Genomic DNA, 57,671 nt, shown 5'->3' on the forward strand with positions numbered 1-57,671 from the left:
TAGTATCGCTTGGTAAAAACATGTGTGAATCCAAATTCTCACTACTGAAAGACTTTTTCCGACTTAAGCGAGGTCTGAAGAAGTTGAAAAATCTTGATTTATATATTCATGGTTTTTGTGTAGTGAAGAATCTTTGGAAAACCAACAATAGCGATATTAACGCCATCATTTCTCAATTAGTTGCTTTCATCACTACGAGTTAACGCTGTTTTTTTCTAAAATTCCGGGTAGCGTGCATTTGAACGTTTTATAATCATCCATACATTGCTGTTGAAGTCTTTGACCCCACTTTCATTTTTATAGTTACCCTTTGCAAATATTGATCCCGTTAAAGACTACCCCACGTTGAATTACAGGAACTAAAAGCTGAACAGAAATACCTAAATGTAACAATTATTTATTAATGATTGAGCAAATTTCTGTAAATTTCAACATACCTCTTGGCAGTTTTCTTTATACTATATTCCATCACTGTTTGCATACACTTTTGCTGAATATTCCTGTATAGCTCCTCGTTTTCTAACAACATTTTTATTTTGTTAGCAAGGTCTTTGTCATCTCCCTTTTCGAAAATCGATCCAGTTCCTTGTATTAGCTCTCTTATACCTGGAACATTACTCCCAACAACAGGTTTACCAGCTGCCATACCTTCTAACAGGGATAAAGGAAGTCCTTCCCAATTTGAGGAAAGGACCACTACATCCACTGTTTTAATTATTCTTGGAATATCATCTCTAAATCCTAGAAAGTGCACCCTTTCTTCAAGTTGAAGATTAGCAGCAAGCTGCTGATTGATTCGTTTTAGAGGACCATCACCTATGAGTAACAAATGTACGTTGTTAGGAAGTCTTTTCATGGCTTTTATCAAGGTTGCCTGGTCCTTAGCTTCTGTGAACCTTCCTACCATGCATATAAGCTTGCTTTCTTCTGTTAGTCTGCCAACTAAATCTTGTTTACAGTACGGTTCCGCTGTCATGAATTTTTCTACATCGATTCCGTTCTGAATCACTATGAATTTATCGATCTCTTCCTGCTTTGGACGGATCCATTCAATCAGTCTTTCCTGAATTGGTAGACTTGCTGAGATTATCTTATCATAAGATAAGTATATAAACCTTTCTAAAGTCCTTAGGTATTTTTTTTTCCTTCTTCTGTTTGAGGTACTGTGCTCAGTCAGAACAAGTTTCGGTTTCTTTCCCTTAACCATTCTGGCAGCAATAGAAACCCAATAAAATGCAGGAAAAAGGTGTGCATGAACTATGTCGTACTCGTGTTCAAGTATTGCCTTTTTTAAGTAATGAATATTCTTCGGATTGTATATGTCCTTTGCTGGTAAAGTTTTGATGTTTACTCCTTTCTCTACAAGTGCTCTCTCAAATGCATTATTTTGGTTGCTTAAAATCAGGACATCAGCTCTGATATCTTCAAATCTGTTGATCTCTGGAACGAGCTGTTCTATTAATTTTTCTGCTCCACCAGCCTGAAGGCTATTGATAACGTGCAGAACTTTCAATCAATACCACCTCACAGCCATATTATAGCTAAAGTTCATTCTGTTTATGAGAACAACTGCCAACCAAGCCAGCCGATTTGTTTTTCACTATTTTCAGCGTCTTAAGATAACCGCTATTAAGTTTGAGTGTGGTCAATGCAGCAAGAGCTGAGATAAAGACGGCAAAAATCGAAACACTACAAAATTCGCTTGTTGATATTAAGCGTGAAATTATTGGAATAGATATTAAACGAACAAAAACCGAAACCAAGTACCTACTGAAAAAGAAATGTAAGTTTTCAAATATTTGTCAACATTCATTGAAAATCCTCTCTCTGAAAGATTGTTACATCGCTACATTAAAAGCTGGAGATATTCTTTGACAACGAATTCTATCCGAAACCTGTCGATTGCTTCCTTAGGAACGTAAAATCTATGTCCATCAATGATCCTTATTATCTTTTCCGCCATGGTCTTGTAATCTCTTTGACGAACAAGAAATCCGTACTTTCCATCCTCTAAAATCTCGCTTTGACCGCTTGGACAATCCGTCGCAACAATAGGAACGCCACATGCTAAGGCTTCAGCTACCACGTTCGCAAGTTCTTCGAAAATAGAGGACAAAACAAATACCGACGCATTTCGTATGTACTTGTACGGATTTTCGACAAACCCTGGCATGTCAACGTCATCTTCAAGATTCAGGCTTCTAATGAGTTTTTCGAGTCCCCCTCTTTCATTTCCTTCAGCAAGTATTGCCATCTTTGCTTTCCTATCCTTACGAACTATTGCAAGAGCTCGTATAATATAATAGAGTCTTTTCCTTTATAAGCGTTCCGACACTTAATATCACAGATTTCTTCCGTTCGTTTAACCAAGGGCGTCCAACCGATTCTTCAATAATATGCGGTGGCCGAGCTAAAAAGCACTTGCAACCAGCCCATTAAGCGTGATTGACACTCTATCTATCTAAAACTTCAAGGCGAGAGCTATATCTTCACAAGCACAACTTTTGGTTTTCAATCCCGACAAAATCAAGTTTCGTACGTACCAACGCTTCCTGAAAAGAGCTAGGACGATGAAGTGTATGTTCTAGACAATTATTCCAACCCCGAAGAGGCAATCTTCTATGTAATTCTCAAACAAACGTTTTTGCCAAAGTATTATACCGTCTCGCACAAGGTTTGCGCATTTAACTGTTTTAAAATGTAATACATTTACCGGAGATATTTGGAACGAGTCTCTATATAACCACTTTTAGTCCTACACAGAGCGTTGTAAATTAAAGCAATGACAACAAGGCTCGTTGTTCCTACAAACAGTGGTGTAAATGCCAGGGTTTCTCCAAGCTCGTGCACAAAGTACAAAAGGTGTGAAAAAATGAGAAAATTTAACTCTTTATTGCGGAATAGCTCTGTCAAGGCTTTTATGTAGAATAGAACTAGAAGAGTAAACATTGGGAAAAGCAATGCTTCAAGAAGACTTCTTTGAGCCAGCACACAAATGACTCCAAGAAAAGGAACACCAAATGCAGCACGTTCTATCACACCGTTTTCTGCTGGCAAGAAGCGAATTCCAACACTATACTTCCACATCAAGACTCCTAGGGTACCAAAAGCAAATATATTCTCAGGAAACACTTTTCTTGCCATAAATGAAGGTACCAGGGTCCGCAAAAATTTTAGGATGATGAAATTCTTTGGATAATCCTCATTTGCACTTTCTACAATGTATGGCAAATCCTCAATTAGAACAACCATATTTCCAAACATAGAGAGTCTCCCAACAAAAGCACTTGCTGCAACATCTAAGGAAACCGGTTTTACACTCCTAAGGTCTTCGGCTTTCCTAATGGCATGTTTAAGTGGTAGTAAATAGGAGTACAACATAATACCAACAAGAAAGAGTGCTATCAGTAAAAACCAAGCTATAGCGGTTAATCTTTTCTTTCTTAAGTATAATTCAAGTAAAAAAAGCGAAAGTAGTACACCTGTAAATCCCTCAAGGAACTTAACCAAAATGTAAAGCAGCAAATTCAATGTTCTCTGCCAATATATCTTTTCGCTGTCCTTACTAAGTATGTAGTAAGCAATGAACAAAATTTCAATGGGCATTAATGAAAGCAAGAAGCTAAAAGAAGAAGGAATATATTGACCCCCTTTTCCTTTTAATCCGGATAATAAAAGAATCATGTTTGCCAAAATTAGAGTAAGAACCAAGTAACCTAGGAACGAAAGAAACCCTTGAGTAACCCTGACATATGAGTGTACAAAGGTCACACGCTCCAAGCCACGGTAAAATCTGTAGAAAACGAGATACGTTATGCTGAAGATCAAAAAGAGGCAGAGGAGCTGGCCATCGCTTAATTGCGTCCTTCTTGGGAAAAAATCGCCTAGCAGTAATCTCGTAGTCATTGCGATAGTCAGCTGAATGGCATTAGCTGTTAAATAAAAGACAACGATAAAAAGCTCGACACGTATTCCTTTCTCCTTGTTCAATGTAACACCTCCGGCGAATAAAAATCCGCAAAGTCCGACTCTCTTTTGTTTTTTGTAGAACATGTTCTACCAAAGGTAAGTTCCTTTCAATCTACCTGAACCTCTAACTATTTTTGCTGACTATTTTAAATACTTTCGCTTCCCTGTCTTCTCCGCATTACTGTCGTGATTTGAGTCAAGTTTTTGCTTCAGAAGTTCTCTGGTAATTCAAAAGACAAAGTATTGAACTCATTACCAACGGTCTTGGTGCATATGAAAATATACAACTATTGTTCAAGAACATCAATCACTAACATTGCTTGGTAAAAACATATGGGAATCTAAACTCTCATTAATTAAACACTTCTTTCAGCTTAAGCAAGGTCTCAAGAAGTTGGCGAAAGTAACAGCTTCAGCATAGTTACAGAGCTTTGGAAAAATAACAGTGGAAATATCAATAAAGTCATTTCGCGATTTGCTACTTCCATCAACACAAGTTAACATTACCTAAAATTATCCTATAAATATTTCATTTAAAAAATAGACGAAGCTGGACAACTTGTTTTCCATTGGCTTGTAAGCTATTTTTAACTATGTTGTCTGTCTTCAACAACGATGGTTTGGTTGAGTTCTCAACCATTGTCAATCTGGAGTTTTTGTTCTGGCGTTCTTCACATGTAACTAAGGGGAGGTTCCTTATACTCAAAAGCAGTTCCCCCATCACCTCAGTATGACGAGCAGCAAAGACAGATTTACCTTTTGAACAATTTTCTGCCTTTTACGAAGACTCCGCTCTTATCATTGAGGAATCTACTGTTTGTTATCACATAACCTTCTTTCGTTGCTGTCTCAACGAGTTCATTCTTATTCTGCCCAGTCCTGTTCTTGTTAACAAATCTCCTCTTGTTTTGCTTAGAAAAACTAAAACCCAGGAAACCGAAGCGCACCGCATTGCTTTTAGACCTTTTCACACTCAGCTTTCTCTGCGTTTTTGATCTTTTCTTGAACCACAGAAACAGCTTATTATCTATGAGCTTAACCCATGAGCCTGGGGATAATCACCGGAACGTTTAGTGTCGCTGATTTCCTTCAATGTATAAAATTTCATAGGCATATAGTGTCTTCTCAAGTCCTAAAACTCGTCCATCTACTCGCCGTTCTATGAATAACAGATCGCATTATCTAATCTTAGCCAGCAGGCGAATCAATCCGGATTTTAATTTAGCTAACTGGATGGCGACCATCCCTACAACAGTTTTTCCTATAATAACATTATAGTAAGTGATTGGTTCTCCACCAAATCCCATTTTAAAATTATCAATGCCGTTAGGTTTATCTATACTACTAATTCCTCCCCAGTCTAACATTTCCAATCCCAATGCAATGAAATGTTCTATGTCAAAGTAGTGCAGTAGCTTATTTGCCCTGCCTACTAAGTCTGCATCAGCAACCCCCGACCTGAAATTACTAACCGAATAGAGTAGTCTTGCTCTTTTCTCGTCACAAACGTAAATATGCTGTGCAAGGTTTAAGGAATCTTTAAATACCTTTGTCAGTATAATGTTCCCGTTCCTGATATAACTCCAAAGAGCCGACCTGTTAAATGAAAGTCGTACTTGCTTACGTCTAATAAATTCGTTAAACTCTGTTTCAAATTGCGATACCAGGTAAGGTTTATCTTTCAAATCTTTCGAATTGTATACAACACATTCTAAATTTTCTTTTTTTGCCCTGTTTATCTCATATCTATAGTTTTTTCTGAAATGGCTGAAGATTTCTTCCATCGGGGTCTTCAAGTCGGTTTTCAGTGAATATTGCTCGACTACCATCAATGAGCCTTGAAGTTTGTTCAATGTCTGTAACTTATCAGCATGCAAATCAACACCGTGTAAGAACAGTATGTCTGCCCTGCTTTCACGTATCACGTTATCTATGTCGTCGCAGAACCATACTGAATTTATTCTTACTCCATTTTTTCTGTACACAACATTGACCATCTGTAGTTCACCTCTTGCTCATGGCTAAAGTTTTATCAAAGCCAGTTTCTAAACCTAAAGAATCTTTCAAGTCCTTCTAAAAACTTTCTAATGCACTATTCATCATTTGAATATTGGTATCATCTCTTCCTAAAGGTTGACCGCACCCCCAGTGAAAAGAGGACAAGCCTTCTAAAAATGAAGAAAATTGAAATCAGCTGACTTACGTACTATCTTACTTCTGGTAACAAATGAATTTTCTTAGATGCTTTGCCTTAGAATTTGCTCATATGTCGACTTCATCAAGTTTTGCGTGCCCTTAAGCTTTTCCTTGCTTTCACAAGTCCAAGATATGCCTTTTCAATTATCTTACCAAGCAGGTTTCTCCTTTTTATCCTCATTTTAGTAACGGTTTCGAAGTCTATTATCTTAGAATGGTGTTTTTCCAGGAAGAGCGAAAATTTTCTTAATTCTTCCTCTGTCATTACGTTTGGATGCAGACATATTGTCCAAACCCCGAAAGGCATCCAGCGGTATCTCCAAAGCTGCTGCGGAATCCAAATAAAGCCATGTTCGAAAAATGGATAAAAAGCGAAACCATCCGAGATGTAATTGATTCCAAGCTCTTGAAGCGCTCGTAGTGTGTTGTAATCAAAGCCATGTGCCGGAGCAATCCACAAATCTGTGTAGATACCGTTTTCTTCAAAAATACGTTTAGCTTCCTTAAGTTTACTATACTGAACGTCATACGGCAACCCTGAAAATTCTGAGTAGTCGTTAATAGGAATAACAGAATTAGATGATTTGTGCATTACGTGTTCATGACCATGCAAACCTATTTTCCAACCCTTGGCCACATATCTTTTTATTCTATTCCAAAAATCATTTTCAAACTCTTCAAACATTACAGTTTTATCTTTATTGTTTGGTATTACAGCAACAATAGGCTTGACTTGGTACTTATCAAGCAAATTCTCAATTTCGTCCCAATTTTCTCTTTTCATGTACGGATTGGCATCATCTAAGCGAATGATGTACCTTGCTTTCACTCTTTCACCACCTGATAAAGTCTTTGTAATACGGTTTTGTCCGGTTTGAAAGTTTAGCACTTGAAATCTTTGTTTAGCTCTATTGTTAAACTAAATGGAGCAAAAATATTAGAACTATTTTCTTACTTTTAGTGATGACCTCTAAAAGTATGTCTAAAATTTCGATTACCAATTTCCATGTTCTACGGGCGTCTAATGCGCTACCATCTATCAATTTTTCTATTATTTCAATCGCTATAGGGTCTCAAGGTCGGATAATTGTATAACTTTCTTTTTTACCTGGTATATGTGAAAATAATCAGTACGGACTTCTTTGCCAAAACACTAGCACTCGATGGTTAAGGAGTATAACTTGATATAGAACCTTCCCTGGCCTTCTAATCTTTCCCAAATAAATCCCGAGTATAAACCTTATTCCGAACTTCTTCGACTTCAGTAGTTAATCTATTTGCGATAATTAAATCACACGCTTGTTTAAACTCCTCCAGTTTCTTAACAACCTTTAGACCCATAAACTGGTCATCTTTTACTAAAGGTTCGTATATCAGTATTTCTACATCGTTGTTTTTAAGTGCATTAATTATATCAATTATTGCAGCCTGTCTAAAATTGTCAGTCCCAGCTTTTGCGGTTAATCTGTAAATTCCCACAACCCTCGGATTGTTCTTCATAACCATCTTTGCTATGTGTTTCTTCCTAAGTTCATTAGATTCTACTATAGCCTTGATGATAGCATTCGGTATTGTTTTGAAGTGCGAGAGTAGTTGTTTTGTGTCCTTGGGAAGACAATACCCACCGTATCCAAAAGAAGGATTGTTGTAAAAGTTACCAATTCTTGGATCAAGGCAAACACCTTCTATTATTTCCCTTGTATTAAGTCCGTTAACCTCAGCAAAGGTATCGAGTTCGTTGAAAAATGCTATTCTCATTGCAAGATATGCATTAGCAAAGAGTTTTATTGCCTCCGCTTCTGTAGAGCTCGTATAGACCACTGGGATATTCTTCTTTATAGCTCCTTGAATGAGTAAATTAGCAAACTCTTCCGCCCTTTTAGACCTTTCTCCTATTATTATCCTAGCTGGGTATAGATTATCGTACAGAGCTTTCCCTTCACGTAAGAACTCTGGTGAGAATATGATATTATTTGTTTGATACCTTTTCCTCAAATTTTCCGTAAATCCGATAGGCACCGTTGACTTTATTATTATCAACGCATCAGGATTTATCTTTAGCGCAATTTCCACAACTTCTTCCACAGAGCTTGTGTCAAAGTAATCTTTTTCCGGATCGTAATCCGTAGGAGTGGCAACTACAATATAGCTGGCTCCACTAAAGGCCTCATATGCGTCCCTGGTTGCTCTAAGATTTAGTTGTTTTGTCTTAAGATACTCCTCAATTTCTTTATCATTAATAGGTGAAATTCTTTGGTTGATTAGCTCAATCTTTCCATTCGAAACATCATAACCAACAACCTCGTTGTGTTGCGCCAACAAAACAGCTACAGATAGTCCCACATATCCTAAACCAGCTACTCCTATTTTCATTTTAACCTGACCTCCTGGATGTTTTAATCATTTTTGACATTGTAGTATTCTTTATACCACTTCACAAATTTTTCTAAGCCTTCTTCTAATGGAGTATTTGGACGAAAATCTATATCCCTTTCTAGGTCAGAGACATCAGCGTATGTCCTTAAGACATCCCCGGCCTGCATCTCAACGTATTCTTTTATAGCCTTCTTCCCTATTTTTTCTTCAAGAATTTCAACAAATCGCTCGAGACTCACAGGATTGCTGTTACCTATATTGTAAATCTTATACGGTGCAAAACTCGAACTTATGTCGCAGGTATACTCGTTCCATTCCGGGTTCGGCTTTGGAATTAGGTCAAGGAGCTTGTAAACAGCTTCGACAACATCGTCTATATAGGTAAAGTCTCTTTCCATCTTACCATAATTAAATAGCTTTATTGGTTTGCCCTCAATTATGTTCTTAGTAAAAGCGAAGTAAGCCATATCGGGTCGTCCCCATGGACCATACACTGTGAAGAATCGCAAGCCAGTTATTGGTATTCCATATATGTGACTATAGACATGCGCCAGAAGTTCATTTGATTTTTTGGTCGCAGCATAAAGGCTAACAGGATGGTCAACGTTGTCTTTCGCGGAGAAAGGCACCTTCTTGTTACCACCATAAACAGAACTCGAAGAGGCATAGATTAAATGCTTAACCGAGCTGTTCTTGCAAGCTTCAAGTATGTTTACAAAACCAACCAAATTCGAATCAACATAGGCATAGGGATTTTGAAGAGAATACCTTACACCTGCTTGAGCCGCAAGATTGATAACATACTCAGGTTTATAAATACCGAAAATTCGGTCTATTTCTGACTTATCCTTTAAATCTACCTTGTGAAACACGAAGTTAGAATACTTTTCCAAAATACTTAATCGCGAAAGCTTTAGGTTAGGATCATAGTAATCATTTATATTGTCGATTCCAACAACTTGGTAAGATTCATCAAGTAACTTTTTAGCAAGATGAAAGCCAATAAACCCTGCAACGCCTGTTATTAGTACCATTCTTTGAGTACTCCTCCTTCTATAATTAGGCTCATTCAACTTAATTCTTATAAAACTTGCGTGTGTGAAGTAACAGTTACAACCCCATTTCTTCTAAGAGCTTTTTATTTATCTTGTGCACGTCAAAACGTTCCTCAGCAATCTTTCTACTTTCAGTTCCCATTTTGACTATAAGTTCAGGTTGAAGTATGAATTTCTCCATTGCCGAAACTAATGCCTCCACGTTCCTTGGAGGAACTAGAAAACCGTTGATGCCATCAATAGCAGTTTCTCTACATCCTGGAGCATCCGTAGTTATTACTGGCCTTGCCATTGCCATTGCTTCCTGTGTACTTCGTGGTATTCCTTCGCGATAATAAGATGGTAAGACAAAAACGCTAGCTTGGGATATATATGGTCTAACATCATTTACTTGACCAACCCACTCGATTATCCCGCCTTTAACCCATCCCTCAACTTCTTCCTTGGAAATTGAATCCGGATTTGGATCTAGACCACCAACAAGGAGAAACCGAACGTCACGGTATTTACTTTTGAGGAGCCTCGCTGCTTCTACAAATTCGGGCACGCCCTTTTCCTTCAATAACCTTGCCACAAGGATAAATGTCACAGGTTGCAAGGGCGGTAAAGATACACTAAAATGTTCTAGGTCAACACCCGTTGCACCAACAAGTACAGCCTTATCGCTTTTGACAATCCCAGCGTTGACGAATTCTGAAAGGTCGTCCTTATTCTGAAAGAAAACCTTTGTTGCTCTTCTAAGCGCTAAACGATACAAAAATGTTGCAAAAACTCGTGCTATCTTTCTTTTAAGTTGGTCGTTCCCTTGTGATTCATTGAAAGCGTAACCAAGCCCAGTTATCAAAGCATAACGTTTAGGAATCCTAAGTATTGATGCTGCCAATGTCCCATAGATAACTGGTTTAATTGTATAGGAGAAAACAATATCTGGTTTGATTTTCCTTAGTAACTGCGTTAGCCTTAAAAAAACGGCTATATCATGAATTGGATTTAAACTCGCTCTCGATAGGTTGTAATCAACTGGGTAAGCACCGAGTTCTGTGATTCTCTTGCTCGTTGAAGCATCAAAATTCGATGCAAGTGCGAAAACCTCGAATCCGCAATTAACGAATTCTTTTATTAAAATTCCTCGGAAATTAACAAGCATTTTAGCGTCACTTCCTATGACTGCTATCTTTTTTCTCATATTCTGCAAAACTACTTTCCTCCCTCGTCTTATTCCACTGTAAGAATTTATTTACTCCTTTCTCCATTTAGTTTACTTCCGTACTGTTCTAATAACATCTTGGACAGCTTGTTTGTAGCATAGCGAATTTTCGAAAGTTTGAATTATGGACTCTTTGGTCAGTAAATTTGCTTAGTTTACGAAATAAAGGAAATAATGAATGGAACAAGAATAAAACCAGCAAGGGATTTCTATGCAAAGAAAGCTCCGCTTTCAAAACAACACCGTTTGGGTGCTATTTTACCAAATATCCTTGCACGTTGGTAATTCTGTCGCCAACGAGAATTATCTCACTACTATATAGAACGTTGCTTGCCTATTTTGCACCTTTTCGGAATATCAAGGTTTCAAATGTAAGCAATAGTATCTTAATGTCCATAAATATCGTCCTATTCTTCACATAATACAAATCATACTCCGTCTTTATCTTATATTCCTCCAACGTTGAAGAATGCTTGTAATTAATCTGTGCCCAACCGGTGAGGCCTGGTTTTACCAAGAGACGATAGGTATAATACGGTATGTGTGGTTTCATCATTTCGTGGTATTCAATCATCTCTGGTCTTGGACCAACAAGGCTCATTTTCCCTTTGAGAATAAGCCAAAATTGTATGGATTCATCTATCCTTGTCTTTCTTATGAACCTGCCTATCTTAAGAACTCTTTGTTCAATATCTTTGTTTGGGTTTGTTGGATCTATCTGCGCATCTCTTAGCGAACGTAGTTTGAGCATTTCGAATATCTTTTCGTTCTTACCTACTCTCGGTTGTCTGAACAAAACTGGCGGACCATCTTCTATCAAAATCCAAACCGCCGAAATCAATATTACTGGCGAATACACAACCAGCCCAATTATTGAAAAGAATATATCCATTATTCTTTTTGCTGGGGATTCTTGGATGTTGTCAAAGTAGACTTTGTAGTATTCTTCGAATTTTTGCATTACTTCTAACGCTATTCTTTTGAGTACTTTTTCTGCTAAGTTTGGCAAATACTCAACTTTGTGGGTTTGTTTTATCTGTTCAAGTTCTTCTTGTATATTTCCCTCCAGCGTTGGGTCTGCGATGAGGATGTTGTCAAATTGCTTTACTTTTTCTTTGAATACCACAGGTGATGGGTTGATGTAGTCAACGAATCGGTATCTTCCTTTGGATTTTTCCTCGATTTCTTTGAGTATGTTGCCAATTTCATCTTTTCGTCCTACAACAAGGTAGCGTACTGGTTTTATCGTTTTAGCTTTAATTTTTTCTGTTAGTAAATTTAAAAGCGATAGCACGGGGGTAAATAGTATCAATAGCCATGCAAGTTGGATAGTGAAAAAAGGTATATCAAAGATTTTGCAAATTGCAAATAAGAATAATGCTCCAATGATTGTGCCTATCGTCCCACGTGTCAGTGATTCGTTTATATCGTCTGAGTATTCGTAAAATCTAAATGCATAGAGCGCACTGAGGATAACGATTGGATAAATCAAAGAAAAGTACACGTTTTGTGAAAGTAATACACCACCGAGTAGTAAAAGAAGATAGTTTGTTATCAGCTTTGAGCCCAAAGAAGGTCACCCCCCCAGTTTCATAGTAAATTAATCGATTCCATAAATTTAGACCTTTGCAATGTCAAATTCGTTTAATATTTTACCATACAAGAATTTTCTTTATTTTTCTTTAGTGTTTCTTCTCAGTTACTATTTTTTCACAAAGACGCACTGTGTGTTTTTTGCAATAAGCCACTCAATACTTCCGCTTTTGTTGAAATTCCTTTTTTGGTTATTAGCAGGTTTTTATCCGACATGCTTGATACATACCGTGCTTCAGCGGAAGTTACGTGCTTTGTTATTATAATTACTGTATCAATTTTTTCTTTAAGTGCGTTTAATTTTTCTTTTATCTTTTCGTTTAATGTGATGTATGGACTGTCTTCTTCGTTTTTGCTAATAATTGAGAGGTTCTCTTTGTAAGTTTTTAATTCTTTATCAGCAATAAAGCTTGAGATGTTTGGTATGTTTTCGTTTCCGATAAGCTTGGTTATATGACCTTCGAGGTCTATAACCAATGTGCGTTTTCCTAAAGCAGATGAGAGCTTTCCTATTTCCAGAGCTATTTTGTGTTTTTCATCCACATTTCCTGCGGATGTGATGTGGACTATTTTGTTGGTGTTTTCATTGCTTTCTCCATATATGTGCACAAGGGTATTTTTAAATGCATCTGTGTTTTTCTCACTTTCGATTGGTAGGTCAAAGATTACAGGCATTTGGCCTGTTAGTGTGATAAGCTGATTTTCGTCGAGTATTCTCGAATCACTTGCTTCTCGCAGGAAGGCAGCAAGTATGCCAAGAAAGATACCGAGAACACCACCAATCGCAAGTGTGAGTTTTTTGTTTGGCTTTGCTGGTTTTTCTGGAATGTATGGTTCATCGATGACAACAGGGACGTTGAAGTTCATTCCAGCAGTTGAAAGGCGTAGCTCTTCTTCTTTTGCTTTAAGAGCAGTGTAAATCTGCTGCTTGATACCATATTCTCTTTGTAGAGTAACATACTCACGCTGGATATCAGGAAGCTTTTTTAGTTTATCGTCAAGTTCTTCCTTGACCTTTTGTAAACCTTTTAAAGACGCATTTAACGCCTCTTTTTGCGTCATGAGGCGACTAAGCGATGAATGGAGTTCAGATAATATGGGATCCTGAGTTTCTATTTTTGTTGAGAGAATTTTTGAAATCTCTTCTTCTATCATTCCCTTTATAGTAGCGATTTGTGTATTAATCTCCTTTATTGGTTCGGACTCCTCAGTATACTTTAACAACAACGAATTTTTTTGCACTTCGAGCTCTATAAGCTTGTTTCGAAGCATAGATAATTTCGCGCTATTGACTTGATAGTCTTCTTTTTTTGCCATACCTTTTACTTCTGATATCCTTGCATTAAGCAATTGTATCTGAACATCAATTGTTTGAATGTCAAGTGTTGACTGAGTTATTCTGCCATTTATTTCGTTGTAACTTTTAACTAGATAGTCAATCTCAGCTGATGGTGAAATTGATTTTGTTTTTTGAAAATCACGAATTTTTGTTTCAATTTCCATCAATTCTTTCTCCGCAATTGGTAATTGCTGCTTAACAAAATCATACAGATACGAATTTTCATCTTTGTTGAGCTCTTTGGCAACTTCGATGTAGTTTTTTATAACGGATTGTGCGATTTTGTAAGCAAGTTCTTTGTCGTCAAGGGCGACTGTAAGGCTGATAAGTGATGTGTTCTTTTTAGATGTTGCGGTTACTATGTCTTTGTAGAGCATATTGATAACTTGGTTTTCGGTTAATTCAACTTTTTCGGGATTTTTTGCCTTGCTTTTGAAGTAATCAAGTAAGTTTAGTTCTTCCACAACGTTACCAAGAACTTTTCTACTTTTCATTATCTCTATCTGTTCATCAACAGCTGGAGAGGTTGTAGAACCTCCCAGTACGAGTGCTGCCGCACCAGAAAGGCTCATTCCTGATGAAGTTTTTGGAATTTTTATCGTTGCCGTTATTTCGTATGTAGGTGTTGCGATGAAAAACAAGTAGATAAGAGTTAGTGCAACAGTGATAGCAAATGTTGTGATTAAAAGCCATTTTCGTCTTTTGAGTATTTGGATTATGTCACTGAGAGTTATTTCATCACTAATGACATCTTGTTGCAGTTCTCTCGCTTCCATATTAGCTTTCCTCCTTTGTCCGTTTACAAATCGCATGTTTCTTTCATTACTTGCTACCGCCGAACAAATTAGTTGTATATGTGTAGAATCCTAACAAGCTCGTAATAACAGGCAACCAATCAAGAGCGCTTCTCCAAGGATCAGATGGTACAAATATGATATCCCCAGTCTCGACAACAGGGTTATACTTGATTACTCCTCCAGAAACCGCAGCTGATAGGTCCACACGTATTGGGTTGCCTTCAACTCCGCCTTTGTAAAGCCACACGCTCGATGGTGCCGCTTTTTGAGTAAATGAACCTGCTTGGAGTACCGCTTGCAACACAGTCGTTCCTTCAGTAAGACTAATGATACCAGGCTGGTTAACTTCACCAAACACAAGAGCGTAGTTTTGAAGAACATCCATTACTCTGATTATGTCACCCGGATATACATTGTATCCTCTTGCTTGCGCAAGGTCTTTGAGTTCAAGTGTTTGTTTTTCCGTTCCACGGGTGAGTTCGATTTTTCTGTAATTTTTGTCGATTCCTACCTTTGTGAGTATTTCGTAAAGGGTTGTTGGTTTGTCTGTGTATATCATATCTGGTCTTCCGTCTTGGCGGATGATGTAGACGTAGTTTTCTTTATCTACATCGAAGAGAATGATACTGTTGCTCGTAAGTTTGAAGTTTGTATATTCATCCCATTTGATGCTTTCGACTTTATCGCCACTAACGATTGTTAGGTTTCTGCTAACGCCTTCTTTAATTCCGCCCAGTTTGCCGATAAGCGTTCTAAGGTCGAATTCTTCACCTTGTGTGAATTTGAACAGTCCGTTTGGAACGCCTTTGCCAAAGACATAGACTTGGTTCGGGTCTTTCTGGGTTACGTAAACGAAATCACCATCTTTAAGTTCTGCGTTTTCTATGCCTTTGAAGATATTCTCCGCATCGAACTGCCCTACTAATTTCCCTTCACGTATTATGAGCACTTTGTCAGATGCATAGTAATTCTCTGGACCAACTATGAGTCCGCCGAGTTTGGCAAAGAGGGTTTTCAAATCAGGTGTTTCGTAGTAATCAAATTCTACTCTACCAGTGTTTTTGATATATCCCATCGCCGTTACAAAGACTGGCTTTTTGAGTTGAACTTTGAGTATTGAGCCTTTTGGTATTGAGATATCGGTTGTGAAGTTCACATTTGTTCCATCAAGGGTTATGCTTTCGATTCGTCTAAAGTCACTCAAACCGACTTTGGCAAGGATTCTTTGGATTGTTATTGGTTCGTTAAGTTCGAACGAGACATATGAAGAGACATCGCCGATAAGATAGACTGCGTTGACGTCTGCTTGTTTGAAGACGATTGTATCATTTTTTTCGATTACTGAGTCTTTTAATCCGTAGAGTAAGTCGTTCGGTGAATAGACTGTTTCTTTGCCATCGCGAACAAGTGCAACCTGTTCGATGTTTTCAGGTGTGCTAACAAGCTTCTTGAAGACATAGCTAAGAGTTTTTGGCTCGTAGTAAGCCAACTGGACAACACCGGGCATGCCAGAGCCTGTTACGTAAACCATGAATGGTTCGTAAGCGATGAGCACGGTATCACCAAGTGAAAGTGGAGCATCTACATTAGAGTAGACGATGTCTTTAAGAGAAAGAATTGTTGTGTTGTTTATAATTACCCTTCCTTCGTTTTCTACATCTGGTGATGTGAGTCCGATTTTGTTTATTAGTGTTTTGAGAGTCTTTGGTTCTTGTGGCTCAAATATAATCTTGCCTTTTGTGTTTGCATATCCTTGAACGTAAACATAAAATTCCGCATACCTTCTTATTTCTACCTTATCTCCATTGTTTAATGTATAGCCTGCAGCTTTTGATATGTCTGCTGGTTGTCCGTTTATCGTTATCGATTCTATCCATTTTTGTTCGCTTACTGGTATTCCGCCAAGTTTTGTCAACAATCCTTCGAGCGTTCTTGGTTCATCTGGTTCGAATGATACTACGCCTGGTTTGTAATCGCCTGTTACGTAGACTTTGAATTCTGGGTATTTCTTGATTTCGACACTGTCGTTGTTACTAAGTGTATAGCTATCTATCAGTGCTAAGTCTACCGCCTTGTCATTTACCTTTATACTCTCAATCCACTTGAGTTGGTCTGTCTTTAAGCCTCCTATTTTTGTGAGCAAGGTTTTGAGTGTCTTTGGTTCACTTGGTTCAAAGACAATTACACCGGTTGAGAAATCTCCAGTTAGGTATACCTTGAACTCTGGATGCTTAACAACGTTCACAATAGCCCCCGTGGGCAACAAGAGACTTTCAGATGATTTAAGTATATCTGGTTTGTATTCTTGAGTTTTCCCATCAGGTGTTGTTATTGTGATTTTTTCTATCCACTTTTCGTTATCTGGAGAGATGCCACCAGATTTTGCAAGTGCATATGCAAGGGTTAGAGGTTCTGTGGAAAGGAAAGTTTTTGGACCAGGAGAAGGCACAAAGCCAACAACGTAGATAAATCGTTCTTCGCGCTTTGGGATGTATAGTGATGAACCAGATAAGATTGGGTAATCGATTTTTCCACTAATAATATCTTCAAGGTTTACAACTATTGTTTTTCCCAAAATTGTGAGGTATGAACTTTCAAGAACTGCTTTTTCTTTATCAAGCGTTCCAAGGCGTAAAAGCAATGTTTTTAATGTCATACCAGGTTCGTATCTGCCAAGGTAAGTGTAAGCACCGCTGACTTGGATTGTTTGGCTATATTTCAACGCAGGGAAGTAAATTACATCACCTTCTTGGAGCTTTGGGTCGTTTGTGATAGTCCCATCGTAAAAATACGAAAGCATATCCAGTGTTTGCGTTTTGCCTGAACGTCTAAGTTGGATGTTTTCAAAGTCTATCTCATTCGACAAAGATAGCCCTAAGAGTGAGAATAGCTGGGTTAGTGTGACTTCCTTGTAGCTGGAGATATCGAATGTGCGGTTGATAGCTCCTTGGAGGTATACATACATAGGTCCGTAGTCGATAACGTAAACGGTAACAACGGGGTCTTTTATAAACCTGCGCACTGTTTGTTCGATTATCGATTTGATTTGGTCTGTAGTGAGACCGGCAACTTTCACGTTTCCGGCGTATGGATAAGGAATCGTTCCGTCAAAAGCTACCTTAGCCGTTCTACTAAACTGCGGTTGACCAAAAACTTCGATAGCGATAGTATCTCCTACACGAACGGTGTAGGCAAAAATGGTGGTTAGCATAAGCAATAAGATAGCACCGATGATGAGTCTTTTCATGCCTTGTATACACCCCTTTTTATGTTTAATTTTCTAAATTATTGTACCATATTATTGTACCATGTCCAAACAAACTTCCAAAAAATCTTAGTCAAACACCCTCAACGCTTCCGATGGTGGAATCTTCTGCGATACGCTCGCAGGGAGGGACACAAAAATTATTGTAATACCAAAAACTCCAGCTAATGTTACAAATACTTTCCAGAAAGGTATCACCACCTTGAATGAACTGAGCAAAGGTTGGACAAAGGCAACGAGGTCTTTGATAACGAATACACTTGCGACTATTGCAACAATAGTTGCAATGAATACTATAGCCAGTGCTTCGTAAATGAACATTCGATAGACTACTTTGCTATCCGCCCCTATTGCTCTGAGCATACCGATTTCTTTCTTACGCGCATAAACGTTTCTGAATGTGATTATCGCCAATCCGGCAAAACCTGCAATAAACCCGAGTTGGAAAAGTTGTAAAGATAAATCAACAAGGCTGTTTATTGAAGCGTATATTTTTTCGATTTCACCGGTTATATAAAACGCGCCATCGAGTTTTCTTGCGACAAATTCTTGAGCTTCAAGTGCTTTTTGTGGGTCTCTGATAACACCTGCATAACCACTGATGGCACCGAAGAATTTTTTGTTTCTCCAAATGAGAACGCCATCCATGGGCAACAAAGTCTCTTGAGGGTCGTAGACATCTTTTACATAAAATGTTTCAACGATTTTTGGTGAAATGCCAGGCAAAACACCTTTCAAAACCATCGTGACTTCTATACCTGGGGTTTTTAGAACCTTGTTTGATAGATACAATGTTTTGTCTGGCACTTTTGTCCAGTCTTGTTTTTTGATTTCTTTCATGAGTTTTTCGTTTGGGAGTTTCAAGTGTTTGAATATGCGTTCATCTGAGACGATGATTGTGTATTTTTTCTTGTCTTCAAGGAACGATGCTTGGACAAGCTGAATTGGAACAAGTGTCTCGAATTTGGAGACGAACTCTTCATCGTTGAGGTATTTGTAAGAACCGAAGAATGTTTTAATGGGGTTTTCAACGATGATGAAATTGTATCCAAATGCGCCCTCTTCTTTCCTTTCGTTTATATATTCAGAAATGCTCGTTGGAACAATTGCACTTACAAGGATTAAAATAAGGGTGACGGCGTATATTACAAACATTGCGAAATTGCGCATTTTGTGTTTGTCTATGTAAGATAACGCCAAAACAACGGACACGTTTTTGAAGCGTTCGAAAAATGCTTTGGCATATGGGATGAAAGCAAAGATAGAGTATATGCTACCGATAAGCACAAAGCCTGAGCGGATAAGTAAATCTTTCGCTCCACCGGAACCTACAACGGGGTAGACCGAAGCAAGGATGGAAAGTCCGTATACGAATGTTACTAAGGAATTGCGGTAAAAAAGAGGAACGATGGAGAGTAATCCCAAAAGTGCGTAAACATACGATGTGCGCAAAAGGACGAGGAAAAGGAGAATTCCTACAACTGATATGAAAACTTTCTTCACTTTCCCTTTCTTTTTCCTTTTTTCAACGGGTCTATCACCGTATAGTTCGGATGGGGAGATTTGGGAAAATTCCATGCTACGGTAGATGAGGATTATAACCGGGACAATCATGGCGATGAGGATACCTAGGACGATGGTTGAGAATGATATGCTGAAAGGTATTCTATCCTGGACAAATGCAAAGAGCTGGTCTTCTCTTCTGAATGAATTGATTTTGTCAAGTAGGTATTTGCCAAAGAATACCCCAGCAACTGCACCAACGATTTCTGAAGATATCAGGTAAAGCAACCCTTCAACAAATAGAACTGAGAACATGCGAAGGCTTGTGTAACCCAACGCCCTTAGCACACCAAGTGAGCGTTTGCGCTCTTCTACGATGATGCCAAAGAACGAGGAGACGAAAAGAAAGCTTGAGATAACTGTGAACCCAGAAAATCCGATGAACAAATATCCGATGATTTTATTCAACGGGGAATTTGATAGCCTGTATTTGCCAGCGGTAACGCGGATTGAGCCTTCTTTCTCTTCCAATTCTTTAGCAAATGTTTCGTGTTGTTCGACAGGCAAATTCGTAGAGACAAAATAGACATTCGGGTCCTTCAATGGGTAAACGCTGTACTCTTCAAAATAACTTTCTGGCAAAAAGATAGTCCCATTTGCCGAGGCAGTTTCGCCCCTGAAGTTGAGTATACCTTTGCCGAAGGCCCCAATTTTGATGTTAAAGGATGTTTTTGCTGTGATTATCTCTATCTCATCTCCGATGTTAATTCCAAATGCTTTTGCAGTATCTTCGCTAATGGTGAACGGTTGAACCTTCTGCCCAAGAAATTTTTCAAAGTCCTTGTTAATTGCTATCGCAAATAAGTCGACGTACTTTCCTTTTATTTTGGCAGTTACTTGGGCGAGTTTGACAGGGACGTATTTTTTTACTTGGGGGTATTGCTTAAGCAACGACTCGACAGATTCTGCGTTAACAGCCTTTGGAAGGAATATCGTGTCTGCCTTATCTTTGATTATTAAATCAACTTCGCCGAAGTTTTTCGTAACTTTTTCTTGCAGATAAGCGGAAACGGAATCGTTAAGGGAAAGGCCACCAACAAGGAGCATGGTGGCCACCATTGTGCCAAGGATTGCAAGTAAACCGACTTTCCAGTGTTTGATGAAGTTTCTGAGGGAGATTTTTACTATTGTGTCGTAGATTTGTCGTAGCATAGTCTCAATCCTTAATCTTTTTAATCTTCTTCGGCGAGTTTCTGGAGTAATCTTAAGTATCTGCTACGTGATGGATGTCTGAGTTTTCTCAGTGCTTTGACTTCTATTTGTCTTATCCTCTCACGGGTGACACCGAAGTACTGACCGACTTCTTCGAGTGTCTTGGGTTTTCCATCGAGTATACCGTATCTCATCTTTAAGACCATCTTCTCTCTGTCGTTGAGTGTTTCCAATAATTTATCGATTTCTTCTTTCATGAGTGTTCTTATCGCTTCTTTTTTAGGCGAGCCAACGGATTCGTCGGCGACGAAATCGGCCATTGAAGAGTCCTCTTCTTCACCTACAGGTGTTTCCAAAGAGAGTGTCTCGGGTGTTGCCTGCAAGATTTCTTCTATTTTTTCAACCGGTTTCCCGACTTGTTCGGCGATGTATTCCAATGGTGGTTCTTCGCCGTGCTCTTGCATGTATTCTCTTTTGATTTTTTGTATCTTGTTTATTGTTTCAACCATGTGAACAGGCACCCTGATAGTTCTTGCTTGGTCTGCTATCGCCCTTGTTATCGCCTGTCTAATCCACCAGGTTGCGTATGTGGAGAACTTGTAACCCTTTGACCAGTCGAATTTTTCAACGGCTTTTATCAATCCCAAGCTACCTTCTTGGATAAGGTCGAGGAAAGAAAGCCCCTTACCCAGATATCTTTTAGCCATGCTGACAACGAGCCTAAGGTTCGAGATAATTAGTTCTTCTTTTGCTTTCTTGTCACCCATCTGGGCTCTCTGAGCGAGCCTGCGTTCTTCCGATGGCGTAAGCAATCTGATTTTTCCAATATCGCGCAGGTACATTTTGATTAAATCTTTGGGTTCTGTGCTGTCGAATATTTCAGGACCTTCGCTTAAGTAACTTTTCAACTCTTCTTCCATGTTGGCAAAATCGGTTGTATCTCTAATCTCTATTTTGTTCTTTTCAAGTGTTTCGTAGACAAGATCCAAATTTCCATCGACTTCCTCACTTTCCCCTGGTGGGAATGTGCGGTCGATATCGTCGTATGTGATGTATCCTTTCCTTTTGCCGAGTTCGATGAGTTTCTCGAGCTTTTTCTGTAGTTCTGTGTTTTCTTTTACCGCTGTCTTTGACATACAAAAAGCACCTCCTCACTATTTTGAGGAACTTTATTTTTATTTCTGATTTTTTATCTTCATCTTCTGCCGGACTAATTCTGTCCTGGCTTTCAAGAGTATGCGCTTTTCTTCATCGGATGTAACTTTTAAAACGAGAGCATCGATTTCCGCAATGCGCTTATCAATGCGTCTAAGTTCGAGGTCTTTCTTTATGTATTCTACTATCTTATCATCAACTTCAAAATCAATTTTGTCAAATACCTCTTTAACATACTCCCCCATATGTTTAGACAACGAATCGAGCGAAACGTTCAAATCTTTTGCAATTAAAAAGAACTCTCTTGCCTTTCCCTCGAGTAAATCGGGGGTGAATTCGATTTGTTTGAATAATTCTGGGTAGTTGAAATACATGTAAACGAGGTAATCTTCCGTTGTTGGGACTTTTTTGACAGGTGTTTTGGGAAGTTGGATGTTTTGTTGTTGCTGATAGCTTCTGGATTGTTGATTGTACTGACCGTACTGATTACCTTGGTTTTGCGATTGTTGAGAAGCGAGTAAGCTTTTCAGTTCTTCTTTCATCACGCCCGCTGTTGCACTCGCATGTTCGTAGAACTTTTCCAAGCTCTTTGGGTTTGAGGAAAACAAGCGTTCCCAGTTTCTGAGGTTTTTGATGAATGTATTGAATCCACTTGGGTTGGATAAGTCGTACTGTTTTGCCAAGCTTTCAACAACGAATTGCTCCGCACCGATGCTGTTGTCAAGAACTCTGACGAGACCTTCCACTCCAAATTTTGAGTACGTTTCATCGGCATCTTTTGCTTGTTCAAATTTTGCAATGGCAACGTTGAATCCTTCAGGTATGAGCATCTCTAAGCTTCTCAATGCCGCTTTAATTCCGGCACTGTCTGAATCAAAAGCAAGAACGATGTTTGGTGTGAGTTTTTTGAGTTTGTATATGTGCGATTTTGTCAGTGCAGTTCCGAGTGTGGCAACCGCGTTCTTTATGCCCGCTCTGTGAAATGCAAGAGCATCAAAGTATCCTTCGCAGAGAATCACATAATCCACTTGCTTAATGTATTCTTTCGCAAAGCTGAGCAAATAAAGTGTGGAAGATTTTTTGAAAATTAACGTGTCTTGCGAATTAAGATATTTTGGAACACCTTCGCCTATGAGTCTGCCACCGAATGCGATGACTCGACCAAAGTCGTCTGTGATAGGTATGATAAGTCTGCCGGCGAATGGGTCTGCGCTTGAAAAGCCGAATTTTTCTAGCTCTTCTTTGCTCAATCCTAATTTTTGCGCAACTTGCTGTGGAAGTTTTGAATCGGCTGGGGAAAAGCCAAATTCATACAAAGAAATTTCCCGTGCATCGTAGCCACGTTTTTTTAGATATTCAATTACACTTTGATTTTGACTTAGTTTGGATTTGTAAAGCTGGTGGAGTTCTTTGTAGAATGTATAGTATTTTGTTCTTACCTCGTCTTCTTCCGTATACGAAACAGTTATACCTACGCGTTCACCAAGCTTTCGAACCGCTTCCACATACGAGATATTTTCAATTTCTTGCACGAACTTGATAACATCACCTGAAGCGCCACAACCGAAACAGTGGAATATCTTCTTTTGTGGGCTTACGTAAAATGAAGGGGTGGTCTCGAGATGAAATGGACAAAGCCCTCGGTAATTTGAACCCACTTTTTGAAGGTTCACGTATTCCGAGATGACTTCAACAATGTCGTTCTTCTCCCTAATTCTTTCGATTATTTCTCTTTGTATCATACCCTTCACCGCCCCTTTCTTGAAGCGGGGGAAAAAATGGAAAATTTATGAAAATAAAGGCAGCAGATGGAACGTGCCATCCGCCACCTGATTTGTAATCTCGTAGGTCGTTAATTGCAAAATGTAAGTAAGATTTGAGATTGCCAAATTAACGTTTGGAGAACTGTGGAGCTCTTCTTGCTTTCTTGAGACCGTATTTCTTTCTTTCGACCATTCTTGGGTCTCTTGTGAGGAATCCTTTGTCTCTGAGTGTCTTTCTGAGGTCTGGATTGAATGCAACAAGCGCTCTTGCCAAACCAAGTCTGACAGCGCCGGCTTGTCCGTTCTTACCGCCACCTTCGACCCTGATTTGGATGTCGAATGTGCCTTCAAGACCGGTTACTTTGAGTGGTTCGATTGCGTGCATCGTCCAAACTTTATTCTCAAAGTATTCATTGAAATCGTTGTAGACTTTGTCGTTTATCTCTATCTTTCCAGTCCCTGGTCTGAGGTAAACTCTGGCAGTTGAAGTCTTCCTCCTACCTGTGCCCATGTAGATTTCAGCCATTTATTTCCCTCCCTATCAGAGAAGTTCTACCTTCTCAGGTTTTTGCGCTTCGTGTGGGTGAGTTTCACCAGCGTAGACTTTCAATCTCTTGAATTGATGTCTGCCGAGTGTTGTCTTTGGAAGCATTCTTTTGACCGCCAGTTCAATAATTCTCTCCGGGTGTTTCTGGAGAATTTGTTCTGCGGTCTGGGATTTAAGTCCACCAGGGTATCCTGAGTGGTGGTAATAGACTTTCTGTTTGAGTTTCTTACCTGTGAGTTTTACCTTTTCTGCGTTTATTACAACAACAAAATTACCGTTGTCGTAGTGTGGGGACCATGTTGGTTCGTTCTTGCCTTGGAGCAAGAGCGCTATTCTTGTCGCAAGCCTTCCAAGTGGCTTTCCAGCTGCATCGACAAGATACCATTTTCTTTCTACCTTTTTCGGGAATGTGGTTTTCTGTATTGGTAATGGCCTTGCCATTTTGCTTTCCTCCCTTCATTCTTCACTTTCTTCGTTTCGATTGTCTTTATTCAAATATTCTCTCAATTCTCTCTCTGATTAGGGCAGTCACAACCGCATCTATCGAGAACTTTATCGCGTTAAACCCAGCTATGAATGGTAGATATTTCAACGTCTCTTGGAGAGGGATTTTCCAATAAAACGGTACAACCACCATATTGAGAACGGTCATTACACCTGAAACTACGAGCACACCAACTACGTAACCAATTATTTCAAATACCCTATTTTTTCTGATTCGGTAGATGTAAATAACCGGTAACAAGAACGAAGCACCTGCTGCAAAGTTCATTGCGATGCCTACGATATCTCCAGATTTCAGTAGGTAAAAGAGTATATCTTTGATTAACAATACCAAAATTCCGTCGATGGGTCCGAAGATAAATCCTGCAAGTAATGGTAGTATATCGCTTGGGTCGAATTTTAAGAAATTCACCGATGGGAATATGGGAAATTCTAAGAACATGAGCCCTGTTGCGAGTGCAGACATTATTCCGATTGTTGCTATCCTTACTGCTGAATTCTTCTTCATACTGCGCCTCCCGTTGACCAGAAGTGGGAGTTTATTTTATTCTTCAACAACCGTTACGTATCTTCTGTTGTTCTTTTCGATAATCTTTACAACACCGTCTTTGAGTGCGAAAAGTGTGAAGTCTCTACCCATTCCAACGTTCTGACCGGGCCAAAATTTTGTGCCTCTCTGTCTGAGGATGATGTTTCCCGCGATGACTCTTTCACCATCGTATCTCTTAAAGCCCAAGTATTTCGGGTTGCTGTCTCTTCCGTTTCTGCCTGCGCCACTGGCTTTTGCAAAGAGTTGTATATTAATGCGCATCATCGTTCACCTCCACTCTAACGTATCTTGGATACTGACTTGCGATATCTTCCAGTGTTTTTCTAAGTTCTTCAACAAATCTTTGCGAGATATTGTCTTTCGGAATCTTTTCAACTTTCAGATATCCTTCTTCAATTTCTACTTGCGCTCCATCTTCACTCAGTGCCCTTGCCGTATGCTGAGAAACCGTACTTACCGCTGCGCAAACTATATCTTTTCCTTTTCTTGCATACAACGCATGTCCTGAGATTTCAAATTCTTCGTAGACGCCTTCAGATAACTTAAACTTGCACACAATCATCTTGTTAGATTATTTCACTTCTATCTTTTCAATCTTGATAGTGGTGTACCACTGTCTGTGACCTTTTATTGTCTTGTGGCCCTTTCTTGGGATGAATTGACCAACGAGCACTTTCCTTGCCCTTGCGTGTTCAACAACCGTTCCAGTGACCTTGACGTTTGTGAGGTATGGTTGTCCGACAAGGACTTTACCGTCGTCTGTTTTGACCATGACAACTTTGTCAAGCTCGATGGTTTCGCCTGGAGCCACGTTGAGCTTTTCCGTGTGCAGTAGCTGACCTGCCTCGACTTTGTACTGCTTTCCACCACTTTCCACTATCGCGTACACAAAGTTCACCTCCCCGAGTGTTTTACAGGTACTAAAACAACGTAGGTTGGAGACGTGCGGGGAATCCCCAACCGTTTGAGACGCGTTTTAAGTACCCGTTTTTGCATATATAACTTGCATACGTGTATTATTTTACCATCGAGGAGAGTTTTTCAAGAAAAATTTTCGTTAATATATGCTTACAGCGATGTTGCTAACTAATCGGACAAGACAATTAAAGTTTGTCAATTGACGGACGATAATATGTATGGTAAAATTCATTCAGTGAATGAATATCTTAAACTCCCTGAGAACGTGCGGGATAATAAAGCTGGCTGGAGGGATGTAGATGAGTTTGTATGAAAAGATTCTAAGCAAGGAAGCGGTTGTTGGTGTAATCGGGATGGGCTACGTGGGACTACCTTTGGCGGTTGAGAAAGCCAGAGCGGGTTACAAGGTCGTTGGGTTTGATATACAACAAAAGCGTGTTGATATGATTAACAGAGGGGAAAATTATATCGGTGATGTTGATGACAACGAGTTAAGAGAATTTGTGCAAGCAAAGAAGCTAAGGGCGACTACTGATTTTGATGAATTGAAGAACTGCGATGTGATAAGTATATGTGTGCCTACACCACTTGATAAGTTTAAGCAGCCGGATTTGAGTTATATAATCAATAGTGCGAATGAAATCAAGAAAAGACTGAGAAAAGGACAGCTCGTTGTCCTTGAGAGCACGACGTATCCGGGCACAACGGAAGAGGTTGTCCTACCAATTTTGCAAGAAACAGGACTAAAGGTTGGAAAGGATTTTTATCTTGCCTTCAGTCCAGAACGCGTTGACCCAGGTAACCCAAGGTACAAGACGAGGAATACACCGAAAGTCGTCGGTGGAGTTACTTCAGAATGCACAAAGCATGCCGTTGCATTGTATGAAAACGTGCTTGAAGCAGGTGTTTTCCCTGTTTCTTCACCAAGGGCGGCAGAGATGACAAAGATATTGGAAAACACATTCAGGCTTGTGAATATCGCACTTGTTCAAGAGATGACAAAGGTTGCCGAAAAGATGAAGATAAACATTTGGGAGGTTATCGATGCGGCGGCAACCAAACCGTTCGGTTACATGCCGTTCTATCCTGGACCTGGGATTGGTGGGCATTGTATTCCTATCGACCCGTTTTATCTTGTTTACAAGGCAAAAGAGCACGATTTACATATGATGCTCGTCGAGGTCGCAGGCGAGATTTCAGATAATATGCCATATTACGTAGTAGAGAGGTTATCTGATATTCTAAATGATAGAGCTCAGTGTTTGAATGGCAGAAATATTCTTCTTCTTGGTGTTACGTACAAAGGGAATATAGACGATTTGAGAGAAAGTCCTGCTCTTAAAGTGATAGAGATACTTGAGAAGAAGAAAGTGAACGTATTTTACTACGACCCGTTCGTCCCAGAATTTACACACAATGGAAAATATTACAAGAGAATAGAGATGACCGAGGATGTTTTGAAAAAGATGGACGGTGCAATAGTTACTTCAGGTCACACAATTGGTATCGATTATGAATTTGTTGCAAAGCATGTACCGTTTTTGTTCGATACAAAGAATGTAACGAAAGGAAAGTACGAAAATGTGATATTACTCTAAGTAATAAAATATAATAGTGTTAATGCCCTGGTTCTTTGTTAGAAACCAGGGTGTTTTTTTCTGTATGTGTTATAATATTATATGATAAGAGGTAAAATACTACATACAGTGAGGGGGATTTAGTATGGTTATCAGGAACTCTAAATATCGATTTTATTTGATTGCCATCTTTGTCATCGTAAGTGTTTTGTCTTTTTTAAGCGGTTGTATTCAACCATCCAATTCAAGAGCTGAGCTGGTGGCACCAGTAAATAACGCTTCAAATATTCCTTTCAATAGTGCCAAGTTAATATTTAACACACCTAATAATCGTGAGTACGATGTGATAGTTAGAGATGCAACTACAAATCAAGAGGTTTTTAGAACAACTGTGACTGGTGGGCAAGGTATTGAGATCGTCATTCCAAAAGGTCTTCTTAAACCTTTTACCAAATATAAATGGTATGTGCGACTTAAGAACGATGATTCCACCTCAAGTGAGCTGAGGTATTTTACAACAAAGGAAAATTCGCCACCTACAGTTTACGGATTGAAACCCGATGGAACTACTGATCATCCATTCGGTGCACTCGCGCTGACTTGGGAAGCAAGTGATCCAGATAATGATAGCATGATATTCACCGTTAAGGTCTTCGAGATAGGAAATGCAACTCCAGTTGTAGAAACTTCATCGGCGACTAATTCCGCTGTTGTGAAAGATTTGAAACAGTTAACTGATTATACTTGGAGTGTTGAAGCAGTTGATACGTGGGGCGCAAAGAGTACTCCAAAGCAAGCAGAATTTAAAACAAAAGTTAATGAAGCGCCGGATAGAATTGAGTTAATTAACCCTGCTAACAACGCTGTCGATGTTAAATTCAACAACTTGACGTTAAAATGGCTTGGTTATGATAGAGATTACGAAGATTTAAAATACAACGTGTCTTTGAATAATAGCCAGAATCTGCTCAGTAATTCTACGTTCACAGAATTTACTATCACTGGGTTGGAACCAAACACGCTGTACACACTCACAATAACGGCAATCGATAAATATGGTGAGACAAAGACCGAGAGTTTTTCATTTAGAACGAGAAATAACACTCCACCAAGTAAACCCACACTGCAAAATCCTGAGAATAATGCAAAGGTTAATTTTGCGAAGGTAACAGACCTTACCTTCAGATGGTCGAGTGTATCAGATGTCGATGAAGACGACATTGACTATGAATTTATATTGATGTCAGATGGTCAAGAAGTGCACAGAAGAAGTCCGATATTGTCGAATAGTTATTTTATAAGTAATATATCTGCTCTACTGGATGTTGGAAAGACTTACACCTGGTATGTTATAGCCAAAGACCCACACGGCGGTAGGACTGAGAGCGATTGGTTCACATTTGAAACATATAGTAATAATCCACCGACCGTGCCAACGTCACCTTATCCGTCTGATAAGGCTGAGAATTTACCAAATAGAATTCCAAGATTTTCATGGGATTCAACGGATCCAGACGGAGATCCGCTCAGATTCGATTTGTACATAGGTGAGAGCGCTGATAATTTGAAACTCGAGGTAAGTGGCATAACAGCTACGACATATGAAACGCCAAGACTCTTTGAATTCGGAAAGACGTATTATTGGAAGGTAGTCGTCACCGATGGTTACAATCCACCAGTAGAAAGCCCTGTGTGGAGCTTTACAATAACTAATCTTGACAATCCACCAACAGTTCCAGAGCTCGTATCACCTGTTACTGGAACTTCAGGAGTTGCATTGAATAATGTAACTTTAAGATGGAAGGCAAGCTACGATAAGGAAACTCAAGCACAGGATTTGGTGTATTACCTCTACGTTGGGCGAGCTGATAGGATGACGTTGCAAGCAACTGTGACTGGTCAGACAAGTTCAGAGATTTCACAGATTATCAGTAATTTGTCTCCAATTACGACTTATTACTGGCGTGTGGAGGTTAGAGATTCATTCGGTAACTATGCGTATAGTACAACATGGAACTTCAAGACAAAACAGAACGAAGCACCAAATATTCCAACTGGACCTAACCCGTCAGATGGTAGTCAGGTTTCCGTTGGAAGTGTTCCTTCAACAATTACGCTAAGTTGGAATTGTTCGGATCCTGATGGAGATATCTTGTCGTACGAAGTCTATGTGAATACAATCAATGATTTCACGGGTGTCGTTCCTTACACAACAAATACTAAGTCAATTCAGTTGACCTTGAACACGCTCGGTAAGTACTATTGGTACGTCGTGGCAAAAGACCCGCACGGTGGTGTTACAAAAGGTAAGACGTGGACGTTTGAAGCGAAATAATCTATCAGACATCGAAATTATCTTAAAACCCAAATTGCCGTGGCTCCATAGCCACGGTTTTTTAATCAAAAATCGAATTTTTGTGGTAAAATTTTTCTTAGAATAATACTACGGAGGTGATTTAGTGTTTCCAAGATTTTTTACGCAAAGAAAATCTTTTATTCTTTTGTCAGTTTTGTTTATTTTGTTAGCTATATCAAGCTGTATCGAACCAGCAAATAATAATGGTGATAATGCTGGGATAGAGTTACTTGGACCTCGGAATAATAGTAATAGTGTAGAGTTTAACAAGGCAATATTAACTTTTAAGAGTGCAAGTGCTGGTGAATACGAGGTTGTCGTTGAGGAAAACGATACCGGAATGCAAACGATAAGCGAAGTGGTTGAAGTTCAGGAAGGAATTCCTAAGACTGTTTTGCTTCCAAAGGGTAAGCTCAAGCCGAGTACGAAGTACAGATGGTTCGTTAAGAGTAAAAATTCGTCAGCTATGAGTCAGGTTTGGTATTTTACTACTGTTCCTAATTCAGAGCCAACAGTCTCATCACTCCAGCCAAATGGCGTTCAAAACGTACGATTCGATTCTCTCACATTGAGTTGGGATGCTGCAGATCCAGACGAAGATGATTTAATGTTTTTAGTGAAAGTTATTAGAGGAAGCTTAATTGTTTTACAAGCAACTGCAACAACAAACTATATAACCGTGGAAAATTTAGAACAGCTCACCGACTACACTTGGCAGGTGCAGGCCATGGATCCGTGGGGTGGGGTGAGTACATTGAGTAGCGCAAGCTTTAGAACGATTGCAAATAAGGCTCCGAGCAAAGTGGAACTAATCAATCCACAACCAAACGCTACAGATGTCGACTTTAACACTTTGGAATTGAGATGGCAAGGATACGATGAGGACACTCCAGTGCTCTATTACACCGTAGAGCTTATCGAGTCTGGTATTTCACAGGTAGTAGTATCTAATTCCACAGTAACAAGTTATACAGTGAATAATCTTAAGAGAAATACAAAGTACGATATTAAGATCACCGCAACTGATAAGTACGGTGCTTCTATTTCGAGTACGTTTACTTTTACAACAAAGTTGAGTACACCTCCAAATAAGCCAACTCTCTCAGAACCTACAAGCAATGCAAGGATAAACTTGGCTCTCGTTGATAAATTGAGGTTTGTTTGGAGTGAAGCTATTGATCCGGATGGTGATGGTGTATCTTATGAGCTTGTTATTAAAAGTGACTACGACGGGTGGACAATCAAAAGGAGTCCGCTGAATTCAACAAGTTATGAATTGAGTTCGGCAAATGCGTTAGAACTCTTTAATCCGGGAAAGACCTACGACCCAGCAAGAAGTTATACTTGGTACGTGATAGCAAAGGACAGTTATGGAGTACAGACAAGTAGTGAGCAAGTTAAGTTCTATATGTACTACAATAATCCACCCGAACAGCCGAGTAATCCTATCCCCGCTAATTCACTAACAACTTTGGTGCCAAATAGAGTGTCTTTCGGTTGGAGTTGTTCTGATGCAGATAACGATGCTTTGAGTTATTCCGTCTATTTTGGCGAACATCCTGATGCATTGGTTCCTATAGCTTCTGAATTAAGTAATAGCACATTTAATTACCAGAATTTACTCGAATTCGATAAGATTTATTATTGGAAGGTTGTTGTAAGCGATGGGGTGAATACACCAGTCGAAGGTCCGGTTTGGAATTTCAAAGTGATGCCAAGAAGTAGTGCACCTACAAAACCTGAACTCGTTTATCCAGCTAATAGTTCAACAGGTGTGGCTTTTAACAACACCAATTTTAAGTGGAACTCGTCTTCAGATAATAGTGCAAAGGATAAACTCATTTATCTGCTCTATGTTTTTGAGAGTGCTCAAGCAGATGATATTACACCGGTTGCAACAGTAACGGGTGTCACTGATGATGTAATTACTGTAAATCTTTCCGATGTGCCACTTTTGCCAAATAAGGATTATAAATGGTATGTTGTTGTTATTGATGAAGATGGGAATTATATACTTAGCGATACGTGGTCGTTTAAAACAAAGGAAAACACGGCACCTGAATTTCCTTACAACGGTAGTCCAAATAATGTGACTGTTGAAGTAACTGCATTGCCGAGTAAGATTACGCTTAGCTGGAATTGTTCGGATCCAGATGGTGATACGTTGAAGTACAAGGTGTATTGGAAGGTTCCAGGAAGTAGTACTTTTTCCCCAGTATCAAGCAGTTATATAACAGAATCAACGATTGATGTAAATGTTTCTAAAGAAGGTGTGTATTACTGGTATGTGGAAGCGTACGACCCGCACGGTGGTGTGAGTACGGGAGTGTATTGGAATTTTACACTTAGAAAGAAGTAGAAATGGAGGAAAAGACTTGAACGTTGCAATTGTTGGTGGTGGACCTGCTGGTGTTGCGTGCGGTGTGTTGTTGAAAAGGTACGGTATTAATGCTACAATTTATGAAAAAAATGAGATTGGTGGGCTTATAAGAAATGCGTGGAGAGTTGAGAATTTTCCGCCAATTGGTTTTTTGCCGGGTAGACAATTCGCTGAGAATTTGAAATGGTATGTCGAAGAATACAAGATTAACGTCGTTAATGATGAGATTCTCTGTGTCAATGATTATGAACTTGTTGGAAAGGATGGAATGTACAGCTGCGATGTTGCCATTGTTGCAACAGGTACTTCACCAAAAAGGCTGATAGAATTTGAAGGACCCCACACTTTCTATGAGTACGTCCAGCTACCAAAAAGTATTAAGAGTGTTGCTATATATGGTGGTGGGGATGTGGCTATTGATTATGCAATTCACGCAAAGGAAGAAGGAATTGAGCCTATCGTTTTAGTTAAAAGCGGCAAGTTAAGAGCGGTTACAAAGCTTGTAGAGTATGCAAGGCAAAAGGGATTGAAGATACATTTGAATGAGCAAATTTTTTTTGTTGATCATAAAGAAGATGTTATGTATATACACACCAGAAATGGTTTTTATACGGTAGAAGCGTTGCTAATTGCTATTGGTAGGGTTGGTAACAAGCCCGTTATAAATGCTAAGAGTATGGAAGTTTTTGAAATAGGTGATGTGGCACATCCAGAGTTCAGGCAGTCGTCAATTGCAATAGGTGATGGAATTAGATGTGCGATGGAAATTGTTTTAAAATTGAATGAGAATATATAAAACTGTTGGAGGTGTAGAAAAATATGAGAGCAGAGGCGTTGTCAAATGATTTGAAGATAATTGCAGGCTATGGCAAGGAAGATATCGCCATGGTTTACCTTGCCGAGAGTAAAAACGGTGCGTTGATAGAGTTCGTTGAATCAATCCAACCTCCGATTCCAAGGGAGAAGAAATGGGTTTTGATAGTCTCAACCATGGATGGTTGTCCTGTTGGCTGTATGATGTGCGATGCGGGAGGGTATTACAAAAGGAAGCTCACGGAAGAAGAAATATTAGCTCAGATTTTGTTTTTAACCAACAAAAGATACGGTATGAGTATTCCTGTTGAGAAGTTCAAAATCCAATTCGCGCGTGTTGGAGAACCGGCTTTGAACGATAATGTGCTCAACGTTCTCGAAAAACTCCCACACTTGCTTGATGCACCAGGATTAATGCCTTCGATAAGTACTGTTGCACCAGTTGGAAGAGAAGGATGGTTCGAAATATTGCTTGAAATAAAGAACAAATACTACATAGGCAGATTCCAGATGCAGTTTTCAGTTCACAGTACATCAAAAGAGCAAAGGGATAGGATTATTCCAGTAAAGAAATGGGGTTTTGAAGAGATTGCAAAGTATGGTGAACGGTTTGTTCAAAAAGGCGATAGGAAAGTGACACTGAATTTCGCACTTGCGCAGGAAAATGAAGCGGACGCATCGGTAATTATGAAGCACTTTAATCCAGAGAAGTTTTTAATTAAAATCACCCCAGTTAACCCGACATACAGGGCAGTTGAAAATGGGTTGAACTCAGATGTTGATGAGCGAGGACTTGTGCTTAAACACAGAAGGTTTGTAGAAGAACTTGAGAAGAACGGGTATGAGGTTATAATCAGTGTTGGGGAACTCGAAGAGAACAAAATTGGAAGTAACTGCGGTCAGTATGTTCAAAGGCATCTGGCAGCACAAAGGAAATTGGAAAATTCATACGTTTTTGTTAGGGAAGATTAGTTTAGTTTATATATAAGGAGCGATTTGTATGGAGAAAATCCGAGTTGCACTTATCGCGCACGATAAGAAAAAATTGGACTTAGCGATGTTTGTTAAGGAGTGGATGCATGTATTTTCCAAGTGCGATTTGTACGCAACAAGCACAACGGGGAAGGTGATAGAGGAAAAGATTGGGCTGAAGGTGAATAAATTCCAGTCCGGACCATACGGGGGAGATTTGCAAATCGGGGCGCTGATAGTTAACAACGAAATCGATTTTGTGATATTCTTACGAGACCCACTTACCGCTCAGCCTCACGAACCTGACGTAAGTGCACTTTTGAGGGTATGTGACGTACACAATGTGCCTTTAGCAACGAATCTTGCAACAGCAGAAGCGCTCGTGCTTGAGATTGAAAAGAAAATCGCTAAGGAGACCAACGAAAATGAAGGAGAGTAAAAAGTCTGTTGTCGACAATAGTATTAAGAATGTCAAGGTTGAAAGAATTCCATACAGAGATATGTGCTTAGTTTTGGTTTATTTTCTACTTTTCATATTCTTTGCATGGAAAGTACCTTTTGTTATCGGTGCACTCGTATTGGGTTATTATTTTTCCGTTATTCTGAGCGTGCCTTACGATTACGTTTTAAAGAAAACTGGAAAACACTATCTTGCTATAGCATCCTATATCTTTGTAATTGCGATATTTGTCTATGCAATCGCCTCTTTTTTCCCAATAGTTATCAATCAAATAAACTCGGTTATACAAAGTGCACAGTCGGCACAGCTCAATCTGGATTTACCGTCTTGGGCTTTGAAATATCTTGACGAATTCAAAAGTAATATCTCTTCTTTCCTTGCGCAGTTGATAAAGTATGTTGCCAATATCTTGCCATCGCTCTTCACGATGGTTGTTTTGCTTATAGTCACGATGGCAGGTATAGAGAGTATCAGGTTTTATTTTAAAGAGAAAGTCCAGTTATTGTTCATTGATGACCCAAAATACGGTGAAAAATTCGTTGCGTATTTCTTTACTAACGTAAAGCGATATATAAGAGGGCAGGTTTTGGTTTCGTTTATCAGTGCAGCACTTACAACGATTGGACTTTACGTTATCGGTGTACCTTCGGCGCTAACATTGGGTATTTTGTCTTTCATTGGCGGATTCTTCCCGTTCGTAGGATTGTTGTTCACTGCCGTTCCTATGTACCTTCTGGCGTTTACTTCTCAGGGGGTAAAGGGTATGGTTTGGCTGACCGTTGTGCTCGTTGCCGTTAATCAAACTGAATCTTGGTTCTACGGTCCAAGAATTCAGGGTAATAATTTAAAAATTCATTGGTTTGTGATACTACTTTCGATATTCATTTTAGGTAGCGTCCTTGGATTGGCTGGTGTGCTACTCGCTTTGCCAATTTTGATATTCGCACGTGACTATTGGAGTTTCTATGTGCTTAGACTAAGAAATGAAAAATAGGTGGTGCGAAGATGAGAGATACTTCAGCCTATAAAATATGCGATGTTTACACAGATGGTAGTTTCAAAGATAACATTGTAGGAAGTGGGGTTGCAATTAAGTGTGATGAAATAATAGAAGAATTCGCGTTTAGCATGCAATCTGAAGCACTTTCTACCCATAGGAATGTTTCAGGAGAGATTTACGCGGTGATGTACGCTGTTTTTTACGCTTCAAAGAAAGGTATCAATAAACTACGAATTTTCCATGATTACTCAGGTCTTGCACACTGGGTTAACGGTGAGTGGAAGACGAAAACGGAGTTGACAAAGTTGTATAAGGCGTTTGTGGAATACTACATGAACTACGTTGATATTGAATTCGTAAAAGTTCAAGCACACAAAGGTAACCAGTTGAACAACTTGGCAGATAAATTGGCTAAGCAATCTCTTGAAGGTAAGTTCCACGCACCTTACTTTGAGGATTTTTTAACTCAGCTTGAGATGTTTAAATAAAAACTGCCCCATCACATCGGGGCAGTTTTTATTGGCGTTCATTTATTATTTTACCCCCAATGCAACAGGTATGTTTCTTGGGGACCCACTTGTTACATACTTACCTGCGTAAACCATTGCCGTTGAGCTTCCACCATCAAGCATCATCGCTGACTCGTAACCTTTTGATTTCAAAAACTGGGCTGCTTCGTCAAAATTCATACCAACCCCATTTTTCCCCTCTATCGTTATAAAATGAACTTTCCCATCTTTTATTGCTATTATCGTTCTATTCGCGCGTGTTGTTGGTATGCCTCCACCGTATCTGAGTTTTTCTTCAGCTGCGTCTGGAATGATGTTACCATTTTGGAGCAACAATGGACCTGCTCCGACCGCGTTTTTGACTTGATACCCATCGTCTGTGTAAATCTCGACCGTAACGCTTTGACCAACCGTGAGATTGGGTAAGAATTTATTTCTTATATCGTTGCTAATCATTATAACCTCTGAATTTGATGGGACCGTCGAAACGTAGCCAATCGATGCAACCTTTCCATTCTTTACAACTACATACGTTCTTGTTCTGTCGTTTGGTATCTTGAGCGCAAATTCGGAAGTGTATAAGTTCACTTCTCCAAGGGATGTTGTGTTGACACCTTTGACTAAGAGTAAAACATCACCTATTCTCACTGCGATGTCAACATACGCTTTTTTAATAAACACTCTACCATCGGTTGTTTGTATGAACATGGGTCTCAATCCATACCTATGAGAAAGCACCTTCCCATTCGATATGATGATATCTATTGGCAACCCTGTTGCTGGATCAAAGTAGTTTGCGTTGACACCGTTAGAATATCCATGATATGAAAGGATGTTTGCCAATGTTGCCATCGCACCTATACCTTTCGCTGGTAACAAGGGTGTGATATTGGTATACCTCGGGTCCGCTATGATGTAATTAACAGTGAAAGTTCTTCCAGCAAATGTTTCTGTACGCTTTGTGTATTCTATTTTTCTAATCACAGGTTCTATCCGTACTACTATCTTGTTCTCTGAATACGTGATGTTGTAGTTCGATACAGCTTTTTCAATGGTAACTATTGTAGTATGGTTTGTTCTTGAAATCGACACACCCGCAGGAGTTTTTAAATCACCTTGAGCTGGTGAAAGTTTGAGCGAAAACGTGTTATTGGATAGTGATGCACTAAGAAATTCTTTTTTTGCAGGCACTGAGGTTGTAATAGTCAGTACATCATCTGTATAATCAATCGATGTTATTGAAAGCGGTTTATCGTAGTATACCTCGTTCATCTTTGATAGTTTCAAGAAGCTTGATATGAAATCCGCCTTTACGTATACAACACCGTTGATAATAGTGTAAGCTTTCGGGACATACTCTTGGAAATCGACAAGGAAGTCACCATCTGAACCGATAATGAGCTTTTTGTTATGTATGAGGTAAACCCTCTCATGTTTGACAATACTAAACCCCATATCTCTGAGCTGGGATTCTGTGAAATAACCATTGCTTGGTTCGAAGACTTTGTTATTAATTAAAAAAACCTGGGCAGCCAGGAAGGTTGCCAAGGTCAAGAAAAACAAAGAAAGTGTTTTCAGTAGCCCCGAATTTTTTGTTTTCACGAAAGAGAACACCCCTTGGTTTGGATTTTTTATCTCTTTTCCTATCACCTTTCAATGGCAATTATACCATGTTTAAATGCTTTAATCAAGAACAGCAAAAGGAAACAAAAAAGGGGCTGTGTTCCTCAGCCCCCTCAGGTTGTCTCGTTTTCTTTTTCAATCTTTGAAAACTTTATTTCACAATTCCTAAGATTATCGGTTTGTGCTCAGGTTTTTGGTCACTGAAGATGTAGCTTTCCGATAACAGTTTTAGTGCAGATTCTACGTCGCTTTTTTCAGAGATGTACAGTTTTGCAATAGGTTCACCTTTTTTCACATAATCGCCGAGTTTTTTGAGTATTTCGATACCAACGCGGTAATCGATTGTGTCTTCTTTTGTCTTTCTTCCTGCACCAAGGTAGTTCGAAGCGATGCCTATTTTTTCGGTATCTATAGCTGTTATGTATCCATCCTGTGGTGCGATGAAATCTACTGTTTTATCGGTCATGGGTAGTATTTCCATTGGTCTGTCGACAACCTCTGGGTTGCCACCTTGGTATTCAACAAGTTGTCTGAACTTTTCAAGTGCCTTTCCACTTTCTAAAGCTTCTTTAGCCATAGCAAGGCATTCTTCAAATGTCCCTTTTTCAGCTAGATGGCACATCCAAGCAGCCAAGTTCAGACACAACTGTGTGAAATCTTCAGGCCCTCTTCCTTTCAGTGTTTCTATCGCTTCAAGCACTTCGAGTGAATTGCCGACCATCTTTCCAAGTGGCACGTCCATGTTTGTGAGGACAGCTACAGCCTTTTTTCCATGTGCCTTTGCTATTCCAACCATTGCTTCCGCAAGTTCAGTCGCTTGTTCTAATGTTTTCATGAACGCACCACTACCTACTTTGACATCGAGCACGTAACCATCCGCTCCACCTGCGAGTTTTTTGCTCATGATACTCGAGGCAATAAGCGATACTTCATCAACAGTTGCTGTTGCATCACGAAGAGCGTATATCTTTTTATCGGCAGGAACAAGGTTCGCTGTTTGTCCAACTATTGCAATGCCAATTTTTCTGACGTTTTCGAAAAACTCTTCCTGCAATAGGGCTGTGCGAAAGCCTGGTATAGATTCGAGTTTGTCTATCGTTCCACCCGTGTGACCAAGTGCCCTACCAGACATCTTTGCAACAGGCACACCAAGTGAAGCAACAATGGGTCCAACAACAAGCGTTGTTTTATCTCCCACACCACCAGTTGAGTGTTTGTCTATCTTTATCCCTGGGATGGAAGATAGGTCTATCCTATCACCTGAATTTGCCATAACTTTTGTTAAAATAGCGCGTTCTTCTGGGTCCATGTGACGGAAGTAAATCGCCATGAGGAATGCCGCCATCTGATAATCCGGAACTTCTCCTTTTACATAGCCATTAACCATGAACTCTATTTCTTCTTTTGAAAGTTTTCCTCCGTTTCTCTTCTTGAGGATTATATCGTAAGCTCTCATTTGCTACCGCCTCCATATGTCTGTCAATTGCCTGCTTTTTGTTCACTGCTTGTTTTGGATGGTTGTTCTTCTTTGTATTTATCGAAAAACACCCTGAATATAGTCCCCTCACCAACTTTGCTTTCAAATGTAATAGTTGCGTTGTGACGTTCAGCAATCGTTTTTACGATTGAAAGACCAAGGCCCGTTCCTCCAACCTTTCTGCTTCGAGCTTTGTCGACACGGTAGAACCTTTCAAACAATCTCTTTTGTGCGTCTTCCGGAATACCAGGACCTGTATCTTTTACCTCAAAGACGATTTTTCCCTCTTTTTCATAACACCTTGCGATAACTCGCTTTTCTCCAGATTCTTTGGTTGATGTGTACTTCACAGCGTTATCGACAAGGTTTAGAACCATCTGGACAAGTCTATCGAAATCTCCCCAGACAATTTTTGGTTCATCGCACTCCATCTCAAGTTCCACTCCGTAATCATGAGCAAGCGGCTCAACAATGCTGTAAACCCTATCCATTACCTGACACATTTCAACAGGTGCAAAGTTGAATTTCGTATCGCCAGATTCGAGCTTTTCTAAATCAAGTAGGTCGTTGATTAACCTTGTCATTCGAGCAGATTCGCTTTCTATTACATTAAGGAACTTCCTGACGAGTTCTTTGTTCGAGAGGTCATCTTCAAGGAGTGCTTCGGCATACCCGTGGATAGAAGTTAGTGGTGTTCTGAGTTCGTGCGATACGTTTGATATGAACTCTCTTCTTAATTTATCAAGTTGTTTTTCTTTCGTTGTATCGTGCAAGACTATTATGTAACGTTCGCTTTCTTCATCGAATTTTATCGGCACAATCTTTGCATCGTAATATCGTGTCTCAGCATCTACAACCAAAGACACATCCGCACTTTGCATTTCTCCTGTTTCAAGTGCTTTCTCGAATAATTCGAGTAGATGGTAGTTTTCGATGATATCGTATACCCTTCTACCTTCGATACCGGGACGTGTGATATCTCGTGCGGCGATGTTAGCAAAGGTCACAACACCATCGCCTCGCACGATTATTATTGGGTCAGTTATGTTGTTGAGGATAGTGAATATATTGCGTCTTTCACGCTCGGTTTCGGTAATTCTCTTTTCCAGTTCTTCTAATTTTTTCCTCAAGCGCTCATAAATGTATAGGGGAGGAGTGCCTGCCTCCTCTCCTATACTTAAAGCTATTTTATCCAAATATTTCGCGTATATTCTTTCGTTCCTTCTTGCTAAGATGAAAAGAATTGCAAATGTAACAGCAAGGATGATACTAACAATTGTAATAACTATCATCTACTTATTGTTCTTCCTTTCCTGGGTCTCTAAATTTGTATCCTTTCCCGCGCACGGTTACAACATACCTTGGATTTGAAGGGTCTTCTTCGATTTTTGTTCTCAACCTTCTGATGTGCACGTCAACTGTTCTTGTATCGCCGAAGTAGTCGTAACCCCAGAGTTTGTCAAGAAGTACATCTCTTGAAAAGACCTTCCCTTCATTTTCGGCAAGGAATCTGAGTAAGTCGAATTCAAGTGGTGTAAGGCTGACTTTCTTACCCTTCACTCTAACTTCGTATTTGTCGATATCGATTTCGAGGTCTTTTGCAACTATCTTCTTTGGTTTTTCTTCTTTTACAACATTTCCAAGTTGCATCCTTCTGAAGACTGCTCTAATCCTTGCAAGGAGTTCCCTAATGCTGAACGGTTTAACTATGTAATCATCCGCACCGAGTTCTAAACCGAGCACTTTGTCAAATTCTTCTCCCTTTGCGCTGAGGAATATTACAGGAGTTAGCTTGTGTTTTTCCGTTGCACGAATGTGTCTTACGAATTCGAAACCATCCATGTTTGGAAGCATAATGTCAACGATAAACATGTCAACGTCTTTGTCTTTCATCTCTTGTAACGCTTTTTCAGCATCCTCCACTGGGATGACCTCGTACCCCTCTTTTTGTAAAGTAAAGCTAACCAATTCGAGAATCTCGGGCTGGTCGTCGATAACCATAATCGTCTTTTTTGCCATGCTTTTCCCTCCTTAAAATGATGTTGAATTTCTTTAAGATTATACCACAAACGTTTACCTTCTGTAAAGAGTTTTTTTATACCGTTGAGCTAAGTTTAAATGTTACATTGTTACAATGGTTAATAACTAAAAAAGCCCTGCTTTAAAGTGCAGGGCAAACTATAAAGTTTATATGAGCAGAAAAAATTCAGCTTGAACTTGGCAAACTCAAAAAGTACTCTTGTAATTGACTGAGAGGAAATATTTATCAAAATCAATTGTTTTGTAAAACACCGAGAAGTTCCCCCATGTCAGTTTCAGTGAAAATATGTTGTAACTTTTTTCCCCAGCCTTTGGAGGTGTTGTTGCACCGGCCTCAGAAACGTTCCCTGGCCAAGAATCCCAGAACCATTTCCACCGTATCGTTCCGTTATCGTCGACCAAGCCTTTTGTCAAAAGGTTGTACATGAATTGGAAATCTGCACCGAGTAGGCTACCTTCTAAACCAACTGAGAACATCTTTGCATCAGGTCCGTAGATAAAGCCAAGGGGGTAGTCAAACATGAGTCGACCACCGGGATTGTTCTCTAAATCAAAGTGTCGAACGTTTATTCTCAAATATGGCAGATAATTTGTCACATACATCCATTCAGACGTTTCGGCGTATTCTATCCACAAAGACAGGTCGTTGAAATGAAACTTAATGCCGATGTCGTAAGCGGTAGCATGTGGTTTATAACTGGAGCCATATTCGGTTGGTGTTTGAGCATCGTCCACAACATACTCTCCATACAAGCTAAGAGATTTCCAAACAAACGTGAAATCAACGCTACCTGTAACGTTTCTGTAGCCTTCTCCGTAGGTGTTATGATAGATAAGTATAGGGTTCAGGTCTATTAAATCAAGGTGTTTACCGCCAACAATGTTCAGTTCACCAAAACCCAACCTTAAGTTGATGCCTCCATACGTGTTGTAAAAATCCAATCTGTGGGCAATTATCCATTTTGATGGCTCGTAGAAGTATCTGCCTGATGTGTGTTGATCAGAGTAGTGTGTTTGAATGTAGTATTCGTTAGGTGAAAGCAATGGATAGGATGTTATCGCATGGAATGTGTAAGTCATGCCCGGGAATCTTATTGCGAATGTTGCGTTATCTTGGTAAGTCGTTGGAGAGATGTGGACTGGGAATTTTGCATCGCCCCATTTCAGTGGAAACCGTCCTATTGCGAAGAATAGTTGCTCATTGACGTAGTAGATATATCCTATAGTTGGGAAATTTAGGTCTACGGAAAGTCTGCTCATATCAAGGGGGTTAAGCAAGTTAAATGGCAAGTTATTCCCATCTGAAAGTGTCAGTAACGTGTTTCTGTATTCTTTTTTCAATGGCAACTCAAGGTAATATCCCACGTTCCCTGTTGAGTAATCGAAGACAAGGTTCAAAAAAGGTGGTATCTCTTCCGGCAAGTAAAAGATGTTCTGGGCAGGATTTGCCGGAACTCCCCACCAACCGGCGTTTTTGGTCACTATGGTATTCGACCAATTGGCTGTGTAGAGTGAGAAGTTTATTTCTAAACGTGTTTGCGCTGTTTTTGATGGATTTCCAAGCCACAACTCAGGCACTGGATAAGCACCTGTTAACTTGGGTTGAGCACTGTCGGGAACCAGGATATGTGAAAAGGCTGTCGGTAAGAATAGAAAAGTTACGAGAACTATGATTGCAACTTTTAATGTTTTAAATCCTTCTGAAAGCATCGAGAACCGCCTCTGCAACGGCTTTTTCATAACTACCTTCGATGACAGCTGTTCCGATTATGCTTTCTTCTACGTTATTGTATTGCTTTGTTATATGCACAAGCACATACTTTTTGCCAACGAAATAAACTTCAGCAATGTCATCGAAAGAGAGTGCGAAGTCATGGATTTCCGAAAGCGCATTTAAAACGGCGTTGCCAATAATCCTAGGAATATTTCTCGATGTCTTAGGACCTACGAATTCACCGTAGAATTCTTCTTCACCGTGTTCTATCGTGACCGTTACACGAATGTTTCTTTCATCGATATGCTCAACCTTCAAATTGGATATCTGATATGGAAGAACTTTTTGAGTCTTTACATCAGATTCGACTTGCGCAATGGAGATGATTTTCCTATCAAGTCTTATACCCGTGCTTGCAAGTACAACGGTTTCAATGTCCCTCACAAGTTGTTTGGGACTTTTGTCACTCGTTGTAATCACATGGATTTCATGTAGTCCAGCTCCATCGCCAACAACTTTGACTGCCTTCACACCGGGAACTTTAGATATTAGCTCCTCGATTTTAACAACATCTACCACAGGCATAGTATCCCCCCATTCTGGGATAACATTCTAAACATATCAACTGAATTATATCACAAACTTTACTAAAAGATGCTATAGTTTTTTAACTTTTCATGCGATTTGCTTCTTGCTATTTTACTGGAAAATTGTTAAACTTATGATGCAAGAAAGCGGTGGAATAATAATTGGAGGTGAAATCATGGCTAAATTACTCTACGGAACCGCTTACGGTGGGATGATTAGATTTTCAATAACCGACTCGAAAGATGTTGTCCATGAACTTAGAGAAAGGCACAAACTTTCGTATTTGCCAACCGTTGTGCTTGGAAGGTTAGTTACTGCTTCAATATTAGTTATCCCTTGGCTTGGAGAAAGGGAGACTATAACGTTTGTGATTAGTAGTAAAGGACCTGCAGGTAATGTTGTTGCACAATCAACATGGAAAGGGACAGTTCGAGGATATATAACAAATACGAATTTCGAGTTGGAAAAGAACGAATTTGGAAAATTCGACGTTAAAGGTGCTATTGTCGGTGGCGATTTGACTGTTGTAAGGGATGTGGGCCTTAAGACTCCACTGGTGTCCAAAGTGCCAATTGTATCCGGTGAGATTGCCGAGGACATCGCTTATTATTACACAAAATCTGAACAAATCCCATCTGCTTTCGCTCTTGGAGTATTGATGGACAAAGATGGTGTTGCAAAAGCCGGTGGACTCGCGATTCAGATTTTGGATAAGAGCATTTCTGAGGAGATTGTGTCCGGAATAGAGAAAAGGTTAAGTGGATTTGCCATCACCAGCTATCTAGGAGAAAAGAGTTTGGAAGATATTGCAAGATACGTGCTTGGAACCGAGGAGTTATTGTTCGAAGAGATGAACGTTATTTTCCAGTGCTTGTGTAGTAGGGAAAAAGCGTTCGAATCATTAAAGGTCTTAGACCTCAGTGATTTGGATGAGATGCTTGGAGAAGGGAAAGCAGAAGTTACTTGCAAATGGTGTTCGACGGTTTATACGTTTGGACCGGAAGAAATTAAGGTTGTGATTGAGGAAAAGAAAAAATCGATGGATTGAAATCAGAGACAAAATAAATTAAAAATGGCAGGGCTAATTTTTCCACGTCCTGCCATTTTTTGTTTTTTCACTTACTAAAGTTTATTCATTGGAATTTACTGAACTCACAATCTTTTGCAGTAAATCGAGTGCTTCTTTTTCTTTTCCCAAAACGTAAAGTTCCATCGATCGTTTGACAATAATTTCTATCTCATCCGAGTTTAAAACAATTTGAGTATACCTAACGCGAGAAATTTTGGGATGGTCCGTTGGTTCTGGTTTTTCGAACTCGTAAAATAACTCTTCCTCTAATTTTTCACCAGGCACAGCACCTGTGTAAATTATCGGTATGTCCGGTTTCCCCATCAGCTTTGCCAATGTCTTTGCTACTTTCTCTACGGGAATTTGTTCCCCCATGTCAAGCACGTAAAGCTCTCTCTTGCTGGAAAATGCTCCGGATTGTATCACCAAGGAGACGGCTTCCGGTATACTCATCCAGTAGCGTTTCATCCTTGGGTCTGTTATCGTCAGCGGGCCACCCTTTTCAATTTGTTTTTTGAATTTCCACAACACGCTTCCTCGACTGCCTATAACGTTTCCAAATCGCACGATTGCGATACGTGTGCTACAAGTTTCAGGGATTGTTAAAAGGTAAATTTCTGCAATCCGTTTGCTAAGTCCCATGTAGGAAGTTGGATGGACAGCCTTATCTGTAGAGATGAAGACGAATCTTTCGACATTGTATTTGCACGAAAGTTTCACTAAGTTTATTGTGCCAAGAGTGTTTACCCTCAACGCTTCGTAGAGATTTGTTTGCATGAAAAATACATGCTTGTGAGCAGCTGCGTGGAACACAATCTGAGGTTTATAACTTGAAAAGACTTGTTCCATGAATTTTTCATCTGTAACATCAGCAATTACAGGAATTAGTTCAAAAGGCACGCTTTTGTCTTTAAGTTCGTTGTATATCTCGTATATACTATTCTCACCACGGCCGAGCAAGATAAGTTTTTTCGGTGAGAAATTCGCAACCTGTCTTGCAATTTCCGAACCGATACTTCCACCCGCACCGGTAACCAAGACTGTCTTTCCCGATATGTACCCACTTATGGAGTTTAGGTCAACTGTGACAGGTTCCCTACCGATGATATCTTGGATAGAAATCTCCCTAAGATCCGCAATTGTTGGTTCTCTATCGAGCAATTGAGAGATTGGGGGGAACGTTTTTAATGTTACGTGTTTTCCGCTGACTTTATCTGAAACTCTTGCGATGAGTTCCTTCGATGCCGAAGGAATTGCTATCAATATCTCGTCGAGCTCGAGTTCATTGATGAATTTGTCTATCTCGTCGATTGTCCCAACAACTTTTACATTAGCTATCGTCCTATGCAATTTTGCAGGGTCATCGTCAAAGAAAGCAACTACGCGACCATAATTTGTGCGTTTTATTTCATTGAGTAATACGACCCCTGCATCGCCAGCACCGACTATACCTATGCGCTTTCCAGAACTTTTGCGAATACCAAGTAAGAATTGATACGTAGTTCGAGCACTGAAGAGTAGAAAGTAACCACCGAGGAATGTGAGCATCCCCACAGACCTCGGTAGGACGGTGATTCGTGTAAAGTGTATAAAAATCACCGTTAAAGCGTAGCCTATGAAAAGTCCTCTGAGAAGTTTAAGAAATTCAACAGGCTGGGCGTAACGCCAAACGATTTTGTATGTGCCATTGAATAGATTTGATATTGCTGTAAACATTATTAATAGTAAAACACCTGGTGCGTATTTGCGCATTTCTGTAAAGTCAAATCCAAACCTCACGAAAAGAGCGATAGCACCAGATAAAAAAAGTAGGGCGGTATCAATGAAGAAAAGCCACAGGTTTCTTGAGGATTTTAAAAGCTGTTTGATTTTTGAGTGTTCCAACATGCTTTTTCTCTGTGAATTTTCTTTCTTTTGTGTTTTATCGGTCAAATTTCTGGAACACCTCCGGGCACGTATTTGATTTTTGCACCGATTTTTTCAAATTTTTCAATGACGTTCTCATAGCCTCTAAATATATGCTCAACCTGGGTAACTTCCGTTGTTCCTTCGGCGGCAAGTCCTGCTATCACCAATGCGGCAGTCGCTCTTAAATCCGTGCCCATCACTGCAGTTCCTTCTAACTTTGGAACCCCGTTTATAAAGACCGTGTTGTCCTTTATTCTCATATCCGCACCCATTCTGACGAGCTCACCAACGTGTGCAAAGCGTGTCTTAAATACGTTTTCTGTAACTGTGCTTGAACCATCCGCAAGTGAGAGGTAAACGATTATCTGTGGTTGTAAATCTGTTGGGAATCCTGGATAAGGTAGCACGTTGATATCGCAACCTTTCCAACGGTTCCAGGATTTGACTTCAACAAAGTCCGTTCCTTTTTTGACAACCGCACCCGTTCTTTCGAGCACAAACCACAACGCATCAAGGTGTGATGGATTTACGTTCTTAACAACCCCTTCACCACGTGTTGCAAGGAATGCGATAGCGTACGTGCCAGCTTCTATTCTGTCGGGGATAACCGTGTGTTCGCAACCGTGCAGTTGTTTGACACCTTCAACAACAATCCTACTTGTTCCAGCACCCGAAATTTTCGCACCCATTTTATTCAGTAAATTCTGAAGGTCAACTATTTCCGGTTCCATGGCAGCGTTTTCAATAATAGTAACACCAGGTAGTATCGCTGCAGTGCTCATTATATGCTCTGTAGCACCCACACTTGGAAATGGAAGATAGACTGTCACCTCTTCTTGTTTCGTTCCACGCTTGGCTAATATCTCACCATGGTCGTAAGTGACTTCAAAGCCAAGCCTTTTGAGGCCTTCAATGTGGAAATCCACAGGACGGACACCTATAGCACAACCACCTGGGAGCGGTGTGCTTGCTTCTCCCATGAGGGCTGCTATCGGTCCAAGGACGTTAAACGATGCTCGCATCTTTCTTACTAAATCGTAAGGCACATGCGTCTGCTGGATAGATCCAGATATGTGGACTGTGTTTTTGTCTTTTTCAAATAACACTTTCTTACCTGTCGTTCTCAATATATCTATCATCGTTTCAACATCAGCTAGAACTGGCACTTTGTGTAGAATTACTTCTTCCTCAGTTAGAAGTGCAGCAGCCAACAAAGGAAGCGCAGAATTTTTTGCTCCAGAAATCTCGACTTCACCTGTCAGCTGCGACCTCTCGACAATTATTGAGCCCATCTTTAAAGCTCCTTTCAGTAGCTAGAATATTGCGTGCTTTAGTTATTGAACCATCTTAACGAGTTCTTCAAGGTTTGTTGAATCTTCAGGATACGCTGCAAATTTTACCGTTGCGTCGATGTTGTGCAAAGCCAGCGCGTTTTTTATTCGCTCTTTAACTTTCAATGCATTTTCTTTTGTGATTTCGGTTAACAGAACTATGAACTGGTCTTCTGCAGACCTTCCGACGCTGTCAAGTGGAACTCTGACAAGTTCTTTGAGCAACTTTCCAATGCTCAATAAAGCGTGTTCTTTTTCCATCTGTTCGAGTTTATCGAAGTTGTTGATTGTGATCGTCACAAGAGCGTATCCGAAGTTTTCCTCAAACGCCTTTTGATGGTAGTAGGATATGAGTTTTAAAATATGTTCATGCGAGTAAACCCTTGTGAGCGGGTCTATCATTCTACGTGTCCCAACATCTTTGATGAAATCATCAAAGACCTCGAACTGCTTTTTCATTATGAAGGAATATTCACTTAAAAGCATCTCAAGCTCAGATTCGCGCATCTTTAGTCTGGAAACCTCGTCCTCCAATTCACGCACTTTTTGGATAAGCTCTTCTTTTGTTAATTTTCCGTAATCCATGTTGTCCATAGCTACCATGATTGTTCCCCCCTGTCATGAGGATTCATCTAATTCAACCTGATTGGAATTATGTTTTATTACTTTTTTCCATCATCATCGTTCCCATAGCTTTCAAGCAAAATGACTTTTTTTGAAACTTTTGGAATGTTAATTCTGAAAATTCCGTTCTCATAATATCCCAAGTGCATACCGTAGTTTTTTAGAAGCTTTCCATATGGTAAGTATTCAGACATATAGACCTTCGCTTGAAGTTTTTCTAACGATACGTTTGGGTCCGGAATAGTGATTCTATAGCCCTTGTAGTAACCAGTGACGGTAACATCCGTTGCTACAAGGGTCACCGGAAATTCAGACTCCCACCATTTGGAAACATACCCCACACTTCCTGTCTTTTCAACAAATCCCACGAGTTGACCTTTCTCGTTTAAGACTATACCTGGTTTATTTAAATTTCGCACATAGTAACCTTTCAGCTCTTCGCTTAGAACAAGTAGCTCATCTGGTTTTTCGTTGAAGAAAATTCTTATATTCTGAACTGTTATGTGCTTTTCAAAATAGTCTTCAAGAAATATTTTCGCACTGAAAAGCGGCGACGCAGCCATTGAAAATACCGAATGGATAGTTCGTGATATACTATTGTCTGTAAACACATCAAGAAAAAAGACGGTTAATAAAATAACAAACATTAAAGATATATAGTTAATCCTCATTCTGCGCTCTTCAACCTCGCCAGTATGTCGATTTTATCAAGGACCAAACCTGCACCTTTCGCCACACAACTGAGCGGGTCTTCTGCTTGGTAAACCTTTATGCCCGTTTCTTTCGACAACAAATCAGTAATACCGCGTAGTAATGAACCACCACCTGCAATAACTATCCCTCGCTCGGTGATATCTGCAACAAGTTCTGGAGGTGTTTTCTCAAGAGTCACTTTTGCAGTTTCAACAATTTGCATAGCTGTTGGCCGAATCGCTTCTCTGATTTCACCACCGGTTAGTATCAATCTTTTTGGTAGGCCTGAAGATAATTCTATTCCAACAACCTCGGTCTGTAGTTCGTCAAACTCTTTGAGTGGATAGACATTACCGATTTCTATCTTAACACGTTCGGCAGTTCTTACACCTATTGTAACTCTGTATATCTCTCTAACATATTGCATTATCGCCTCATCAAATTCATCACCTGCTATTCTGGTGGATGTTGCGGTAACTATGGAACCAAGTGAAATAACGGCTGCTTCCGTTGTTCCTCCGCCGATATCTATTATCATGCTACCTTGCGGTTCTTCGACGGGAAGGCCCGCACCCAAAGCAGCAGCCATGGGCTCTTCAATCAAGAATACCTTTTTAGCCCCCGCTTCTTTACCAGCGGTGAGCAACGCCCGGCTCTCAACTTCTGTTACACCGTAGGGAACCCCGATAACAACCCTTGGACGGAAGAACGAAAATTTTTCTTGTGCCTTGTTTATGAAATACGTAAGCATAGCGAGTGCAACATCGTAATCCGCTATAACCCCGTCTTTCAAAGGTCTGATAGCCTGGATGTACGACGGTGTTTTACCAAGCATCTTCTTGGCTTCAGCCCCAACTTTTATTATTTCGTTTGTTTCAACGTTAATTGCAATGACCGACGGCTCGTTGATAACTATGCCCTTACCACGCACGTAAACCAGGGTATTTGCCGTTCCGAGATCTATTCCTAAATCAGACCTGCCAAACATCACTGCACTTCCTTTCTCATTATCTTTTCAAATATCTCTATCGCTTCTGGAATCTTTTCTGGGAGTTTCCCTCCGGCTTGTGCAAATGTTGGGCTTCCTCCTCCACCACCACCGAGGATTTTCGCCACAGCCTTAGCGATGTTTCCAGCGTGGTATTCGTTGGTCAATTCTTTTGGCGCTTTCACTGTGAAGACAACTTTTTCCCCAAGTCTGGAAATAAGTAAGACAACCCCTTTGATTCTCTCAGAGACCTCGTCTGTCAATTCTTTTAGAACCTCTGGGTCAATATCTTCAAACACTGCGGATACGTAGTTTACGTTGTTCCAAGTTTTGACATTACTTGTTACACTCTCTGGATTGACAAGCTTTTTCTTGAGGTTGGCAAGCTCGCGCTCCAATGATTTCCTTTCTTCTATGAGTTTTTCCACTTTCATTACTAATTCGTTAACCGGTGCTTCAAGTTTGTCTTTTAGACTTTCTAATATCTCGTCTTGCCTGCGCACGTATGCAAGAGAATTGAAGCCAGTTATTGCTTCTATCCTTCTAACGCCTGCACTTACTGCACTTTCTGATACTATTTTAAATAGCCCAATTTCTCCTGTGTTCTTAACGTGTGTTCCACCACAGAGCTCTTCACTAAAATCAGCCACTTTTACAACCCTTACGTAATCTCCGTATTTTTCTTCAAAGAGTGCCATGGCGCCTTCTTTTACGGCTTCATCGTAGCTCTTCACTTCTGTAACGACCGGGATGGCATTAAGTATTACCTCGTTCACCAGGTCTTCTATCATTGTTATCTGCTCTTTTGTAAGTGCTTGGTAGTGTGTAAAGTCAAATCTCAATCTCTCCGGTTCAACGAGCGAACCTGCTTGACGCACATGAGTTCCCAAGACTTTTCTTAGCGCAGCGTGGAGTAAGTGTGTAGCAGTGTGGTTTCTCATCGTCCATTTTCTGATAGGGTCAACTTTGGAGATGACCTTCTGACCCACACTGAGTTTTCCTGTTAATTTCCCTCTGTGAACAATAATACCTTCCACTGGGTTGTAGACATATTCAACTTCGAATTCGCCACCTTCCCAAGTGATTGTTCCCTTGTCTGATACCTGTCCACCCTTTTCGGCGTAGAACGGTGTGACATCCAAGACTATCTCGCACTGGACTGGTTCTGAAGCTTCTACACTGTCAACAAATTCGTTATCTTTTCTGATTTTTACAACGGTTCCTTCGGACTCCATTGTGTCGTAACCCACGAAAACGGTCTCTAAGTCAAGTGTTTCATAACCTGTCTTTTGGGCAAACTCGACTTCACCCTGTGCTTTTCTTGACCTTTCGCGTTGCTGTTGTAAGTATTCCTCGAAACCTCTTTCATCAAGTTCGTAGTTGTTTTCTTGTGCGATATCGCGTAGTATATCTATTGGGAAGCCGTATGTATCATACAGTTTGAACGCATCTTCTGCGGTTATTTTTCCCTTTGTTTCAATAATTCTTTGGACAAGCTCAAGACCTCTTGAGAGGTTCGAAATGAATTTGAGTTCTTCACCTTTGACTATGTTTTCAACAAAACTGCGTTTTTCCACTATTTCAGGATATATGTGGCCCATTTTTTGAACAACGCTTTCAACTATCTTGTAAAGGAACGGCTCTTTTGCACCAAGAAGAACCCCATGTCTTAAAGCCCTTCTGAGAACCCTTCTTAGCACGTATCCTCTTCCTTCGTTTGATGGAAGCACACCATCGGCTATCATGAATGTGACCGCTCTAACATGGTCAGCAATAACCCTTATGGAAACATCTTTTTTCGGGTCTTCTTTGTATTTAACTTTTAGGACATTTTGTATTCTTTCGATGATTGGAGCAAACAGGTCTGTATCGAAATTCCAAAGCACTCCTTGCATCATCGCAGAGATTCTTTCAAGACCTGCACCTGTGTCTATGTTTTTCCTCGGCAATGGGTGGAGGTTGCCCTCCTCGTCTTGGTAGAATTCTGTGAAAACGAGGTTCCAGATTTCAATAAACCTTCCGTCGGTATTCGCCGGTGTTGGTATACCTCCATCTTTAACAGGCACTTCAAGACCTGTATCGTAATGAATTTCAGAGCATGGTCCACATGGACCTGTAGGACCTGCAGGTCCCCAGAAGTTGTCCTCTTTGCCCATTCTGATTATCTTGTGTTCCGGAACACCTATACTTTTCCAAATCTCGAAAGCCTCATCATCGTATTCGTAAATAGTTACCCAGAGTTTTTCCTCTGGCATCTCAAGAACTTTCGTCACAAATTCCCATGCCCATTCAATTGCCTCTTTTTTGAAGTAATCACCAAAAGAAAAGTTACCGAGCATTTCAAAGAATGTATGGTGTCTCGGAGTCCTTCCCACGTTCTCTATATCGTTTGTTCGAATACATTTCTGGCAAGTAGTAACCCTTGTATAAACAGGGTCAACCTTTCCCCAGAAGATAGGTTTGAATGGAACCATACCAGCAACGGTGAACATGAGTTGGGGGTCATCCGGTATGAGCGATGCACTCGGTAACCGTTTATGCCCTTTGCTTTCAAAGAATGAAAGAAACGCTTCTCGTATTTCGTCACTGGTCATGTATTTCATTAATCTTCGCACCTCCGATTTAAACGTTTTAGATTACTTTTTCGATTTTTTTTGTATCAGTAGAACAGATTCAAAACAATGTAAATAACAGGTGTCATGAACAACAGTCCATCGATTCTATCGAGCATCCCACCATGTCCTGGCATAAGGTTGCCCATATGCTTAACTCCGTAATGTCTTTTTATGGATGATTCAAAAATGTCTCCGAACGTATCGAAAATTCCGGTCACGAAGGCAAGTATGAGTGCCAATAAAAGATCTATGTGCATACGGGATTTAAAAACACTGTTGGCAACAAATTGGTAGACCAAGATATAGATGAATGTTCCAAACACGCCACCGTAAAAACCTTCCCAACTTTTGTTCGGGCTGTAATAACTGCCGAACTTGTGTTTGCCCATAGTCATACCAAACGCATAGGCAAAACTGTCGTAAGACCAGGAAAGTGTTAGTGTGAGTAATGCGATTGCTGCTCCATGTTTGTCATACAGCGGGATGAAAAACGAAAGCAAAAAGCTTATATAAATTAGGGCTATAGAATACGCAAAGTAGACCTCCGTTATTATATCTTTATTCTTAACCCTGCTTAGCGCGAAGATTACTCCAACCATAAAAATAGCCGCTAACAATTCCATTGGGTTGTTACGGAACGCAACACCATAGAGAACTGGGTAAGTTGTTACCAAAGCTGTGTAAATTATAGAAAGCCAGGGATCGTGTTTTTTCAATGTGGTAAAGAAAAATTCCCCTGAAGATATCATCACAATGGCTGCAACAAGCCCCACCAAGCTGGGATATGATACGAAACAAAAGACAACAAACGGTGCAACTATGAAAGCACTTATAACCCTTTGGATGGTTTCTTTTTTCAGAGAATTGTTCCTTACCACGCTTTTGTTAGTATTGTTCTGCCCACGCATTTTAACCGTTTATCCCCCCGAAACGTCGCTCACGACGTCTGTAAGATTCTATCGCTTTATCAAGTTCTTCCTCATTAAAATCGGGCCAAAGAACTTCACTGAAATACAGTTCACTGTAAGCACCTTGCCATATCAAAAAGTTGCTGATTCTCATTTCACCTGAGGTTCTGATTATGAGATCCGGATCTGGGATATCCGGTGCGTAGAGATAATTTCTAAAGGTTTCGTCGTTCAAATCCTTAGTCTGAATCCTTGATTCTAAGATTTTCTTCACCGCATCTATGATTTCCGCCCTACCACCGTAATTTAAGGCAAGTATCGCTTGTATCCTATCAAATTTGCTTGTTTTTTCTTCGTATTCGTAGCATTTTTGTTTTACAGGCTCGGGGAGTTCGTGAATCCTTCCAATGAACCGTAATCTTACTTGCTCTTTTGCCATGCGTTCGTAGAATTCACCTATTTTTTCAACGAGTAAGCCTAATATAAAATTGACTTCCTCAGGTGGGCGTTTCCAGTTCTCTGTTGAAAACGCATAGAACGTGGCGTACTTTACGCCACGTTCAGCGCACCATCGAACAACGTCTTCTATTTTGTATGCTCCAACGTAATGACCGTATGTTCGAGGCTTTCCTTGACGCTTAGCCCATCGACCATTTCCGTCCATTATGAATGCGATATGCGTTAGTGGTTGTGGTTCTCTGGACATCAGAATTCCATTATCTCCTTTTCTTTCTTTTCGAATAGTTTATCCAGCTCGGCTATATATTTGTCTGTGAGGTTTTGTATTTCTTTTTCAAGCCTTTTTTCATCATCTTCTGATATCTTTCCTTCTTTTTTTGCATCTTTGACGTCCTTCAATACATCTCTTCTGATATTTCTGACAGCTATCTTTCCTTCTTCCACAATCTCCTTAGCCTTTTTAACCCATTTTTGCCTTTGTTCCGTTGTTGGTGTTGGGAAGTTAATTCTTACAACGGTTCCATCGTTCACAGGTGTAAGTCCCAAATCACTTGCAAGAATCGCCTTTTCTATCGCAGATAGTAGGTTCCTTTCCCAAGGTTTGACTATGAGTTGCCTTTCCTCTGTTGTCACTTGGGCAACTTGAAGAACGGGAGTTGGGACACCGTAGTAATCTACTTTAATCTCCTCAAGAACAGCGGGCGTTGCCCTTCCTGTTCTTAGGTGTTTAAGTTCTTCTGCAATCTTTTCGACAGATTTTTTCATCTTTTCTTCTGCCTGTTTCAGGAAGGAATTCACCATCTCTCACACCTCCACCTTTCTATTTTTTAATCTTTAGATTTTCAAGCTTCAAACTTTGTCAACATTGGTTATGCATATCGCAGTTATTCCCTTCATCTCAGACTCAGGGTATACTCCGTTGCCAGATTTGAATTTTATCGATACCGGACAACCCAAGACATTTTCAAGCTTTTCCGATATCTTCTCTCGATAATCTTTTAGCTTAATCGGTGAAATTATAACACAATCCGCGGATGATGGGAAGAAACCGCTTTTGTTAACAGTTTGAACAACTATTTCAAGCATTTCCAAGCTACTCCGTCCTTTGTTTTCGTCATCTTCTGGAAAGATTGCTCCTATGTCTTTTTTTAAAGATACTCCAAGTAGGCTATCGATGAGTGCATGGCAAAGGACATCCGCATCGGAATGGCCATGGAGGCCTACCTGAGATTGTATGTGAACTCCACCAAGTATTAATTTCCTTCCCTGAACAAGTGGATGAGTATCCCATCCCAGACCTGTTAATGTGTGGTAATCGCAAAATTTGGAAAATCGTTTCAGTTTTGGATGAATCTGCACCTCCTCGGTGAAATTGAAACGTTCGTATACGTCAGAATCTATTGTGTCGACTATTACTTTCTTGTACCTACTGGACTTGATAAACCTGTACAAAAGCAGTTCTTTCAGCTCCCCAGCCAAGGATAGGATATACAAATCATCAATTGAGAAATCAAACAATATCCTTTCGATGATGTAAATCATCTTCGCACCTACTGGTATTATCTTCAATCCAAGTATACGGAACCACCTTTGGTATCCGTGACGAAATTCTGCCTTGGTTGCATACAGTAGAACCGCCTTTACATTTTCTCCATCTTGGAGCACAATGCAATTCTTCTTTACAAAAGGTGGTATATCGGATTCAAAAGCCTTTTTCAAGTATTTCGGTGCATTTTTTCCGAAGAGTTCATCATAGAACGCTTTCTTTTCTTCGTATATTAAACTTACTACCTTGTCGATATTGTCTTTATTTACAACCGTTGTTTGCAAAATACCACCTCTGGCTTTGAAATCATCTTGAAGATTATCCTCAGCCCAAGACTACTTGCTAAATAAATAGACAATAATAAGCAAAGCACCCGTGACTAAAAGAGTAGTCATAAGCGAGATAAGAAGTTCTGATCCTGTTGTAGATGGTATTTCAACTTTGATGGTTTTCGGATATTTTTCATGTTTTTCCTTTGGTTCATATTCATGCTGTCTTTTCTTTTTAAGAAAGTACGTTTCATCACTGAGAATTTTCAGAGCCGGACTGACAAGTGATTTTGCTATTAATCCGTCGTCTAATTCGACTTTTATCAGATAAAGGTTGCCACCTTTTACTCGAACAAGCTCTTTGCTCAGAAGCGTTGCTTCTATGGAAAGTTTATCTTTGTCAAAATTTGGGAATTTCTCACGGATTTGTTTTTCGTATTTGCCAGGGTTAAGAATTACAACTGGGATTTTGTCTCCAACATCAAACTGGACAATCGAAGCACCGTTGATAGGGTCAATAACGGGAAAGACCTCGGGTAAATCTGCCACGTCGGGGCGTGTGTAAGATTTCGTTACGTTTTCATCGGAAAAATCTTCCTGCATCGAAAGGAACGTATAAGCTGAGTATTCTTCCAAGAGCATTCCTTGGGCTTTCACAAAGATTTCCATCTTTGGGCTCCACTCTTCAAGTAAATCACCGATGATAACTTTAAGTACCTCGGTGTCGTTTTCTTTTATCGCGGTAGAAAACTCTATGCCCAAAGGTATCTTTCCACGGCGGTTCATCATGTTGTTAAGATATGCAAGGAAAGCTATGGTAACATCGTAAACACCTGATAATTCCTTTACTTTTTGTTTCGCTATTTCAAGTTTTTCTTTAAATTCTCTAAGGTCTTCCTCCAAAGTTATGTCGTCCACTAACTCAGAGTAACGAAAAGGAACTACCAGAAAGTCGAAATCTGGTGCTCCATTGGTCTTTCCAAAGAAATATCCAACTATTTCTTCTGCTGTTCCCTTACTCCGTGCCCTTACCTTTATAAAGTAAAGGTCCACCCTGATTCCTCCTTCTGGTTGCTAAAGCCAATTTTTTTGTGTTGAGACATCACACGAAATAACCACCGCTTTCTATCTTTGTGCCTTTTGGAACAATTTTATCGTTGCCGATAACTACATTTTTACCGAACTCGCAATCTTCCTCCACTACCGTGTCCATTCCAACAACAGTGATGGGTGAGTTATACACTTTCTTATCGTATTTGCTCTCAGCGTACTCACCTAATCCTATTTTGCAACCGTTTTTGATAATTGTGTTTTCCGCAATAATTGCATCTTCAATTATCACATTATCACCAATTTCTACCTTTGTCATTATTACACTGTTTCTGACCACACTGTTTTGTCCAATAACGACACCTTGTGAAATAATGCTATTTTCAACTAAACCGCATATTTCACACCCTTCACTGACAATTGAATTTCTTACCTCACCAGCCGGGGATATATACGCTGGTTGCATCTCTTCAGACCTCGTATATATCCTCCAGTTTGGGTCATGTATATTAAATGGCGGAATGGGTCTGACAAGTTCTAAGTTTGTTTCCCAGTAAGACATAATTGTTCCCACATCTTGCCAGTAACCTTCAAACGGGAATGCGTAAACTCTTTCTGTAGACAATATCTTTGGAATCACATTCTTTCCGAAATCGTGCTCACTTGTCTCATCTTTTGCATCTTCGATAAGCGCCTGCTTTATGAAATCCCAGTTGAAAACATAGATACCAAGTGAGGCGAGATTCGATTTCG

General features: G+C 39.9%; 49 protein-coding genes and 1 pseudogene (1 of these 50 running past the window's edge). 10 read left to right on the forward strand and 40 right to left on the reverse strand.

All coding sequences use genetic code 11. The features are described from left to right. A partial coding sequence (locus tag AC3M61_RS06275; protein WP_500780033.1) for a DDE-type integrase/transposase/recombinase occupies window positions 1-203 on the forward strand: 203 nt, incomplete at its 5' end. 197 nt (window positions 204-400) lie between these two features. On the opposite strand, the gene AC3M61_RS06280 is transcribed toward AC3M61_RS06275, so the two are convergent. From AC3M61_RS06280 to rplU, 22 genes and pseudogenes are all read right to left on the reverse strand, one after another. Continuing rightward, window positions 401-1,513 (reverse strand): glycosyltransferase, encoded by a 1,113-nt coding sequence (locus tag AC3M61_RS06280; RefSeq protein ID WP_500780034.1) that lies wholly within the window; start codon window positions 1,511-1,513, stop codon window positions 401-403. A gap of 333 nt (window positions 1,514-1,846) precedes the next feature. Next, a pseudogene (locus AC3M61_RS06285) lies at window positions 1,847-2,302 on the reverse strand (glycosyltransferase); the annotation flags it as partial. Between the two features lie 407 nt (window positions 2,303-2,709). Continuing rightward, window positions 2,710-3,990 (reverse strand): oligosaccharide repeat unit polymerase, encoded by a 1,281-nt coding sequence (gene wzy / locus AC3M61_RS06290; RefSeq protein ID WP_500780035.1) that lies wholly within the window; start codon window positions 3,988-3,990, stop codon window positions 2,710-2,712. A gap of 508 nt (window positions 3,991-4,498) precedes the next feature. Next, window positions 4,499-4,675 carry a hypothetical protein gene (locus tag AC3M61_RS06295; RefSeq protein WP_500780036.1) on the reverse strand — a complete coding sequence of 59 codons (177 nt, stop codon included), beginning with the start codon at window positions 4,673-4,675 and terminating at the stop codon, window positions 4,499-4,501. A 46-nt stretch (window positions 4,676-4,721) separates the two neighbouring features. Next, window positions 4,722-4,940 carry a hypothetical protein gene (locus tag AC3M61_RS06300; RefSeq protein ID WP_500780037.1) on the reverse strand — a complete coding sequence of 73 codons (219 nt, stop codon included), beginning with the start codon at window positions 4,938-4,940 and terminating at the stop codon, window positions 4,722-4,724. A gap of 207 nt (window positions 4,941-5,147) precedes the next feature. Continuing rightward, complete coding sequence (locus AC3M61_RS06305) at window positions 5,148-5,966, reverse strand: GNAT family N-acetyltransferase (protein WP_500780038.1); 819 nt, start codon at window positions 5,964-5,966, stop codon at window positions 5,148-5,150. A 281-nt stretch (window positions 5,967-6,247) separates the two neighbouring features. Continuing rightward, complete coding sequence (locus AC3M61_RS06310; RefSeq protein WP_500780039.1) at window positions 6,248-6,994, reverse strand: DUF2334 domain-containing protein; 747 nt, start codon at window positions 6,992-6,994, stop codon at window positions 6,248-6,250. A 377-nt stretch (window positions 6,995-7,371) separates the two neighbouring features. Further along, the gene (locus AC3M61_RS06315) at window positions 7,372-8,538 is read right to left on the reverse strand and encodes a nucleotide sugar dehydrogenase (RefSeq protein WP_500780040.1); all 1,167 of its coding nucleotides are present in this window, start codon (window positions 8,536-8,538) and stop codon (window positions 7,372-7,374) included. Between the two features lie 23 nt (window positions 8,539-8,561). Next, entirely contained in the window at window positions 8,562-9,575 is a 1,014-nt protein-coding gene (locus AC3M61_RS06320; protein ID WP_500780041.1) for an NAD-dependent epimerase, read from the reverse strand. Window positions 9,576-9,651: 76 nt separating this feature from the next. Further along, complete coding sequence (locus AC3M61_RS06325; RefSeq protein ID WP_500780077.1) at window positions 9,652-10,782, reverse strand: glycosyltransferase family 4 protein; 1,131 nt, start codon at window positions 10,780-10,782, stop codon at window positions 9,652-9,654. A gap of 355 nt (window positions 10,783-11,137) precedes the next feature. Further along, window positions 11,138-12,373 (reverse strand): sugar transferase, encoded by a 1,236-nt coding sequence (locus AC3M61_RS06330; protein WP_500780042.1) that lies wholly within the window; start codon window positions 12,371-12,373, stop codon window positions 11,138-11,140. Between the two features lie 140 nt (window positions 12,374-12,513). Beyond that, complete coding sequence (locus tag AC3M61_RS06335; RefSeq protein WP_500780043.1) at window positions 12,514-14,511, reverse strand: exopolysaccharide transport family protein; 1,998 nt, start codon at window positions 14,509-14,511, stop codon at window positions 12,514-12,516. A gap of 46 nt (window positions 14,512-14,557) precedes the next feature. Then, entirely contained in the window at window positions 14,558-17,779 is a 3,222-nt protein-coding gene (locus tag AC3M61_RS06340; RefSeq protein ID WP_500780044.1) for a polysaccharide biosynthesis/export family protein, read from the reverse strand. Between the two features lie 87 nt (window positions 17,780-17,866). After that, the gene (locus tag AC3M61_RS06345) at window positions 17,867-20,512 is read right to left on the reverse strand and encodes an ABC transporter permease (protein ID WP_500780045.1); all 2,646 of its coding nucleotides are present in this window, start codon (window positions 20,510-20,512) and stop codon (window positions 17,867-17,869) included. A gap of 20 nt (window positions 20,513-20,532) precedes the next feature. After that, on the reverse strand, window positions 20,533-21,648 hold the full coding sequence (gene rpoD / locus AC3M61_RS06350) for an RNA polymerase sigma factor RpoD (RefSeq protein WP_500780046.1): 1,116 nt from the start codon (window positions 21,646-21,648) through the stop codon (window positions 20,533-20,535). 39 nt (window positions 21,649-21,687) lie between these two features. Further along, entirely contained in the window at window positions 21,688-23,409 is a 1,722-nt protein-coding gene (gene dnaG, locus AC3M61_RS06355; RefSeq protein WP_500780047.1) for a DNA primase, read from the reverse strand. Between the two features lie 148 nt (window positions 23,410-23,557). Further along, window positions 23,558-23,956, reverse strand: coding sequence for a 30S ribosomal protein S9 (gene rpsI, locus AC3M61_RS06360; protein WP_014450727.1), 399 nt, complete (start codon window positions 23,954-23,956; stop codon window positions 23,558-23,560). A gap of 15 nt (window positions 23,957-23,971) precedes the next feature. Continuing rightward, window positions 23,972-24,418, reverse strand: coding sequence for a 50S ribosomal protein L13 (gene rplM, locus AC3M61_RS06365; protein ID WP_500780048.1), 447 nt, complete (start codon window positions 24,416-24,418; stop codon window positions 23,972-23,974). Between the two features lie 46 nt (window positions 24,419-24,464). Then, on the reverse strand, window positions 24,465-25,010 hold the full coding sequence (locus AC3M61_RS06370) for an ECF transporter S component (protein ID WP_500780078.1): 546 nt from the start codon (window positions 25,008-25,010) through the stop codon (window positions 24,465-24,467). Between the two features lie 15 nt (window positions 25,011-25,025). Beyond that, window positions 25,026-25,292: a 50S ribosomal protein L27 gene (gene rpmA, locus AC3M61_RS06375; RefSeq protein ID WP_500780049.1), complete on the reverse strand. Its 267-nt coding sequence runs from the start codon at window positions 25,290-25,292 to the stop codon at window positions 25,026-25,028. Further along, window positions 25,282-25,593, reverse strand: a complete 312-nt coding sequence (locus AC3M61_RS06380; protein ID WP_500780050.1) for a ribosomal-processing cysteine protease Prp — start codon at window positions 25,591-25,593, stop codon at window positions 25,282-25,284. Before AC3M61_RS06380 ends, rpmA begins: the two co-directional genes overlap by 11 nt. Window positions 25,594-25,602: 9 nt before the next feature. Next, window positions 25,603-25,920, reverse strand: a complete 318-nt coding sequence (gene rplU, locus AC3M61_RS06385) for a 50S ribosomal protein L21 (protein ID WP_014450722.1) — start codon at window positions 25,918-25,920, stop codon at window positions 25,603-25,605. 328 nt (window positions 25,921-26,248) lie between these two features. Here rplU and AC3M61_RS06390 point away from each other — a divergent pair, with 328 nt between their 5' ends. From AC3M61_RS06390 to AC3M61_RS06425, 8 genes are all read left to right on the forward strand, one after another. Continuing rightward, a complete protein-coding gene (locus tag AC3M61_RS06390) occupies window positions 26,249-27,547 on the forward strand; it encodes a nucleotide sugar dehydrogenase (RefSeq protein WP_500780051.1) in 1,299 nt (432 codons plus the stop codon). A 124-nt stretch (window positions 27,548-27,671) separates the two neighbouring features. Further along, complete coding sequence (locus AC3M61_RS06395) at window positions 27,672-29,861, forward strand: fibronectin type III domain-containing protein (RefSeq protein ID WP_500780052.1); 2,190 nt, start codon at window positions 27,672-27,674, stop codon at window positions 29,859-29,861. A 124-nt stretch (window positions 29,862-29,985) separates the two neighbouring features. Next, window positions 29,986-32,241: a fibronectin type III domain-containing protein gene (locus AC3M61_RS06400; protein ID WP_500780053.1), complete on the forward strand. Its 2,256-nt coding sequence runs from the start codon at window positions 29,986-29,988 to the stop codon at window positions 32,239-32,241. 16 nt (window positions 32,242-32,257) lie between these two features. Beyond that, a complete protein-coding gene (locus tag AC3M61_RS06405) occupies window positions 32,258-33,058 on the forward strand; it encodes an NAD(P)/FAD-dependent oxidoreductase (RefSeq protein ID WP_500780054.1) in 801 nt (266 codons plus the stop codon). A gap of 50 nt (window positions 33,059-33,108) precedes the next feature. Beyond that, window positions 33,109-34,047 carry a radical SAM protein gene (locus AC3M61_RS06410; RefSeq protein WP_500780079.1) on the forward strand — a complete coding sequence of 313 codons (939 nt, stop codon included), beginning with the start codon at window positions 33,109-33,111 and terminating at the stop codon, window positions 34,045-34,047. 28 nt (window positions 34,048-34,075) lie between these two features. Next, complete coding sequence (locus AC3M61_RS06415; protein WP_500780055.1) at window positions 34,076-34,486, forward strand: methylglyoxal synthase; 411 nt, start codon at window positions 34,076-34,078, stop codon at window positions 34,484-34,486. Continuing rightward, window positions 34,473-35,501, forward strand: coding sequence for an AI-2E family transporter (locus AC3M61_RS06420; protein ID WP_500780056.1), 1,029 nt, complete (start codon window positions 34,473-34,475; stop codon window positions 35,499-35,501). The genes AC3M61_RS06415 and AC3M61_RS06420 overlap by 14 nt, the downstream gene beginning before the upstream one ends. An 11-nt stretch (window positions 35,502-35,512) precedes the next feature. After that, the gene (locus AC3M61_RS06425; RefSeq protein ID WP_500780057.1) at window positions 35,513-35,995 is read left to right on the forward strand and encodes an RNase H family protein; all 483 of its coding nucleotides are present in this window, start codon (window positions 35,513-35,515) and stop codon (window positions 35,993-35,995) included. 45 nt (window positions 35,996-36,040) lie between these two features. Here the strand turns inward: AC3M61_RS06425 and AC3M61_RS06430 are convergent, their stop codons facing one another. The 6 genes from AC3M61_RS06430 to AC3M61_RS06455 all read right to left on the reverse strand — a co-directional run bounded on the left by AC3M61_RS06430 (window position 36,041) and on the right by AC3M61_RS06455 (window position 43,455). After that, window positions 36,041-37,618: a phosphodiester glycosidase family protein gene (locus tag AC3M61_RS06430; RefSeq protein ID WP_500780058.1), complete on the reverse strand. Its 1,578-nt coding sequence runs from the start codon at window positions 37,616-37,618 to the stop codon at window positions 36,041-36,043. Window positions 37,619-37,790: 172 nt separating this feature from the next. Further along, window positions 37,791-39,095 (reverse strand): pyrimidine-nucleoside phosphorylase, encoded by a 1,305-nt coding sequence (locus AC3M61_RS06435; RefSeq protein ID WP_500780059.1) that lies wholly within the window; start codon window positions 39,093-39,095, stop codon window positions 37,791-37,793. Window positions 39,096-39,118: 23 nt separating this feature from the next. Beyond that, a complete protein-coding gene (locus tag AC3M61_RS06440; protein ID WP_500780060.1) occupies window positions 39,119-40,408 on the reverse strand; it encodes a sensor histidine kinase in 1,290 nt (429 codons plus the stop codon). Window positions 40,409-40,412: 4 nt separating this feature from the next. Continuing rightward, entirely contained in the window at window positions 40,413-41,135 is a 723-nt protein-coding gene (locus AC3M61_RS06445; RefSeq protein ID WP_500780061.1) for a winged helix-turn-helix domain-containing protein, read from the reverse strand. 207 nt (window positions 41,136-41,342) lie between these two features. Beyond that, entirely contained in the window at window positions 41,343-42,896 is a 1,554-nt protein-coding gene (locus AC3M61_RS06450; RefSeq protein WP_500780062.1) for a capsule assembly Wzi family protein, read from the reverse strand. Then, the gene (locus AC3M61_RS06455; protein WP_500780063.1) at window positions 42,847-43,455 is read right to left on the reverse strand and encodes a hypothetical protein; all 609 of its coding nucleotides are present in this window, start codon (window positions 43,453-43,455) and stop codon (window positions 42,847-42,849) included. The genes AC3M61_RS06450 and AC3M61_RS06455 overlap by 50 nt, the downstream gene beginning before the upstream one ends. A gap of 178 nt (window positions 43,456-43,633) precedes the next feature. Here AC3M61_RS06455 and AC3M61_RS06460 point away from each other — a divergent pair, with 178 nt between their 5' ends. Next, on the forward strand, window positions 43,634-44,506 hold the full coding sequence (locus AC3M61_RS06460) for an Hsp33 family molecular chaperone HslO (protein WP_500780064.1): 873 nt from the start codon (window positions 43,634-43,636) through the stop codon (window positions 44,504-44,506). Window positions 44,507-44,587: 81 nt separating this feature from the next. Here AC3M61_RS06460 and AC3M61_RS06465 read toward each other — a convergent pair whose 3' ends face one another. The 12 genes in view from AC3M61_RS06465 to AC3M61_RS06520 are tightly spaced (at most 59 nt apart) and all read right to left on the reverse strand, a layout consistent with a single transcriptional unit that may run on beyond the window. Further along, window positions 44,588-46,459 carry an SDR family NAD(P)-dependent oxidoreductase gene (locus AC3M61_RS06465; protein WP_500780065.1) on the reverse strand — a complete coding sequence of 624 codons (1,872 nt, stop codon included), beginning with the start codon at window positions 46,457-46,459 and terminating at the stop codon, window positions 44,588-44,590. After that, window positions 46,456-47,727, reverse strand: coding sequence for a UDP-N-acetylglucosamine 1-carboxyvinyltransferase (gene murA / locus AC3M61_RS06470; protein ID WP_500780066.1), 1,272 nt, complete (start codon window positions 47,725-47,727; stop codon window positions 46,456-46,458). The genes AC3M61_RS06465 and murA overlap by 4 nt, the downstream gene beginning before the upstream one ends. Before the next feature lie 42 nt (window positions 47,728-47,769). Further along, window positions 47,770-48,369, reverse strand: coding sequence for a diguanylate cyclase domain-containing protein (locus AC3M61_RS06475; RefSeq protein ID WP_500780067.1), 600 nt, complete (start codon window positions 48,367-48,369; stop codon window positions 47,770-47,772). Between the two features lie 59 nt (window positions 48,370-48,428). After that, complete coding sequence (locus AC3M61_RS06480) at window positions 48,429-49,061, reverse strand: hypothetical protein (protein ID WP_500780068.1); 633 nt, start codon at window positions 49,059-49,061, stop codon at window positions 48,429-48,431. Beyond that, entirely contained in the window at window positions 49,058-50,071 is a 1,014-nt protein-coding gene (locus AC3M61_RS06485) for a rod shape-determining protein (protein ID WP_500780069.1), read from the reverse strand. The genes AC3M61_RS06480 and AC3M61_RS06485 overlap by 4 nt, the downstream gene beginning before the upstream one ends. Then, complete coding sequence (gene alaS, locus AC3M61_RS06490; RefSeq protein WP_500780070.1) at window positions 50,071-52,674, reverse strand: alanine--tRNA ligase; 2,604 nt, start codon at window positions 52,672-52,674, stop codon at window positions 50,071-50,073. The genes AC3M61_RS06485 and alaS overlap by 1 nt, the downstream gene beginning before the upstream one ends. 56 nt (window positions 52,675-52,730) lie before the next feature. After that, window positions 52,731-53,594: a phosphatidate cytidylyltransferase gene (locus AC3M61_RS06495; RefSeq protein WP_500780071.1), complete on the reverse strand. Its 864-nt coding sequence runs from the start codon at window positions 53,592-53,594 to the stop codon at window positions 52,731-52,733. Between the two features lies 1 nt (window position 53,595). Further along, the gene (gene uppS, locus AC3M61_RS06500; protein WP_500780072.1) at window positions 53,596-54,300 is read right to left on the reverse strand and encodes a polyprenyl diphosphate synthase; all 705 of its coding nucleotides are present in this window, start codon (window positions 54,298-54,300) and stop codon (window positions 53,596-53,598) included. After that, window positions 54,300-54,854 (reverse strand): ribosome recycling factor, encoded by a 555-nt coding sequence (gene frr, locus AC3M61_RS06505; protein ID WP_029684072.1) that lies wholly within the window; start codon window positions 54,852-54,854, stop codon window positions 54,300-54,302. Before frr ends, uppS begins: the two co-directional genes overlap by 1 nt. A 48-nt stretch (window positions 54,855-54,902) precedes the next feature. Next, window positions 54,903-55,883: a 2-C-methyl-D-erythritol 2,4-cyclodiphosphate synthase gene (locus AC3M61_RS06510; protein WP_500780073.1), complete on the reverse strand. Its 981-nt coding sequence runs from the start codon at window positions 55,881-55,883 to the stop codon at window positions 54,903-54,905. 51 nt (window positions 55,884-55,934) lie between these two features. Further along, window positions 55,935-56,921, reverse strand: coding sequence for a DUF4899 domain-containing protein (locus tag AC3M61_RS06515; RefSeq protein WP_500780074.1), 987 nt, complete (start codon window positions 56,919-56,921; stop codon window positions 55,935-55,937). 49 nt (window positions 56,922-56,970) lie between these two features. Further along, a protein-coding gene (locus AC3M61_RS06520) for a glucose-1-phosphate adenylyltransferase (RefSeq protein WP_500780075.1) crosses the window boundary here: on the reverse strand, window positions 56,971-57,671 show its 3' portion. It continues 547 nt past the right edge of the window; the window shows 701 of its 1,248 coding nt (coding positions 548-1,248); its start codon lies off the right edge, out of view; it ends in the stop codon at window positions 56,971-56,973.

It is taken from the genome of Fervidobacterium sp. (genome assembly GCF_059913585.1).

Excerpts from the sequence above, each read along its gene's own strand:
- AC3M61_RS06305 (WP_500780038.1), bottom strand. The coding sequence starts at position 5,966 with ATGGTCAATGTTGTGTACAGAAAAAATGGAGTAAGAATAAATTCAGTA.
- AC3M61_RS06315 (WP_500780040.1), bottom strand. The coding sequence starts at position 8,538 with ATGAAAATAGGAGTAGCTGGTTTAGGATATGTGGGACTATCTGTAGCT.
- AC3M61_RS06320 (WP_500780041.1), bottom strand. The coding sequence starts at position 9,575 with ATGGTACTAATAACAGGCGTTGCAGGGTTTATTGGCTTTCATCTTGCT.
- AC3M61_RS06325 (WP_500780077.1), bottom strand. The coding sequence starts at position 10,782 with ATGAGAAAAAAGATAGCAGTCATAGGAAGTGACGCTAAAATGCTTGTT.
- AC3M61_RS06335 (WP_500780043.1), bottom strand. The coding sequence starts at position 14,511 with ATGGAAGCGAGAGAACTGCAACAAGATGTCATTAGTGATGAAATAACT.
- AC3M61_RS06340 (WP_500780044.1), bottom strand. The coding sequence starts at position 17,779 with ATGAAAAGACTCATCATCGGTGCTATCTTATTGCTTATGCTAACCACC.
- AC3M61_RS06345 (WP_500780045.1), bottom strand. The coding sequence starts at position 20,512 with ATGCTACGACAAATCTACGACACAATAGTAAAAATCTCCCTCAGAAAC.
- rpoD (WP_500780046.1), bottom strand. The coding sequence starts at position 21,648 with ATGTCAAAGACAGCGGTAAAAGAAAACACAGAACTACAGAAAAAGCTC.
- dnaG (WP_500780047.1), bottom strand. The coding sequence starts at position 23,409 with ATGATACAAAGAGAAATAATCGAAAGAATTAGGGAGAAGAACGACATT.
- rpsI (WP_014450727.1), bottom strand. The coding sequence starts at position 23,956 with ATGGCTGAAATCTACATGGGCACAGGTAGGAGGAAGACTTCAACTGCC.
- rplM (WP_500780048.1), bottom strand. The coding sequence starts at position 24,418 with ATGGCAAGGCCATTACCAATACAGAAAACCACATTCCCGAAAAAGGTA.
- rpmA (WP_500780049.1), bottom strand. The coding sequence starts at position 25,292 with ATGCGCATTAATATACAACTCTTTGCAAAAGCCAGTGGCGCAGGCAGA.
- AC3M61_RS06380 (WP_500780050.1), bottom strand. The coding sequence starts at position 25,593 with ATGATTGTGTGCAAGTTTAAGTTATCTGAAGGCGTCTACGAAGAATTT.
- AC3M61_RS06390 (WP_500780051.1), top strand. The coding sequence starts at position 26,249 with ATGAGTTTGTATGAAAAGATTCTAAGCAAGGAAGCGGTTGTTGGTGTA.
- AC3M61_RS06395 (WP_500780052.1), top strand. The coding sequence starts at position 27,672 with ATGGTTATCAGGAACTCTAAATATCGATTTTATTTGATTGCCATCTTT.
- AC3M61_RS06415 (WP_500780055.1), top strand. The coding sequence starts at position 34,076 with ATGGAGAAAATCCGAGTTGCACTTATCGCGCACGATAAGAAAAAATTG.
- AC3M61_RS06420 (WP_500780056.1), top strand. The coding sequence starts at position 34,473 with ATGAAGGAGAGTAAAAAGTCTGTTGTCGACAATAGTATTAAGAATGTC.
- AC3M61_RS06425 (WP_500780057.1), top strand. The coding sequence starts at position 35,513 with ATGAGAGATACTTCAGCCTATAAAATATGCGATGTTTACACAGATGGT.
- AC3M61_RS06435 (WP_500780059.1), bottom strand. The coding sequence starts at position 39,095 with ATGAGAGCTTACGATATAATCCTCAAGAAGAGAAACGGAGGAAAACTT.
- AC3M61_RS06440 (WP_500780060.1), bottom strand. The coding sequence starts at position 40,408 with ATGATAGTTATTACAATTGTTAGTATCATCCTTGCTGTTACATTTGCA.
- AC3M61_RS06445 (WP_500780061.1), bottom strand. The coding sequence starts at position 41,135 with ATGGCAAAAAAGACGATTATGGTTATCGACGACCAGCCCGAGATTCTC.
- AC3M61_RS06450 (WP_500780062.1), bottom strand. The coding sequence starts at position 42,896 with ATGAAAAAGCCGTTGCAGAGGCGGTTCTCGATGCTTTCAGAAGGATTT.
- AC3M61_RS06455 (WP_500780063.1), bottom strand. The coding sequence starts at position 43,455 with ATGCCTGTGGTAGATGTTGTTAAAATCGAGGAGCTAATATCTAAAGTT.
- AC3M61_RS06460 (WP_500780064.1), top strand. The coding sequence starts at position 43,634 with ATGGCTAAATTACTCTACGGAACCGCTTACGGTGGGATGATTAGATTT.
- murA (WP_500780066.1), bottom strand. The coding sequence starts at position 47,727 with ATGGGCTCAATAATTGTCGAGAGGTCGCAGCTGACAGGTGAAGTCGAG.
- AC3M61_RS06475 (WP_500780067.1), bottom strand. The coding sequence starts at position 48,369 with ATGGTAGCTATGGACAACATGGATTACGGAAAATTAACAAAAGAAGAG.
- AC3M61_RS06480 (WP_500780068.1), bottom strand. The coding sequence starts at position 49,061 with ATGAGGATTAACTATATATCTTTAATGTTTGTTATTTTATTAACCGTC.
- AC3M61_RS06485 (WP_500780069.1), bottom strand. The coding sequence starts at position 50,071 with ATGTTTGGCAGGTCTGATTTAGGAATAGATCTCGGAACGGCAAATACC.
- alaS (WP_500780070.1), bottom strand. The coding sequence starts at position 52,674 with ATGAAATACATGACCAGTGACGAAATACGAGAAGCGTTTCTTTCATTC.
- AC3M61_RS06495 (WP_500780071.1), bottom strand. The coding sequence starts at position 53,594 with ATGCGTGGGCAGAACAATACTAACAAAAGCGTGGTAAGGAACAATTCT.
- uppS (WP_500780072.1), bottom strand. The coding sequence starts at position 54,300 with ATGTCCAGAGAACCACAACCACTAACGCATATCGCATTCATAATGGAC.
- frr (WP_029684072.1), bottom strand. The coding sequence starts at position 54,854 with ATGGTGAATTCCTTCCTGAAACAGGCAGAAGAAAAGATGAAAAAATCT.